This is a genomic window from Micromonospora sp. NPDC005215 (genome assembly GCF_040607915.1).
Taxonomy (GTDB): domain Bacteria; phylum Actinomycetota; class Actinomycetes; order Mycobacteriales; family Micromonosporaceae; genus Micromonospora.
The window spans coordinates 71,416-128,892 of the sequence record NZ_JBEXHQ010000016.1; the positions used below are offsets into that span (position 1 = coordinate 71,416).

The following is a 57,477-nucleotide window of genomic DNA, read 5'->3' on the forward strand; positions in this document are numbered from 1 at the left end:
CCAGACGCCTGCCGGTCCCAGACGCCTGCCGGTCCCAGACGCCTGCCGGTCCCAGACGCCTGCCGGTCCCAGACGCCTGCCGGTCCCAGACGCCTGCCGGTCCCAGACGCCTGTCCGCGTCCGCGCCTGTCCGCGTCCGCGCCTGTCCGCGTCCGCGCCTGTCCGCGTCCGCGCCTGTCCGCGTCCGCGCCTGTCCGCGTCCGCTCGGGGCAAGATCGCGCTCGACCATGGATATGGATGTAGTGGCATCGGCGTGCGGGGATGCCACTACATCCAAGATCGAGCGCGATCTTGGCCTGCAACAAGATCAAATGAGGAAGATCCGAGCAACATCAGGGATGTTGCTGTCTCCCGCCCGTCCGAGGCAGCAACATCAGGGAAGTTGCTCGGATCTTGGCGCGGGGCGCGGGGCGCGGGGCGCGGGGCGCGAAGTGCGGGTCGCGGGGTGCGGGGTGTGGGTGCGGGGCGCGAAGTGCGAAGTGCGGGTCGCGGGTGCGGGGGTGGGGGTGGGGCGTCTGCTGTCACGGGCCGCGCGGAGGGGTGTTCGAGGTCAGGCCGGGGTGGGCGTGGGGGCGGGGGACACCGGGGCGGTCGTCACGAGGCCGTCCTGCTCCGCGCTGAGCAGGCGGCGCAGGGAGAGCGCGATCAACGAGGCGACCAGGCAACCGCCGACCACGGTTGCCACCCAGACTCTGCCGTCGGCGGCGCCGATGAGCGGGCCTGCGGTCACCGGGCCGATCACACCGCTGATTCCGAAGATCATCGAACTCATCGCGTTGTACCGACCGCGAAGCTCGTCAGTGGCCAGGGCGTTGGTCAGCGCGGGCATCACCGGCGACAGCATCGTCTCGCCGAAGCCGAAGATCGCCGAGCAGGCCACCACGCAGAGGGCAGCCAGCAGGGCGCTTTCCCCGGTGACCAGGCCGGCCGCGCCGAGGACCAGCCAGGCGATGGCGAACACCGCCCCCACCACCGCCAGTGCCCGGGTGCGGCTGCGCCCCTCGATCCGGCGGATCACCAGCAGTTGCGCGAGCACGATCATCACGGTGTTGGCCGCGAGCGCCCAGGCCACCACCCGGGGGTTCACCTCGGCCACCCGCACGGCGTACGCGGCGAAACCCACCTCGATCTGCGCGTACCCGCAGGTGGTCAGGACCAGCCCGAAGATCACCAGCCGCCGGAACGGGCGGTCCCGCAGCACGGTCAGGTAGCCGCCGGGCGACGGATCGTCGACACCCCGACGGTTGCCGAGTCGGTGGCCCACGCCGGGCAGGGTGAGCAGGATCAGTGCCGGCAGCAGGTACGTCACCGCGTCCAGCAGGTAGATCGTCTGGAAGGTGCCGGGCCGGGCGGTGTCGACGATCGCGCCGGAGGTCATGCCGCCGACGCCGATACCGAGATTGAGCAGGGCGAAGTTCAGCCCGAACACGCGTTGCCGCTCATCGTCGTCGGTCAACGACGCGAGGATGGTGTTCTGCCCGGACCAGATCGCCGAGCTGCCGATGGCGATCACCGTCATCACCAGCACTGCCGAACCGGTCGAGTGGACCAGCGCGAGCGAGCCCGTGCCGATCGCCTCGATCACCAGGCAGGGCAGCACCACCCAGCGGGCGCCGATCCGGTCGATGAGCGTCCCGCCCAGCGGCGACAGCGCCAGCGTGACCACGCCGTACCAGCCGATCACGAGCCCGGCGCGGGCGTCGGTGAGCCCGCGTACGTCGGTCAGGTAGATGAACAGGAACGGCAGGGTCAGACCGCGCCCGATCGCCGACAGCAGAGTGCCGAGCATGATCCGGCGGGCATCCGTTCGGCGGGGCAGGGCACGACGCAGCATGTCCGGCATTCTGTTGGTCAGGTGTGACAGCGCGCGAACCGTTTTGGCCCCGCCGGGCCCGTCGGGTGACCAATCCCACGGTGATCCACTCAGCTCGGTGGCGGTCGATTGGTGTCCGCCGGGTCTGCGATGCTGGCCCGATGACCGGCACCTGGCGACATCTGCCCGCTACCGCCCGTGCCATCGCGGTGACCGCCACCGCGGCCGTCGCCGCCGCCCAGGCACGCGACGGTCAGGCGTACGACGAGGCGGTCGGTGGTCTCGCCGCCGACGAGCGATCCGGCCTGGTGCTCGGCGCGGTGGTCCGACTGCTGCTGGAGGAGAGCCACCCCGAAGGGCTGGCCGGCGACGACATCCGCCAGGTGTTGACCCGCTGCGTGCAAGGCGCGACCCGGTGGCGTTCGGACGTGGACCCGCACGTGGTGCTCGTACTGCTTGCCGGCGCGCTCGGCGTGTACGACCCCGAGGGCGACGAGTCGCCTCCGGACGCGTCGGCGCTGGCCCGGCATGCCCCGCTCCTGGTGGCCGACCTGTTGGCGACGACCAGCGTGTCGTTTGACGACTATCTGGCCGCCGCGTTCGCCGAGATCGAGCGCACCGAACGACAGGACTGACCGGCGGGGCGGCCACCTCGGTGTGGTGGCCGCCCCGGTGGCGGAGGTCAGGCGGCCGAGGCCGCCGAGGTGAGTCGCGTCACGCCGAGGCGGGGAGCCGCTGCGCCACGACCTCCAGATACTCCGCCGGGATCCGTACCGTGCCGTCGGTGGCCCGGTTGTGCGTACGGGCCAGCTCGACCAGGTCGGCGTGCAGTTGCGGTCGCCGTTCCTCGGGCAGCGCCTCGAACGCCTTCAACGTCGGCCCGTAGTTGGCCCGGAAGAAGTGGGCGAACTCCTCGGGTGTGCCGAAGCGGAAGACGAACTCCCGGCGTACCGTCCGCAGGTCGCCCACCGCCCCGCCGAGCAACTCGCGGACCCGGGCCTCGTCGCCCCACTCGACGGGCGGACGCAGCCCCGGCGGCGGCGGCACCTGCCGCGCCACCGTGCGGAACAACTCGCCGATGAACCCCTGCGGCGTCCACGAGGCCAGCGCCACCGTGCCGCCGGGGCGGCAGACCCGGACCAGCTCCGCCGCCGCCCGCTGCTGGTCCGGGGCGAACATCACGCCGACGACGGAGAGCACCGCGTCGAAGGACCCGTCGGAGTACGCCAGGCGCTCCGCGTCCCCGATCACGAAGGTGACCGGGAGCCGTTCCGCCGCGGCCCGCTGACGGCCCCGTTCCAACAGCCCGGGTACGTAGTCGACGCCGGTCACGACGCAGCCGCAGCGGGCGGCGGCGATGGCGGCGTTGCCGGAGCCGGTCGCGACGTCCAGCACGCGGGCACCGGCTGACAGGTCGGCCGCCGTCACCAGCAACTCGGAGATCGGATGGATGAGTGCGGCGACCGCGCCGTAGTCGCCGCTGGCCCAGGTCACCTGCTGGCGTGTCTTCACGGCGTCGAAGTCGAGTGCGGTGGTCATGGGCGTCCCCCTCGGACGGTATTGGTGCCGTCGACGCTAGGTGATCCATCCCCTTCGGGGATCGGCAGAAGTACCTATGTTGGCGGCGGTTTCCGCAGGCAGGGCGCAACGATCAGTCCTGGTTCCAGGTGTCCGTCTCAAGTGTCGACGGCGCACCGTCGGTGGCCACCTGACCGGTGGCGAGCGTCCGGCCGGACGCGTCGAGCGCCTCGACGACGAGGTCTGTCATGGAGTGGGGCACGGGCAACACCGCCCCGGAGTCGCTGACCGCAGCCGTCGCCACGTAGCGTCCGTCGTGCGTCACCCGCACCTGGGTGGCTGCCGCCGGCGTCACCACGAGCAGGGACCGCCGGCCCTCGACGCCGATGATGTCGTTGTCGATCGACACAGCCAGGACGCTGGCGGGATCGGTCGGGTCCGCTGCGACGGTGAAGGACGCGCCGGTGCCGACCACCCCGTCGGGCCGTGGTCGATCGAGGTCGATCGTCACCTCGCCGACCCAGCCGCCGCCGGCCGCGGGAGCAGCGAGGATCATCGCCGTGCCGCTCTCCACCGAGGGCTCGCCGGCGGCCGGCGATCCGCCGTTGGAGCGGACGGGGAGGCCAGCGACCTGCCCGCCCCACACCACGCTCGGCAGGGTGGTCAGTCGGTACCCCGCCGACTGGGCGTACTGCGACACCAACAGTCGGGCACGCTGCTCCGGAACACTGCCGCGTACGCGGGACATCGCGGTCGCGAGCTGCGCGTCGGTGACCGGCTTCGACGCCAGCGAACCCGGGCCCGGGACTACCTTGCGCGTCACCGTGCCGCAGTCGACCCGCCACCACTCGGGCCGCTGGGTCTGCGGCGTACGGATCAGGTAGGACGCGGTTGGCTCCGGGGTCCACTGGAACGCCCCACCGTTGGGCAACGGTGCGCTGAGGAAGACACACCCGGTGGGTGCGATCGCCACGTGGATGACCTTTCCGGGATTGGACGGGTCGTCCAGGGCGAGGCTCTCGTAGGGTTCCAGGCCGTCGCCGACGCTGTGCACGGCGGCAGGGGTGGCCAGCTTCTCGGCGCTGGCACCCTCGTCGGCGACCAGCCACATCGCGGCGCTCGGCCAGTTGGTGGCCGGATCCGGTTGGTCGCGGACGAAGGCGGCGAGCGCGATCCGCCGGCCGCCGACGTCGTCGACGAACAGCACCTTCACCGTGGTCATCGCCTTCAACGCGCTCGGCTTGTCCAGCATGTTCAACGGCACCGTCAGCCGGGGAAAGCCTCCCCGGCGCTGCGCGGCCAACAGGAGCTCGGAGAGCTGGCGGACATAGTCGCTGTCCTGGCCGACGACGCCGCGCGGTGGCGACTGGAGGAGTTTGTTCGACCAGGCCAGCACGGGCGCGATGGACTCCGTCGAGCCCGCTGGTGGTTGGGTGGTCCGGCCCGGGTCGGCGATCGCGAAAGCCGCTCCGCCCAGGGAGACCACCAGGGCGAGGGCCAGCCCGCCGAGGCGGCGCTGCCGCTCCCGTCGGTAACGCGCCCTGGCCCGACCGTACGGATCCGGCTGTGGGGTCAGGGTCCTGCTCAGCTCGGCCAGGGTCTGGCCCACTTCCTCATCGACAGTCATGGTGTTACCCCCGTCATCGTCGTCGTCCCGGTCGGTACTGGATTGGCTGCCGCCGAGGTCGTCATCGGCACCTGTTTCGGTGTCGGTGGCGCCAGCGCCAGACGCAGGCGAGCCAGACCTCTCGAGGCGCGGCTCTTGACCGACCCCACGGAGCAGCCCAGGGCGGCCGCGACCGCCACCTCCGGCAGATCGACCACGTACCGGAGCACGATCACGGCCCGGGTGCGGGGCGTCAGCTCCCGCATCGCCTCGTACAGGGCGTGCCGTTCCGTCACCGCCTCCGTCATGTCCCGGCCGGACCGGTCCGGCAGGATCGACGTCACCACCTCGTGCACCCGGTGGCGGCGCCAGCTGCTGATGTGTTGATTGACCATGACCCGTCGCAGGTACGCCATCGGATCGTCGACCCGACGCCACCGACGCATCACCTTCACCAGCGCCGTCTGCACCAGATCCTCGGCGTCCTGCGCCGAACCGGTGAGGTGGTACGCCACGCGCAGGAGATCCATGTAGCGCGTCTCGACGAACTCTCGAAACTGCTCGTCGTCAACTGCCATAAGCCCCCGCCTCGGTTGGTTACCCATCACGACTCCGTCGAGGGCCAATAGGTTGAAGGCCGGACGCGGGCACATCGTGCAATTCCTTGTCGACCTCCCGGCGCGTCCGCCGTGGGCGGCGCGCCGACGACCGCTGCACTACTGTGCCCGGGATGAGCGCCGACGGCTGGCTGGCCGACACCCGGACGTCCTACGACACGGTGGCCGGAAGTTACGCCGAGATGCTGCGCGACGGACTCGACGCTGCGCCGTACGAACGGGCGGTCCTTGCGTTGTTCGCCGAACTGACTCGCAGCGGCGGCGAGGGATCCGTTGCGGACATCGGGTGCGGGCCGGGACGGATCACCGCCCACCTGCACAGCCTCGGTGTCGACGCCTTCGGCATCGACCTCTCGCCCGCAATGATCGACATCGCCCGGCGCGACCATCCTGACCTGCGGTTCGCTGTGGGTTCCATGACGGACCTCGACCTCACCGACTCCTGCGTCGCCGGCATCCTGGCCTGGTTCTCACTCATCCACATTCCCGACGACGAAGTGCCCGCGGTCCTGGCCCACTTCCATCGGGTGCTGCGTCCCGAGGGGACCCTGCTGCTCGCCTTTCACGTCGGCGACGGGCACCGGTTGAAGACGGAGGGCTACGGCGGTCACCCGATGAACGTGTACGTGCACCGCCGCCCACCGGATCGGGTCGCCGCCTGGCTCGCCGACGCCGGGTTCACTGTCGAGGCCCAACTGCTGCACCGCCCCGACGAGAGCAGGCACGGAGCGTTTCTCTTCGCACGTCGGCGGGCCTGACCAGGAATGACAGTGTTCACGTGCCTTCGATGCGGACGCACTCACCGACGACCGCTACCGAATCGTCGCACTGCTGGACAGCTCAGGTTGTCCGGTTGCGGCCGCTCGCCGTGGTGCGAGGGGTAGGAACTGCCTCCGGGGAAGCAGTCACCGTCCGAAACCAATCAAGGCCCCTCGGTGGAGGGGCCTTGACCTGCATTTACCTCTGGTCGGGGTGGCCGGATTCGAACCGACGACCTCTTCGTCCCGAACGAAGCGCGCTACCAAGCTGCGCCACACCCCGAGGCGTGCCGACAAATAGTAGCCCACCCGCCCGGATGGTCAAACTCGGTACCCCCGCCGCCCGCACCGGCTCCGGACCACCCAAGATCTGCACAACTTCCGCGTTGTTGCTGCCTCGCGACGCGCCGAGCCAGCAGGATCCCCGATGTTGTGCAGATCTTGGGGTGGGGGCGGTCAGCGGGGGATGAGGGTGAGGATGCTGGCCTCCGGAGGGCAGGCGAAGCGGACCGGGGCGGTCGGGTGGGTGCCGAGGCCGGCGGAGACGTGCAGCCAGGAGTCCGAACCAGGCCAGCGGTGCAGACCGCGCGCCATCGACCGGGGCAGGCCGCAGTTGGTCACGAGGGCGCCGTAGCCCGGTACGCAGACCTGACCACCGTGGGTGTGCCCGGCGAGCAGCAGCCCGAAGCCGTCCGCCGACATCTGGTCGAGCACCCGCGGCTCGGGGGAGTGCGTCAGCGCGATGGACAGGTCCGCCGAGGACGAGACCGTGCCGGCCACGGCGGGGTAGTCGTCCCGGTCGATGTGCGGGTCGTCCACGCCGACCAGGTCGAGCTGCCGACCGCCGGCCTTCAGCGTGGTCCGGGCGTTGTTGAGATCCGCCCAGCCGGCGCCGGTGAACACCTGGCGCAGCTCCTCGTAGGGCAGTTCGACGCCCTCGGTGTACTCCCGGTCGGGCAGGAAGTAGGTGAAGGGGTTCTTCAACACCGGCCCGGTGTAGTCGTTGGAGCCGAACACGAACGCCCCCGGGTAGTCCAGCAGCGGCTGGAGGGCCCGCAGCACTCCGGGCACCGCGGCCGGGTGGGCCATGTTGTCGCCGGTCACCACCACCAGGTCGGGGTCGAGGGCGGCCAGCGACGCCACCCAGCGCTGCTTGCGGGCCTGGTCGGGCATCATGTGCAGGTCCGACAGGTGCAGCACGCGCAGCGGCTCCGCGTCGGCCGGCAGCACCGGCACGTCGTACCGCCGGAGGGTGAACATGTTGCGCTCGATGAGCGACGCGTACGCGAGGGTGGCCGCGCCGACAGTGGCGGTTCCGGCGGCAAGCCGGAATAGTGTGCGCTTTCGCATGGCGTTCAGGGTAGTTTGACCGTCCATGAGCACGCTGAAGGACCGCCTCACCGCCGACATGCGTTCCGCGCTCAAGGCGCGCGACGAGCTGACCACCTCCACGCTGCGGATGGCCCTGGCCGCCGTCGGCACCGCCGAGGTCGCCGGCAAGGCCAAGCGCGAGCTCACCGATGACGAGGTGCTCGCGGTGCTGACCAAGGAGGCCAAGAAGCGCCGGGAGGCGGCCACCGCCTTCGCCGACGCCGGCCGCGCCGAGCAGGCCGCGAAGGAGACCGCCGAGGGTGAGGTGCTGGACCGCTACCTGCCCAGGCAGCTCTCGGACGCCGAGTTGGCCGAGCTGGTGTCGGGGGCGCTCGCCGCTGGCGGCTTCACCGGGAAGACCCAGATGGGCCCGGCGATGAAGGCGGCCCAGGCCGCGGTGGCCGGCCAGGCCGAGGGTGGTCGGGTGGCCGCCGAGGTACGCAGGCAGCTCGGCCTCTGATCCACCGGCATCCCGGTCGGCGTTCCCCGAAGCGTGGGCGGGTGGCGGTGGTCCGGACAGACGGAGACGGGCGGGCACCCGTGTTGGGTGCCCGCCCGTTGTGTCCTGATCGTCGACTCAGCCGCCGGGTCGACCGCCAGGTCGACCGGTGTTGCCGGGCTGCCCGCCACCGGTGTTGCCCGGCGGGGTGCCGCCGCCACCACCGTTGCTGACCTGGATGGTGACCACGCCATTCTTGACGGTGCGCCCGTCCGGGCTGGTGCCGTGGGCGGTGCCCGGAGGACAGGACGACTTCACCTTGGTGTCGGAGACCACCGGTTCGAAGCCCGCATCCTTGAGTCGGGACTTCGCCTGATCCACCGAAATGCAGCTCACGCCGGGGATGCTGCGCTGGTCACCCTCGGAGATCTTCTGGCCCGGTGGCTCGAACGGGATGCGCTCCTTGCCCTTCATGGCATCCCGCAGCGTCTCCTGGACCGGTGGATTGATGCCGTTGGGGACATCGTGCCCCATCTCGACGTTCGTCTGCGGCCAGTCCGGGTCGGCCATGATGCCGGCGACCGCGTACTGCTTGGTCATGGCGACCAGGGCGGCAGTCTTCTCCGAGTCGGTGGTGCCGGACTTGCCGGCCACCGGCGCGTCGACGATGCCCTTCACGCGGGAGGCGGTGCGGCTGCCACCGCACTTGCTGGTGCTGGAGTTGTCGCCGACCGGGCAACGGGCGGCGTCCACGGCGGCTCGGGCCACCTCGGTGCTGAACCGCTTCTCACAGCGCGGGTTGGCGATGTCCAGCTTGTTGCCGTCCGGGTCCCGGATCTCCTGCACCGGGATCGGCTCGCAGTACTTGCCGTCCGCGGCCAGGGTCGCGTACGCGTTGGCCAGGTCCAGCGGGGTGGTCTGCGAAACACCGAGGGTGAAGGCGCCCCAGTCGTGCGCCGCCTCCTTCGTGCCAGCGAGATTGAGATCCTCGTCGGTGCGGAACTGGATGCCGGCCCGCTTGGCGACGTCGACCACGTTCTCCGCACCGACCTGCTGCTGGAGCGGGACGAAGAAGGTGTTGATCGACTGGGCGAAGGCGGTCCACATGTTCTGCGGGCCACCGGCCTTCAGGCCGGAGTTGGTCGGGCAGTACAGGTTGGTGCCTGCGCAGGCGGCAGGGCCGGGCTTGATCTTGTATTCCGACCGGAACTGCTGCGGCGCGTTGAAGGTGTAGCTGAGCGGGATGCCCTTCTCCAGCGCCGCCACGATGGTGAAGATCTTGAAGGTCGAGCCGGCCTGGTAGCCGGTGATGCCGTCACCACCGGTGAGCAGCGGGTTGACCGTCGCCGGGTAGTTGCCCCGGATCTTCTTCCTGTTCTTCGCCGGATCGCTGGAGAGCTTGTTCTTCGGGTTCTTCGGGTCGTCCAGCTTGAACTGCCTGTTGACAGCGAGCGCCCGGACCCGGCCGGAGCCGGGCTCGACCACCGCGACCATTGCGGCTTCCTTGCTGTTCTCGCTCTTGGACCGGCGGACCGCCGCGTCGGCGCCCCTCTGCGCCTGCACGTCGATCGAGGTGACGACGGTGTAGCCGCCGCTCTTCAGCCGCCGCTCCCGGTCGTACGTGGTCGAACCGAACGTCTCCTGCCGCATCCACCAGCGGTAGAAGTAGTCGCAGAAGAAACCCCAGCTGTTGACGTTGGCGGCGACGCAGCCGTTCGGGGTGCGCTTGTCCTTCACCACCAGCTCGACGGCCTTTGCCGCGTCGGCCTCCTGCTGGGTGATGGCCTGAATGTCGACCATGTTCTGGATGACGTAGTCGCGACGGTCCTTGGCGAGCGGGTAACCCGCCTCGGTGGTCGGGTCGTTAGTGGTGGGCGCCTTGACCATGCCGGCCAGCAGCGCCGCCTCCTCGATCTTGAGCTTGCTCGGCGGCTTACCGAAGTAGACCTGGCTGGCGGCGTAGACGCCGTACGCGCCGTTGCCGAACGAGGCGAGGTTGAGGTAGCGGGTGAGGATCTCGTCCTTGGAGAATTCCTTGTCGACCTGGAGGGCCAGCCGCATCTCCCGAAGCTTGCGGGCACTGGTGTCCTCGGTGGCCGCCACCACGTCGGCCGGGTGGGTGGCCGAGTAGGCGATGGCCAGCCGGACGTACTGCATGGTCAGCGTCGACGCGCCCTGCCGGCCGGAGCCGTCGCTCTGGTTGTTGACGAACGCGCGGGCGACACCGTTGATGTCGACGCCGTTGTGCTTGTAGAAGTCATGGTCCTCGGCCGCGATGATGGCCTTCTGCATGTACGGAGAGATGTCGGCGAGCTTCACGTCCCGCCGGTTCTCGTCGTACATGGTCGCGAGCGGTGTCTTGCCGTCCGAGGCCAACAGATAGCTGATCTGTGGCGCGCGGGCCACCGTCAGCTCCGTGGGCAGGGCGCCGAATGTCTCGGCGCCGGCCTTCGCGGCCAAGCCGGACATCGCCACTGCGGGGAAGGCCGCCGCAGCGACCACCACGCCAGCCAACAGGCCACACACCAGCAGCGATGCGGTGTTGGTCAGCACATTGTGGTCACGTTTCCGCATCCAGGTCACCTCAGCAGAGTACGCGAGTAGGGAACGAGGGGCGCTGGGGCGTTCTTTCCCCATTTCCTGCGCGCGCTGCCCTCGTTGTGCTAAACGCACGACCCCCGGTGCTTGGTTGCGTGTAACCCGGCGTGAGTCTCCTCCGATTGAAGGAGGCGGCGCAGCGTTATCGCCGACCTCGGCGGGGTAACCGGCGGTCGAAGGCCCGGGAAGCCGGGAGTGTCCGGAATGATGGATTTCGCCGACAACGTTGCGTAATCAGTCGACTACAGAGCATGATGGGGGCGGCGACAGCGCCACATGTCGTCCGTGCCGCCTTGGGGAAGGCGAGCCGGGCGATCGGGGGGAATTGCCGGCTGGCGTGCATCGACGAGGTCGGTAGGTACTGCAAGGGGGGACGTGTACACATGGGCATGATCACTGACTGGCCGTCGCTGGCGGCGTGTCAGAACGGGGACCCGGACGCGTTGTTCGTACAGGGCGCCGAACAGAACGTGGCGAAGCGGATCTGCCGAAGCTGCCCAGTTCGGTACGAGTGCCTGGCCGACGCGCTGGACAACCGGATCGAGTTCGGTGTGTGGGGCGGCATGACCGAACGCGAACGGCGGGCGCTGCTGCGTCGACACCCGCAGGTGACGAGCTGGCGCAAGATGTTCGAGGCCGCGATGAAGAAGAACAGCAAGGAAAAGGCCGGAAAGGACAAGATCCTCGTCAGTGCGGCCAACTGACGACGGTCACGGCCGGCTGATCGCCGCGCCGATCGTCCGTAGCCCGTCGACGTCGTGCACGTCGGCGGGCTGCGCCGTCACCGACACCGCCGGCACCGCCGGGAACGCCTCGGTGAACCGCGCGGCGACCTGCTGCTCGCGTACCGCCTGCCGGGCCAGCGCCGCGTGCGCCCGCAGCGCATCGGCGGTGGCCTCGTGCCCACCCAGCTCGGTCAGCCGCTCGGCGGCGACCCGGCTCCGCTCGGCGTCCAGCTCCGGCACGGCGAGTCGGTGCACCCGGTTGAGCACCAGGCCGGCCAACGGCATCCGCTCTTCCCGCAGGCGGCCCGCGAAGTAGGCGGCCTCCCGGACCGCGTCCGGCTCCGGCGTCGCGACCAGCAGGAAGGCCGTCTCCCCTGCCTGCAGGATCCGGTACGTCTGCTCGGCTCGCTGCCGGAAACCGCCGAACATCGAGTCCAGTGCGGCCACGAAGCCGGACAGGTCGGTGAGCAGTTGCGCGCCGAGGACCTTCTGCACCACCTTCGAGAACATCCCGAACGAGGCGGTGACCAGGCTGAACATGCTCCGTCCGCCGCTGCGCGCCGGGGCCAGCAACAGTCGAAGCATCCGGCCGTCGAGGAACCGGGAGAGCCGGGCCGGGGCGTCCAGGAAATCCAGTGCCGAGCGGGACGGTGGGGTGTCCACCACGATCAGGTCCCACTCGCCCCGGGCGTGCAGCTGGCCGAGCTTCTCCATCGCCATGTATTCCTGCGTGCCAGCGAAGGTCGAACTCATCGCCTGGTAGAACGGGTTCGCGAAGATCTCCGCGGCCTTCGTCGGATCGGTGTGCTGCAACACCACGTCGTCGAAGGTGCGCTTCATGTCCAGCATCATGGCGTGCAGCTCGCCGCCGCTGCTCTCGACGTCGATCCCCTTGACCTGGCGGGGTGTGTTGTCCAGCTCGGTCAGGCCCAGCGACTGGGCCAGCCGGCGGGCCGGGTCGATGGTGAGCACCACAGTGCGCCGGCCGTGGTGCTCGGCGGCCCGCAGCGCCAGCGCCGCGGCCGTTGTCGTCTTTCCCACCCCGCCGGCACCGCAGCACACGACGATCCGTACGCCGGGGTCGGCGAGGATCTGGTCGACGTCCAGCTGCGGCGCCGCGTCTTCGGAAGGCACCAATCGAGCGTATCGGGCCGCGTGGGTCCACGCGCCCGTGCTGCGCTCAGGTGTGAGTCAATCGGCGCGAACGAGGGCCTGGGCCAGCGCCGCGAGCCCCGCCCGGTCCACCCCGTCGGGCAGCAACGGCAGCTCGACCATCGGCAGCCCCAACTCCACCAGGTCGGCGCGGAGCGAATCCTCCAGCTCGCGCCGAATGAGCTGGTCACGTGCCTCACCGTGCAAACCGGCCACGGTGTCCCGATCGGCCGGCAACCCGGCCGCGACCAACCCACGCCGCAGCTCCGCGGCGGTGACCGCCGGTCCGGCGGGCAGCGGCGGTCGGGTGCCGTTGACGATCACCTTTCCGGTGCCGAAGCCGAGGGCGGTCAGGTCGGCGATGGCGTCCACCGTCTCCTGTACCGGCATCTCCTCCAACAGCGTGACCACGTGGACCGCGGTTATCGGGGAGCGCAACAGCGCGGCGACCCCCTCGCTCTGGGTCTTGATCGGGCCCACCTTGGCCAGCCGGGCCGTCTCCGCCGTGACGTTGAGGAACCGACCGATCCGCCCGGTCGGCGGGGCGTCCAGCACCACCGCGTCGTACGCGCGCCGCTGCCCCGAGGTGCGGGTGGTGGCCTCCTTCACCTTCCCGGTGAGCAGCACGTCCCGCAGACCTGGTGCGATGGTGGTGGCGAAGTCGATGGCACCGAGCTTGCGCAGCGCCCGACCCGCCGCGCCCAGCTTGTAGAACATGTCCAGGTATTCGAGCAGCGCCTCCTCGGCGTCCACCGCGAGGGCGCGCACCTCACCGCCGTCCGGCGCTTCGGCGAGGTGCCGCTCCTCGTACGGCAGCGGGTCGATGCCGAAGAGTTGGGCGATGCCCTGCCGCCCCTCGACCTCGACCAGCAGGGTGCGCCGACCGCCGGCGGCGAGCGCGAGGGCCAGGGCCGCCGCCACTGTGGTCTTGCCGGTGCCACCCTTGCCGGTCACCACGTGGAGGCGGGCCGACCATCCGGTACCGGCCGGATCGAACGGCCGCTCAGCTGCACACACCCGTCGAGCCTATCCACGCCTGGCGGTCAGGCGACCTCGCAGACCCACCAACCCGTCTTCTGCACCACTGTGAAGCGCAGGTCCTGGTCGGCCACCTTCTCGTCGGCGGTGGTCATGGTGACCCGGGTGGAGACGGTGGCCCGGTCGCCGGTCTGGTTGTCCACCTTCGGGGTGGTCCACTTGAACCGGGGGTTCTGGTACCCGGACGCGTACTTCTGCACCTCGGCCACCTTCGCGGCGATCTTTCCGTCGTCGCGGGAGGCGGCGCACACGCGCTTGGCCGCCTTTGTCGCGTCGCGATCCTTGTAGACCGCGGTGAGGAACTCGTCGACGGCGACCGCCGGCTCCTTGGCGCCCTCGCCGGTCTCGGCGTTGCGCAGGGTCAGGAACGCCAGCACGCCACCGCCCACGCAGAGCACCATGATCACGACGAGTGCGATCGCCGCGATCAGCAGGCCGCGCTTCTTCTTCGGCCCGGCCGTCCCGGGATAGGGCGGGTACGCCGGCGGGGCTGGCGGGATGGCCGAGGCGCCCGGCGTGCCGGGCTGTGTCGGTGTCGCGGCCGGCATGCCGGCACCGTCAGCCCCACCGGTCGGCGCGGGGAAGGCCTGCTGGATGGGGATTGTCGGTTGGGCGGGCAGCGCCGCCGGTGCGGGCGGCGCGGGGAGGGCGAGCTGCCCGGACGGCGCGGCGGGGGCCGGTGGGGCGGGGGCGGCCGCAACGCCGGGCTGGGCGGTGGGTTCCGGCTGGGCCGGCGGGAGGGCGGGTGGACCGGACTGGTCGCCGCTTGGCGGTTGGGTCATCGTCTTCCCCCGGGGGTGCGGCGCCCGCCGCCACCCCTGGCGTCGAGCGTGATCGAGCGGGCTGTCGGGCGCTGCGCGACCGCCCGACCGGAAGGGTAGCGGTCGATGACGGCAGTGGTGTCGCCCGTGCCGCACGGCTGTCCACCGATCCGGCCGGCGGGACGTGCGTCCGGCGCGCCATCGGGCCTCTTACCTGCGGGGTGTCGCATATGTGACTGTAGGTGGCCATTCGGGCGCGTCCTGTTGGCGGGACTGCGGCCCCGGACCTACCTTCGTCCCGGCGCGGGGGCCGGAACGGACGAATGGGTCCGGACCGGAAGAGTGATCCGAGCGGTACGACCGGAGGCAGTGCATGCGCGACGTGGACAACATCCCTCGCACCCAGTTCCCGACCAACGAACGGCCGCGCCGGTCCGGGTCCACGTACACGGCCAGTGGGCAGATCGGTGGCCAGCCGATCAACGAACGGTCGTACCGCCGGATGCCGGAGGATGCGGAGGCGGGCCACGCCGCCGAGCGGGCCCGCGACGACGACGAGCCGGGCTTCGTCATCCACCTGCCGATCCGGGTGCCGAGTCTGGCGGCGGCGACAGTGCTGGCCGGCCGGGTCGCGGTGTCGCTGGGCTTCCTACCCGAGGTGGATGCGGGCGAGACCACCGTGTCCAACGCCGACGACCAGAACAACAGGCACCGGGTCTTCTGCGACCTGCTGCTGCCCGACCGGTCCCGCTGCCCCCAGGGGTACGAGCACGAAGGGCTCTGCGGGGAGGTGCCGGCCGCGCCGGAGCAGCGTCCCGCGCCTCGTCCGGCCAGCGGACCGTAGGCTGTCCCTCGAACAATTCCGCACCGAGAGGGAGCCCTTCAGCGATGCAGAAGTGGGAATACTCCACGGTCCCGCTGCTGGTCCACGCGACCAAGCAGATCCTCGACAACTGGGGCGAGGACGGGTGGGAACTCGTCGCCGTGGTCCCCGGGCCGAACCCCGACCAGTTGGTCGCCTACCTGAAGCGACCGAAGGCGTGAGCAACGGTCCGCACGCGAAGCTCGCCGAGCTGGGGCTCGACCTGCCCGACGTCGTGCCGCCGGTGGCCAGCTACGTGCCGGCGGTGCAGTCCGGGCAGCACGTGTACGTCTCCGGCCAGTTGCCGATCGCCGAGGGCAAGCTGCTCGCGACCGGCAAGGTCGGCGCCGGGATCTCCGCCGAGCAGGCGAAGGATCTGGCCCAGCGGTGCGCGCTCAACGCGCTGGCCGCTGTCGACTCCCTGGTCGGCCTGGAAAATGTGGTCAAGGTGGTCAAGGTGACCGGTTTCGTGGCCTCCGCGCCCGGCTTCACCGGTCAACCCGCGGTGATCAACGGTGCCTCCGACCTGTTCGGCACCGTCTTCGGTGAGGCTGGCCGCCACGCCCGCAGCGCCGTCGGGGTGGCCGAGCTGCCGCTCGACGCCCCGGTGGAGATCGAACTGATCGTCGAGGTCGCCTGACGCTCGGCCACACCCCGCGATCTGCGCGTCCGGCACGGAGAAAAGCCCTGAACGGTGACGAATCAGGGGCCGCGCGGGCAAGATCGTGGGGTGTGGCGGGCGGGGTCGTACGATCGCAGCCATGAGCGGGCACGTGACGGCGCCGGCGGCGGCGGTCGCCGAGGAGCTGCCGACCTGGGTGACACTGCTGCGCGCGCCGAACCCGGGGCCGATGACCCTCGACGGCACCAACACCTGGGTGCTGCGCGCCCCGGCGGCCGAGTCCGCCATCGCGGTCGACCCGGGGCCGGCCGACGAGGGGCACCTGACCCGGATCGCCGAGCACGGCCCCATCGGGCTGATCCTGATCACCCACGGCCACCCCGACCACACCGAGGGCGCGGCCCGGCTGAGTGAGCTGCTCGGCGGTGTCCACGTCCTCGCCGTCGACCCGGCGCACACCATCGGCGCCGAGCCGCTGACCGAGCCGGGCGAGCACTTCGGCGGCTTCGGCCTGGCGGTCCGTCTGCTGAACACCCCGGGGCACACCGCCGACTCGGTCTGCTTCCTGGTCGAGCACGGCGACGAGCGGGTGGTGCTCACCGGTGACACCATCCTCGGCCGGGGCACCACCGTGGTCGCCCACCCGGACGGGCACCTCGGTGACTACCTGAGCAGCCTGGAGCTGCTGTCCGCGTACCGGGGGATTCCGGCGCTGCCCGGGCACGGCCCGGCGCTGGCCGACTGCGCCGCCGCCGCCGACTTCTACCTCGCGCACCGCCGGTCGCGGCTGGACCAGGTCCGGGCCGCGGTCGCGGCCGGTGCCGCCACGCCCGCCGACGTGGTCGCGGCGGTCTACGCGGACGTGGACCGCTCGCTCTGGTGGGCGGCTGAGTGGTCGGTCCGCGCACAGTTGGAGTATCTGGGTGTCGACACCGGGGAATCCGCGCCCGGGGTCAGTGGGTTGGAGCACATGTGACCTGCCCCGTGTGTGGAACCGTTGCCGTTCCCGGTGCGCGGTTCTGCCACAACTGTGGTGCCGCGCTGCCGGCCGCCGCCACGTTGCCGGCGGCCGAGCGCCGGGTGGTCACGGTGCTCTTCGGCGACCTCTCCGAGTTCACCTCCTGGTCGGAGGACCTCGACCCGGAACGCGTCGGCGCGGTCACCGACCGGGTGCTGGCCGCCCTCGCCGGTGCCGTGAAGACCTTCGGCGGGCACGTCGACAAGTTGACCGGCGACGGGATCATGGCGGTCTTCGGTGCGCCGGTGGCGCACGAGGACGACGCCGAACGTGCGGTCCGGGCCGCCCTGTCCATGCAGCGGGCCGTCCGCCGGGTGCTCGACGACGAGCGGGGCGGCGGTGCGCCGCTCGGGCTGCGGGTCGGGCTGAACACCGGCGACGTGATCGCGGGCATCCAGGCGGCCATCGAATACACGGTCATCGGCGACACGGTGAACACCGCCGCGCGGTTCTCCGATGCCGCCGCGGTGGGCGCGGTCTACGCAGGTGCGCGCACCGCCGCCGCCACCCGGCACGTCTCCTCCTGGCGGGCACTGCGCCCGCTGCGGCTCAAGGGCAAGCGTGAGCCGGTCGAGGCGTACGAGCTGCTGGGTCTGCTGGACGCTCCCGGCACCCGCTCGGGGCTCGGCGACGAGGCGCCGTACGTCGGCCGGGAGACGGAGATCGGCCGGATCGCCGGCCGGCTCGCCGAGGTGATCGACCAGGGTGACCCGCGGGTGCTGCTGATGACCGCCGAGGCCGGCATCGGCAAGTCCCGGTTCGCCGCGGAGGTGGAGCGTCTCGCCGCCGGATACGACGTGGGCGCCGGCCGGTACGCGGCGCACACGGGTGCCCGGGTGCTCTCGGTGCGCTGCGCCGCGTTCGGTGAGCGACGCCGTCTCGCGCCCCTCGCCGACCTGGTGCGGGCCGCCGTCGGCCTGCCCAGTGACGCCTCCACCGCGCTCACCCGACCAGCGGTGGAGGAGAGGCTGCGGAGGCTCGGGCAGCGGCTCGCCCGCTCCGGCGGTGAGACCCCGCCGATCGCCACCGAACAGCTCCTCGCCCTGCTCGGCTATGCCGAACTACCGGCACACAGCGGCACCGACACCGGCGAGTGGGGCGGGTCGAGCCCTCCGGCAGCGGATGGCGAGGTGGTGCCGAACGCGGTCGGCGACCTGCTCAGTGGGCTCGCCTCGGAGGCGCCGCTGGTGATCGTGGTGGACGACCTGCACGACGCCACCACCGAGACGATCGGCGCCCTCGGGCTGACCCTGTCCAGGCTCACCGGCCCGGTGCTGGTGCTGCTGCTCGGCCGCCCCGAGTTGGTGCGGACCGCCGGTGCGCTGACCCGGGTCGCCGACGCCGAGGTGCACTCCCTGCCGCCGCTGCGCGGTGCCGACGCCGCGCGGCTGCTCACGAGCTATCTCGGTGGCGGCAGGTTGCCGCAGGCCGACGCGGACCGGCTGCTCGCCACCGCGCAGGGCAACCCCTTCTACCTGGCCGAGCTGGTCACGCTGCTGATGGAGCGCGGAGCGCTCACCGCAGAATCGGCGCGCGGTGCCCGCGCCACGAAGGAACGGCCCGGTTCCGGCGAGCGGGACCAGAGCCCCTCGGTCGGCTGGCGGTTGGTGCCCGGGTCGCTGGGCAGCCGGCTGCTCTCCCGCGACCTCGCCGCCGTGCTCGCCGCCCGGATCGACGCGCTGCCGCCGGACGCCCGCTCGGTGCTGCGGGATGCCGCGGTGACCGGTGACACGGTGCCGGCCGGTGCGCTGGAGGCGATGCGCGAACAGCGTGCCGGCCGCGACGGCCGACCGTCGGCCGTGGTCGCCGTGGAGCTCGACCGGGCTGTCGAGGAGCTGCTGCAACGCCGGATGCTGCACCGCTCCCGGGCCGGCTACTCGTTCGCGACCCCGCTCATGCGGGAGGCAGCGTACGCCGGGGTGAGCAAGGCCGAGCTGGCCGAGCGGCACGCCGCGTTGGCCCGTTGGGCGGCACCGGCGGACGGGACCGCGGGCAGCATGGTGGGCGGGTTCAGCGACGAGGCCCGGGACGACTTCGTGGCGACGCACGTCGAGCGGGCCGCCACGCTCGCCGACGCGGTGAAGCTGCGCCCGGACGCGCCGGCCCGGGCGGTGGTGCCGCTCGGCGTCGCCGCGCTCGGCCGGGCCGCCCGCCGGTCGCTGTCCGCCGGTGAGCCGGTGCTGGCCGTGGAGTACGCCGAACGCGCCACCGAACTGGCCCGCGACGGGGTGCCGGCGGCCGATCGGGTGGTGCACGCGCGGGCGCTGCTCCAGGTCGGCCGCGTCGCCGACGCGCTGGCGTACGCGGAGAAGATCGCCGCGAACGCGGGGGACGAGGCCACCCGGGTCGGTGCCCTGCTGCTCGCGGGGCAGGCCCAGGAAACCCTCGGTGATCAGGGCAGGGCGATGATCGCCTGGCACGAGGCGTTGCAGGTCGCCACGGCCGGTGGGTTGCCGGTGCAGCGGGCGACGGCGATGCGCCGGCTCGGCATGGCCGACTTCGTGGCCGGGCGGCTGAGTCAGGCGAGCAGCAGGTTGGCTGCCGCGTACCAGGTCAGCCTCAGTGCGCAGGACCGGCGGGGACAGGCCTGGTCGCTACAGAACCTGGCCTGGGTGACCACCACCCGGGGTGACTTCGCCGGCACCGACGCGGTCCTCGGCCGGGCCGCCCGGCTCTTCGCCGAGCTGAAGGACCCGTACGGGCGGGCCTGGTTGCGCGGCACCACCGCGTTCGCCCGGCTGCTCGCCGGCCGGCTTCGCGAGGCGTGTCGGATGGCGCAGGTGTTCCTGCCCTTCGGCGAGCGGGTCGGTGAGGCGTGGGCGGTGGGCACGCTGCGTGCGGTGGCGGCGTTCGCCACCGCCGAGTTGGGCGACCTGGCCGAGGCGGACCGGGAGGCCCGGCGGGCGTACGGGGAGTTCGCCGCCGCCTCCGACGACTGGGGGCGCGGGTTCGCGTTGGTGGTCCGGGCGGTGGTGGCGCGCGGGCTGGGGGAGCCGGAGCACGCGGCGGACCTGCTCACCGACGCCCTGGCGTACGCCGAGCGCACCTCGCACCCGTTGCTCACCGGGATGGCCGGCACGCTGCGCGGTTTCGTGGCGTTGGACATGGGCGACCGCGAGACCGCCGAGCGGGTGGCCCGCGCGGTGCTGACGGCCGTGGAGCCGCACAACCCGCAGGCCCCGGCCCAGGTGGCACCCCGGGTGCTGCTGGCGACGGCCCGGCTGGCCGCCGGTGACTCGGCGACCGCCGTCGGGCTGCTCGCCCCGGTGGCGACGGCTGCCGCGAACGCACCCTCGCTGCTCTTCTCCCGCCGCCAGACGATGGCCCAGTACGCGGCGGCCCTGCTCGCGCACGGTCAACGGGAGCAGGCGTTGGACTGGGCCCGGCGGGCGGTCACCGCGCCGGCCGAGGACGTGCGCAGCCAGGTGATCGCCGCCAGTGTGCTGGCCGAGGCGCTGGCCGCCTGCGGCCACCCGACGGAGGCCCGGTCCTGTGCGGACGAGGCGGTCCGCCTGGCGTACGCGACCGAGCAGCGCAGCGAACGCGCCGCCGCTAACGCCCTCCGCGCCCGCCTGACCACTTCCGCCTGACCCTTTGTGACGCCTTCCTGACCGAAGCTTTCTGATCGACGGAGTAGGGGAGGTTTTGCCGGTTCTGGGGATGTGGCGGTCGGGGTGAGGGGCTAGCGTGTCACCACCGTGTGCCGGTCCACAGTGCTGACCGTCGCCGTGCCTGGGGAGGCCCTTCATGAAGCTGCCGCGTTCCATCGCGGGCTGGACCATCGCGGTCTTCGGCGTGTTGGCGCTGGTGATGGGCGCGGTCGGGCTGCTCTGGCCGGAGGCGCAGTTGCGCATGCTCGGGTTCGAGGTGCCGGAGACGCGTGCCGTCGGTGACCACACCGGCACGTTCCTGTTGGCGTCCTCGATGGCGGCGTTCAACATGGGTGTCTACTACCTGCTCGCCACGATCACCGAGTGGCGGGTGTTCTACCGGTTCACAGTGGTCTTCCGACTTGTCACGTTCACCGTGTTCACCATCGCCGTGCTCTCCGACATCGCTCCGGGCCGGTTCTTCGGGGTGGCGGCCTGGGAGGGTCTGGGGGCCGTGGCCACCGCCGTCGGCCTGCGCCTGGATGCCCGCAGGGCAGTGCCGGCCGGCGGAGTCGCCTCGTCCGACGGTGCCGGGGCGGCTGCGCCCGCCGAGGAGGGTACCGGTCCGGCCGGTGCCGCTCCGGCGGACACGGTGCGCTGAGCCGCCGGCCGGGTTGGGTATTTTCGAGCGGTGACCGACACCCCGACCGGCGGCCTGCCGGTGCCGATCGTGCCCGGTCTGACCGATTTGCGGGTCTTTGCCCGGGGTGGGTACGCGACCGTCTACCAGGCCACCCAGATCTCGGTGGGTCGCGAGGTCGCCGTCAAGGTGGAGAACCGGACGCTGGACAGCGAACGGGACCAGGCCCGTTTCCTGCGCGAGGCGCGGGCGGCCGGCCGGATGTCGTCACACCCGCACGTGGTGGACCTCTTCGACGTCGGGGTCACCGTCGACCAGCACCCCTACCTGATCATGGAACTCTGCGACGGCTCGTACGCCGAACGCATGCGGACCTCGCCACTCGACCCGGTGGAGGCCCGCGACCTCGGCATCAAGATCGCCGACGCGCTGGCCCACTCGCACGCGGCCGGGGTGCTGCACCGGGACGTGAAACCAGCGAACATCCTCCACTCGGCCTTCAACTCGGCGGTGCTCGCCGACTTCGGGCTGGCCGTGCTCGCCGAGCACCGCGATGCCTCGGTCACCCTGGAGGTGCTCACCCCGGCGTACGCGCCGCCGGAGATGTTCAGCCACAGCCCGCCGTCACCGGCCGTCGACGTGTACGCGCTCTGCGCCACCCTCTACGCGGTGATGCACGGTCGGCCGCCCCGCTGGCAGTCCGAGCGCAATCCCAGCCTCGTCACCGTCCTGGAGATGTTCAACCAGCCGCTCCCCGCCCTGCCCGGCGTCCCGGACGAGCTGATCGATGTGCTGCGCGCCGGCATGGCCAACGACCCGGCCGAGCGTCCCTCCGCCCTCGAACTGCACGACCTGCTCGCCGGCCTGCCACTCGGTCCACCGTCGGCCCCGGTCAGTGGCGCTCCGGTCAGCGGTGGCGCAGCCCGCCCCGGCCCGTACGCGCCCAACCGGCCGGTGCCTCGGCCGCCCATCGAGGACACCCAGCACGCGGTCCCCGGCGTCCGGCGCTGGCGGCGCTGGTTCCTCGGCGGTGCCGGGGTGCTCGCGCTCGCCGGCTCCGCGACCGCCGGGGCGTGGTTCGCCGACCAGGCGGCACCGCCGACCCCGAACCCGACGGTCACCCAGGTCGCCGCACCGGCGACCGGGCCGCTGCCCGGCTGCACGACAGGCACCGGCACGCCCACCGCCCTGCCCGAGGGGGCCCGGTGCCTGCCCGAGCTGGAATGCTTCGGCCCGGTGCGGATCCGCGGCAACCGCGCCGAGGCGGTTCGGCTGTCCTGCACCGGTCGGCACACCTGGGAGACGTACGCCGAGGGCATCCTGCCGGTGCCCCTGGTGGGCGCCGACTACGACGACGTGATCGCCGCCGCGCCGGTGCGACAGGTGTGCAGCGCCACGACGTTCCGGTTGACCACCGGGATCGCCGAGCCGAGCGGCTGGCACCTGGAGGTGCTCCCCCCGGTCGACGGAAGCATCGACCGGACCTACCGGTGCCTGGCCGGGCGGGGCGTGGACGCGCTCGCCGCGCCCACCCTCACCGGCCGCTGATCCCGTCCGACCCGCGTCGCCGGTCCCGCACCGCCCGCAGGGCATCCCGACTGTCCAGGGCGTCGAGGGTGTCCGCGTCGATTCCGTACGGCATCAGCTCGGGCGGCCCGGTGGTCGCTGTCCGGTCCTCCGGCTCCGGGTCGTCGGCCTGACGGGCGGCGGAGAAGGAGACCCCGGCGACCATGGCCAGCAGGACGCAGAGCAGGGCGAGAACCACGCCGACAAGGTCCTGTCGGCGCCAGACGACAAGCAGGGCCAGTGGCACAAGCGCTCCGAGTGCCGCGAGCACCGCCACCGTCCGCGCATCGGGCCTGGACAATCGACTCATTCGTCCAGCATGTCGTGACATCGGCGGCTGTCAACCGCAGATCGGGTCGCCGCGCCGGTCGGCCGGTCCGTTCGACGTGGCCCGCCCCGCCAGTTCGCCATCTCAGTGGTTGAGGTAGGCGAGGACTGCGCGAACACGCCGGTTGGCGTCGTCGGCCGGCGGCAGGTCCAGCTTGGCGAAGATGTTGGTGATGTGCTTCTCCACCGACACCGGTGCCAGGACCAGCGCGGCGCAGATGGCCGCGTTGGACAGGCCCTGGGCCATGAGGCCGAGCACCTCCCGCTCCCGTGGGGTGAGCCCGTCGACACCGTGGTTGTGGCTGTTGCGGGTGAACAGTTGCCGGACCACTTCCGGGTCCAGGGCGGTGCCCCCGTTGGCGACCCGCTCCACCGCGTCGAGGAAATCGTCAAGGGCCGTTACGCGGTCCTTGAGGAGGTAGCCGACACCGCCCCGGCCGTCGGCGAGCAGTTCCACGGCGTAGGCCCGTTCGACGTACTGGGAGACGATGAGCACCTTGGTGTCCGGGTCCGCGGCCCGCAGCGTCAGCGCGGCGCGGAGTCCCTCGTCGCGGAAGCCGGGCGGCAGTCGAACATCGACGATGGACAGGTCAGGTTGGTGTTCGGTGACGGCCGCCAGCAGCGCGGGTGCGGTGTCGACGGCGGCGACGACGGTGTGGCCGGTGTCGGTAAGCAGCCGCACCATGCCGTCCCGGAGCAGCAGCAGGTCCTCGGCGATCACGATGCGCATCAGTGGGGCAGCTCCGCGGACAGGACGGTGGGACCGCCGGGTGGACTGGTGATGGTGAGTTGGCCGTCGAGTGCCTCGACGCGGCGGCGCAGACCGTCGAGCCCGGAGCCGGACGGGTCGGCGCCGCCCTGTCCGTCGTCGACGAGCGTGACGGTGACGGTGCCGGCGGTGCGGGCGAGGGTGACGACGCAGGTTCGGGCGTCGGCGTGTTTGCCCGCATTGGCGAGACCCTCGGCGATGACGAAGTAGGCCGCCGACTCGACCGCCGGCGGGTAACGATCGTCCGGGTCGCCCCGAACCTCGACGGCCAGTGGGCTGTCGCCGGCCAGGGCGGCGACGGCGGCGTGCAGCCCACGGTCGGTGAGGATCGGCGGATGGATGCCACGTACCAGCCGGCGCAGCTCGGTGAGGGCGTCGTCGAGCTGCCGACGGGCGAGGTCGACGTCGGACGCGGCGGCCGCACCGGTTGGCAGCTTGCGAGCAGCCAGTGCCATGCTCATGCCGGCGGCCACGATCCGGGCCTGGGCACCGTCGTGCAGGTCCCGCTCGATTCGACGCAGCTCTGCCGCCTGGGCATCGACGACCCGACGGCGGCTCTGTGCGAGGCGGGTGGTTTCCTCCACCAGGTACCGGTGAGTACCGGGTGCCAGGAGGACCCGGGCCGTCCGGGCCTGGGCCAGGCCGGCGGTCCGCAGGAACCACGCGGTGACCGGCAACAGCAGCACGCCGATGATGGTCAGGCCGAACCGGCCCGGCACCGTCGTCATGAGGGGATCCATCGGGAACGGCGCGCGTGGGTTCGGCACCGCCCACGCCCAGGCCGGTGCCACGACGGTCGCGAGATCGACGACGGTAACCACGATGGCGGCGACCCCGCCCGCCAGGCCCAGCGGAAACAGCGCGACCAGCCAGGCCAGGTCCCGCCAGGTGGCCGGTTGCGTGGCGACCGCGCTGGCTCGCTGCCGGACGGTTGCGCCCTCGGTCGGCAGGTACGGCGCGGCGATCGCGGTGCCGAGCACCCAACCGGCCCGGCGCCGCTCCACGTCGGCGAGGCGGCGGGTCACCCAGGCGGCGCCGAGGAACGCCGGGCCACCGACCAGCGTGATCGACAGTAGACCGACGCCGACGATGGTCGCCACACTCCAGATGAGGCCGACAAAGCCGGCGACGATGCCGCTGACCAGGTACGCCAGCGCCGACGCCGTTGTGCGGATCATCGTGGCGATCCTACCGACGGCGAGCCGGTACCGGGGCGCGGCCGCCGGACCCGGCACCCGACGATCCGGAGGACGGGTCCGAACGGTGTTCCGGCCGGGAGCACCCGTCAGCGCCCGTCGCTCAGGGCCGGCAGACTGCGCCGTCGCAGCAGGACTCGTGCCGGTACGGCACCCGCGACCAATCCCAGTGCCGCGACACCGCCGAGCATCCCCGCGTACGTGGCAGCGTCGACGAACACCCACAACGTGCCGTCCTGGGCGCTGCCGAACGCGCCGACCACGATCGCGGTGACCAGGACACCCAGCGCCAGCCCGACGGTGACCGTGATCATCGCCTCGCGTCCGACGAGCCGGTGCAGCTGCCTGGTCGTCGCGCCGGCCAGGCGCAGGTCGGCGAATTCGCGGCGGCGCGCGGCGGTGGCGATGGCGAAGGTGTTGACGACCGCGATCGCTGTGAAGCCGAGAGAGATGACCACCATGAGCTCCCAGGCGCCCTGCTGGTTCTGGATGTCACCGGCGGGGGCCACACCGAGCGTGGGGGTCAGCCGCAGGCTGGGCCACGAGGCGGCGAACCGCTCCGGTACGTCGCCGCGGTAACGCAGCCCCACCGTGCTGACCAGCCCACGTGGATCATGCGCCGCCACCAGGTCCGCGGGGAGTACCAGGTCGCCGAACCCCCGGGCTCGGGCGTACACCCCGGCGAGGCGCAGTTGGACCTGGTAGCCGTCGGCGAGCCAGACCCGCACGTCGTCGCCCACCCGCCAGCCGTACTGTTCGGTCACGTACTCGCTGGCGGCGAACGTGCCATCGCCCGGCAGTGTTCCGGCGCGTAGATCGAGGTCGAGCGCCGCCTCGGCACCGGCGACAAGCAGACCCTGCGTCGCGTAGTCCTCGGGCTTGCCACCCTGCTCGACGATCGCCCGGGTCGGCAACGTCGCTGCCGCGCCGGTCACCCCGTCGAGGGCAAGAAGCTCTCTGACGGTACTGAGCGGCAACCCGCCCGGCGCGGTCACCTGAGCCGTCGCGGCTGCCGTCCGGGCCGCCTGCTCCCGCCCGGTCAGTTCGTTCAGCAGCACGCTGTTGAGCAGCATGGTGGCATTGATCGCGAACATGAGCACGAGCGGGACCGCGACCGCCGCGACCCTTCGCCGCTCGGCCCGGGTGATCAGCCCGGCCAGCCAGCCGATCGCGCCGCCGATGCCGATGAGACGGGACACCGGCGTCGTCAGCACCCGGACCAGCAGCGGGCCCAGGGCCGCGACAGCGCACAGCAACAGGGCGCACGACACGAAGCTCATGCCCATTCCGAGCGGCCCGTCGAGCGGAACGGCGATGAGCAGGGCGAATGCGCCGGCGGTGGTCACCACCGCGAGGGCGGTCCGCAGGACGAGACCGCCGGTCGGTGCGTTCGCGTTCTCGGCGAGTGCCTGCGTCGGTGCGATGCGCACCGCTCGGCGGCCGGCGACCCGGGCACCGATGAAGGTCACCAGCATCCCGGCCGCCGTGGCGGCGATGAGCACGATCACGTTGGTCTGTACGACGAACTGGGCCGGCACCGCGCCCAGCTCCCGGAACCGGGCAGCCACCACGTGGGCGAACACCACACCCAACGGTATGCCCGGCAGCGCGGCGACCCCGGCGAGCAGGACGCTTTCCACACCGAGCAGGCGGCGCAGCTGTGCGGGGGTCGCGCCAGCGGTGCGCAGCAGGGCCAGCTCGCGCAGGCGTTGACGTACCCCGAGCGTGACAGTGCCGGTGAGGACGAAGACGGCCGCGAACGCCGTGATACCGATGACGAAGCCGAAGATCGAGATGGGACCGATGTAGTCGGGTAGGGCGCCGGGCAGGTCGGCGCGGACTCGGTCGGCGCCGGTGAGCACCGGCGCGTCCCCGGCGACCCCTTCGACGGCTTTGCGGAGCGCGACCGGGTCGGCGTCCGGTCTGGCCAGAATGGCCACCGCGGTCGGCCCGGGCAGCCCCGACACCGACGCCACGTCGGAATCGGCGACGAACAGTGCGCCCTGGGCGGGCAATCCGTCCCGCCCGGCCGGTGCGGCGACACCGGACACGACAAGGGTACGGACGCCGGTCTTCGTGGTGACCACGAGACGTCCACCAACAGGGGTGCCCGAGCGGTTGGCAAGGTCGGCGTCGATCACGACCTGGCCCGGGCCGGGCGCCTCGCCGGTGCGCAGCGAGTACGGAGTCAGCTGCGCGGAACTCCACCCGTGTCCGATCACGGGAGCGTCATCGGCACCGCGCAGTAGCAGTCCGTGTGGGGTGCCTGCCTGGACCGGGAAGGCGACGTCCGCGGTCGCTGCCGCGACGCCCGGAAGGTTGTCCAGCCGACCGGCGAGATCCGCCGGCAGCGTGCCGGCACCGGTGAGCTGCTCGGACTTGACCTTGACCTTGCGCTTGACCTTATCCTTTTTCTTCTTCTGTTTGGTGGTGACCTTCTCCACTGTCACGTCGCGGTCGCCCGACACGACGATCGGCGCTGCCGCGAACCGGTCGGCCGGCGGCTTCGCGGTGAGCACGGAGGCGAGCAGCAGACCGCCGCCGGCGAGTAGGGCCACGGCGAGCAGAGCGGCGAAGAACGTGCCCGCGTAGGCGCCGCGGTGCTGGCGAAGCGTGCTGAGAGCGAGCCGGATCATCGGACGGTCACCGCCATCATCCGTGCCGCGATCTTCTCGGCGGTGGGGTCGGCGAGCTCCGTGACGATCCGCCCGTCGGCGAGGAAGACCGCGCGGTCGGCCCACGCCGCCGCGGCCGGGTCGTGGGTGACCATGACGATCGTCGTGCCGATGCCGTCCACCGCTTCGCGCAGCAGTTGGAGTACCTCGCGGCCGGTCGACAGGTCCAGAGCCCCGGTCGGCTCGTCGGCGAAGATGACCTCCGGTCGGCTGGCCAGGGCGCGGGCGAGGGCGACCCGTTGCCGCTGACCGCCGGACAGTTGGCCGGGCCGAGCGTTCTCCCGTCCGGTGAGCCCGACGCGGCGAATCACCTCCCGCGCCCACTCCCGGTCCGGTCGTACCCCGGCCAGCCGCTGCGGCAGCAGGATGTTGTGCCAGACCGACAGCGAATCCATCAGGTTGTACGACTGGAAGACGAAGCCGACCCGCTGCCGCCGTGCCCGGGTGAGCTGCGGTTCACGCAGCCCGCCGATGTCCTGACCGGCGAGGAGTACCCGTCCGCTGTCCGGCCGATCCAGGCCCGCCGCACAGTGCAGAAGCGTCGATTTGCCCGAACCCGACGGGCCCATCACGGCGGAGAACGAACCGGCCTCGAAGGCGACCGACACGCCGTCCAACGCCCGGACACCGCCACCGCCGGCATAGGTCTTCGTCACGTCGACTACTTCGACGACCGGCCCTCGACCGGCTGTCACTACGCTGTTTCGCATAGCGGAAAGCCTGGTCGAGGCGGCGTCTCTGGAACACACGGCGGCCCATGATCTCGGTGGTGGGGAAACCCCTACCGCCGGCGACGTCCACACGAATTGGACACGAACGACTACTCTCGGTGTCTCGCAGGCTCTACCGGCAGCGAGGTACGCATGAACTCAGGCAGTTCGCAGTCCCGGCTCCGCTCGGTCGCAACGACGCTGGCGGTCGCCCTCTCCCTCACCCTGGCCGCCGTCGCCGGCTGCGACAGCCGGCAGGAACCGGACCTGCAGTCCGTACAGGAGAAGCTCCGCGAGTCGCACATCTACGGCCAGACGAAGCTGCGTATCGGTGTCGCCAACAACGAGCCGTTGATGGGCGAGCTCCGCAACGGCCAGCATGTCGGCTTCGACGTCGAGATCGGTCGGTACGTCGCCGCCTCCCTCGGCTACGAGGGGGACCAGCGGTTGGAGTTCGTCTCCGTGGCCACCGAGGACCGGATCCCGGCGCTGCAGGGCGGCACCGTCGACCTGGTGGTCTCCAGCTTCTCCATGACCGAGGAGCGCAAGAAGCTTGTCAGCTTCGCCGGGCCGTACTTCGTCACCACCCAGGAGGTGATGGTGTCGAGTCGGCTCAAGGACAAGATCCGCACCATTGAGGACCTGCGGGACCCGGCCTACAAGGTCTGCACGAGCGGCGGCTCCACCACCGAGGCCGAGCTGGAGAAACACCAGATCAAGACGTTCGTGGTGAAGGACGTCGGCGATTGCGTCGAGGGCATCCGGAAGGGTCGGTACGACGCGGTCAGCTCCGACGAGTCGATCCTCGCGGGCTTCCTGGCCACCTTCCCCAAGGAGTTCGAGATCGTGGACATGCCGTTCGGCACCAGCGAACTGCTGGGCATCGGCGTGCCGATCGGTGATCCCGCACTGCGCGACCTGGTCGCGTTCTTCCTGCAGAAGAGCTACGAGCAGGGCCGGGACGGGCAGGCGACCCCCTGGCAGACGGCCTACAACCGGACGTTGGGTCCATGGCTGCGGGCGGAGAAGCGTCAGCCGCAGCCGCTGGAGGTGCCGAAGCTTGTCGACTTCGACGACAAGGCTCCCCGGCGGTGAGCACGGCGCCGACCGCCACCGGCGGCCCGGACGCCGACGGCCCGGTCCCGCCACCCCGGGCGTCCCTGTCGCACGGCACCGCGACCGTGTCGCACGGCACCGCGACCGCGCCGCGTGTCGACAGTCCGCTCGGTGCCGGGACGGACGGGATCGGCTGGCCGGTCGGCGTACCGGTCGCCGAACCAGCCGACCCGGTCGTCGCCGACGTCGAGCCCGGGCGGGTCCGTTGGGACCCGGCGGAGCGGCGCGCCCGTGCCAGCCAGTCCTTCTGGACCGCGCTGGTGGGCGTACCGGCGATCTTCTCGGTTCTCCGCCTCGGGGTGGAGGCGGGCGGCGAACTTCAGACCACACTGCTGCTGGTGGCGAACGTCGGGCCGGTCAACCTGCTCGCCGGCTTCCTGACCACGGCGGCCCGGCTGCTCTCCACCGGAATGGTCGCCGTCTTCGCGCTCGGGGCGGTGCTGGCCGTCGGCGTTGACCGGCTGCCGCCGGGGACCCGCCGTCGTCCGCTCCTCGCCCGCTGGGCCGACCTCACCCCGGCCTGGGTGGTGCTGGCCAGTTTCCTGCTCGCCCTGATCACCTGGCCGCTGCTCTACCTGCCGCTGCTGCTGCCGGCGTTCGCGGCCGCGTTCCAGCTGCGCCCCGGGCGACTGCACGAACGGTTGGTGCCGCGACTGGTCATGATCGTCGCGCTGCTCGCCGGGTACGGCTGGCTGCTGCTGCCGACGCTGCGGGACGCCGGAAGGCAGGGCGAGCTGTTGGTGTTGGCGCTGCTCGCGGTGCCGCCGCTGCTGGCTCTCTTCATCGCGGGGCCGTTGCCCGGCATGGTGATCCGGCCGCTGGCGTCGGTGACCGAGGTGGTGATGCTTGCCATGCTGGTCTGGGCCGCGGTGCCGGTGATCAGCACACCGGTGCTGCCGCTGACCGTCACGACAGTGGGCGCGGAGAACGAGCCCACCGAGGACGTACGCGGGCACGTCATCACCACTGACGACGTCAACATGGTGATCCTCCAGGAGCGGGGTGGTGTGCGGTACGTGCCTGTCGATCTGGTTCGCGCGCAGGTGCTCTGCCCGAGCGAGGAGGAGTTGCCCCGCTACCAGCTGCGCATCCACGACTTCCACGTCGAGGACTCGCTGCTGGAGGGCATGGGCCGCCGGGTCCGCCCGGTCCACCGCATCGACGCCGCCTGCCGGATCCCCGGCTGATCCCACCGGGGTGGCCGGTTCGATCAGCGCGGTGAGCGTGCCGTCGCGTCGGCGGCGTCGGCCAACTCGTCGGCGACCTGGGGGTTTGTCGAGTTGATGGCGGCGGTCCACAGCACGTCGGTGGGCGTCGCGCCGGCCAGCCAGCGCCGCATCGACTCCTGCGCCCCGTCGGGCAGGGGACCCTGGTACGACAGGTCCTGGATGACCTCGGCCAGGTGCCGCGCGGTGGGCTCGCCCGGAATGGCCGCGAACTCGGCCAGGTACGGCCCGAGGTCGATCTCCAGCCCGGCGACCGCCTCCAGCAGGCCCCAGGCCGAGGTGGTGGACGGAAACTCCACAAGGGTCCGCTGCCACCAGCCGAGGAGGAACCGCTCGACGGCATTCCGCTCGGCGGCCGGCCAGCCTTGCCACTGGTCCCGCATCCGCTCGGTCACCGCCTCCGGGGGCAGGTGCCGCACCTCGCCACCGGCGAACGCCTCAAGCAGCCGGGGCAGCAGGTGCGGGACCTCCGTCCCGTCCCCCCAGGTGCCCCGGTTCGCCAGGTAGGCGTAGAGCTGGTCGGTGGTCAGCTTTCGCAGCGGGGTACGGGCGAAGTGGGCCAGGTCCGCCGGGTCCACGCAGTGCGGGCAGGCCTCCATGTCGGCGGGCATCCGGTGGTGGGCGAAGGCGGCGTAGAGCTCGTCCACCAGCCGATCGAACTCGACGTCGTTGCGCACCCGCTCAGTATTTCCGACGACGCGCGTGAGCGGTGCCCGCATATACAGACTGAATGTATATACTGCGGCAATGGCGAAGGCTTCCATGCAAGAGTCGACCTATCTGATCCTCACCGCGCTCGTCGAGGCCCCACGGCACGGATACGCCGTCCTCGACGAGGTCCGCCGGATCTCCGACGGGCGCGTTGACCTGCGCGCCGGCACCCTCTACGCGGCGCTGGACCGGCTGCGTACCGAGGGCCTCATCGACGTTGAGCGCGAGGAGCAGGTGCAGTCCAGGTTGCGCCGTTACTACCGACTCACTGCCGCCGGGGTGCAACGCCTGGCCGAGGAGTCGGCGCGCCTGCGGAGCAACGCCGACGCCGCGAGCGTGCGGCTGCGCCGTGCCGGCCTCATCTTCGAAGGCGGTGCGGCGTGACGTTGCACCAGGTCTACCGGTGGCTGCTGGCCGGTTATCCCCGTGCGTACCGGCGGCAGTACGAGGACGAGCTGATCGGGGTGTTGCTGGACGACGCCGCGCCGGGCCAGCGCAGGCCGGCGGCACGAGACGTGCTCGCCCTGCTCGGTGGGGCTCTCCGGGCGCACGTCCGCCAGGTCGGCGCCCGCTTCTCGGTCGACGCGTGGCGGGATGCGGCGCAGGTGCTCGGTCTTGTCGCCGCGCTGGTGTTGTTCGTGCGCGCCGCGCGCGTTCCGGTGCTGCACCTCAGCATGTTCGCGCAGAGCTATCCCGACGGGATCGGCGAGGACTTCGTCTCCTGGCCGCGTTGTCTCGTGGCGGTGCTGTGGCTCGTCGTGGCGGTGTCGGCCGGAGCCGGGTGGGGTCGGGTAGCAGCCGCGATCGCCGTGGGCGGCGCGGCGTTCGAGGTGGTTCGGGTCGCCGAGGCTTATGGGCAGTATTCGACAGTCCGCAACCTCTGGCCGGCCGTGCTCGCCGCGATGGTCCCGCTGGCACTCGCCCTTCGCGCTCCCCGTTCCCTCACGGCTACCCTCGCGCGCTGGCGGCTTGGCACCCTGGCGGCGGCGACGCTTGTCAGCGTCGGCGCGCCGAGTGTCGCCATGGTGACCGCCGCTGATGACTCGACGGCTCCGATCTACGGCACGTGGATGTTCACCGTCGGTGTCGGCCGGGTCGAGGCGATCCTGCTGACCACGGGATACCTGCTCTTCGCCCTCGCCGTCCTGTCGACGCCGACGGCGCTCCGACTGCGCCTGCTCGCGCTCGTCGTCCCGGTGGGCGTCACGCTGCTGCTCAGCCGGGTGGGGCTGGGGACCACCGGGACGTTCCTGGAGCGCTCCAGCCACGACGGTGTCGTCGATGCGCTCACCTGGGCGCAGTGGTCGACAGTGGCGCTGGCACCCGTGGTGCTCTTCGCGGTGGCCGTGGTGATCCTGCACCACCGTGAGCGTCCGGGCGCGCACGAAGCGTAGGCCGACGAAGACCGACTCGGTTTTCCGAATGCTGGGGTGCCACGGACGGGGGGACGCCCCGAGGTCCGGGAGACCGAGTCGATCATGCGGGTCAGTAGGACTTGTCCTGACCGAGCACGTGTTGGGCCACGAAGTTGAGGATCATCTCTCGACTGACCGGGGCGATCCGGCCGGCCCGCACCGCACCGAGCAGGGTCGCCACCCCGTACTCGGTGGTCATGCCGGCCCCACCGAGCACCTGGACGGCGGTGTCGACGGCGAGCGCGGCTGCCTCCCCGGCCGCGTACTTGGCCATGTTGCCGGCCACCCCGGCCTCCAGGTCGCGGCCCGCGTCGTACAGGGTGGCGGCCTTCTGGATCATGAGGCGGGCCAACTCCACCTGCACCGCCGCGTGTGCCAGCGGATGGGACACGCCCTGGTGGGAGCCGATGCTCCGGCCACCCCAGACCTTGCGTGTGGCGGTGTACTCGCTGGCTCGCTCGATGGCGTACCGGCCGGTGCCGGCGCCCATCGCGGCCACCGTGATCCGCTCCGGGTTGAGCCCGGCGAAGAGCGCCGGCAGGCCGGCGTCCAGCGACTCACCAACCAGCGCGTCGGCGGGGAGTCGCACGTCGTCCAGGTAGAGCAGGAACTGGTTCTCCGGGGACACGATCTCCATGTCCAGTTTGGAGCGGGTCAGCCCGGCGACGTCGGTCGGCACGAGGAACAGCGCCGGCTTGAGCTTGCCGGTGGAGGAATCCTCGGTACGGGCCACCACCAGGACGTGGTCGGCCTCGTCGACCCCGGAGATGTAGCACTTGCGGCCGTTGAGCAGCCACCCGTCGCCGTCCCGGCGGGCGACAGTGCCGAGCCGGTGGAAGTTGGAACCGGCCTCCGGCTCGGTGATCGCGAAGACGATCTTCTGGGAGCCGTCGGCGAGGCCGGGCAGGTGCCGCTTGCGCTGCTCCTCGGTGCCATGCCGGGCGAGCACGGTGGCCGCGATCGCGGGGGAGACCACAAGCAGCAGCAGCGGGCAGCCGGAGGCCGCCAACTCCTCGCAGACGATTGCCAGCTCGGTGATGCCGCCGCCACCGCCGCCGTACTCGGTGGGGATGTTGACTCCTAGGTAACCGAGCCGTCCCGCCTCGGCCCACAGCTCGGTGGTGTGTTCCCCCGCTTTCGCTTTCGCCACGAAATAGGAATGACCGTAGCGGCGGCCCAACGCCCGCACGGCGTCGCGAAGCTGGTCCTGCTCAGGGGTGAGGTCGAAGGTCATCAGGGGTCCTCCTCTTCAGTTGTCGATGACGGCCAGCACGGCGCCGGTGCGCACCTGACCGCCGACCGGCACCGGCAACTCGGCGACCACGCCGTCGGTGGGGGCGAGCACGGGATGTTCCAGCTTCATCGCTTCCACTGTGAGCAGCGGATCGCCGGCCACGACCCGCTGGCCGACCTCGACGTGCACCCGGGTCACCGCACCGGGCAACGGCGCGAGCAGCGACCCGGCGGCCACCTCCGCCGTGGGCAGCGGGAGACGGGGCAGCTCGACCAGGCTCGCTGCCCCGTCCGGGCCGTCCACGAAGACCGCCGACCCCACCCGGTGTACGCGGTACGCGCACCGCACCCCGTCGACGTCGAGCACCACCCGACCCGCTGTGGCCTCGACCAACGCCACGGCCGGCGGTCCGGCCGCGGGGTCGGTGGCGTCGGGGTCGGTGCCGGTGGGGGTGGCGGACCACTCGGCGAGCCCGCCCACGCGGTCGAGCCGGTAGCGGACCTCGACCTCGCCGTCCGGACCGCCGAACCGGGTGACCTGCGGGACGGCCGGCACGTTGCGCCAGCCCGACGGCAGCCCGGCCAGCACCTTCGCGTCGGCGCGGCGGCCGGCGGCCGAGGCAAGTGCCGCGGCGAGCGCCGACAACGGGAGCCGGTCGGCGGAGAGCAGCGGGGCGAAGACCTCCGCGTGCCGGTCCAGGAACCCGGTGTCGATCTCCACGGCGGCGAACGCGGAACTCCGCAGCACCCGGACCAGCAGGTCCCGGTTGGTGGTCACCCCGTGCAGCTCGGCCCGGGCCAGCGCGGCGGACAGCAGCCGGGTCGCCTCCGCACGGGTGCGACCCCAGGCGATCACCTTCGCCAGCATCGAGTCGTAGTGCACGCCGACCACCGAGCCGGCTACCACCCCCGAGTCGAGCCGCAGACCCGGCCCGGCCAGCCCACCGAACTCGGCCGCCACCTGGGGGACCGCGAACCGGTGCAGGGTGCCGGTGGCCGGCCGCCAACCCGCCGCCGCGTCCTCGGCACACAGGCGCACCTCGACCGCGTGTCCGGTGCCCACCGGCAGGACCGCCGGCAGTGGCTCTCCCTCGGCGACGAGCAGTTGCAACCCCACCAGGTCCAGGCCGGTGCACAGCTCGGTGACCGGGTGTTCCACCTGAAGGCGGGTGTTCATCTCCAGGAAGAAGAACTCGCCACCCGGGGCGAGCAGAAACTCCACAGTGCCCGCGCCCAGGTAGTCGACAGCGCGACCGGCGGCCACCGCGGCCTCGTGCAACGCCGTGCGCACCCGCTCCGGAACGACCGCCGGCGCCTCCTCGACGATCTTCTGATGCCGGCGCTGGATCGAGCACTCCCGGTCGCCGAGAGCCACCACCCGGCCGTGGGCGTCCCCGAAGATCTGCACCTCGACGTGCCGGCCGCGCTCGACGTACCGCTCGATGAAGACAGTGCCGTCGCCGAACGCGGCAGCCGCCTCGCGGCTCGCGGACGCGACGGCCTCGGCCAGTTCGTCGGCGTCCCGGACGATCCGCATCCCCCGCCCGCCACCACCGGCGGACGCCTTCACCAGGACCGGAAAGTCGCTGACCGCGGCGGTGTCGGTCCAACTGGGCAGCATCGGCACACCGGCCTCGGCGAGCAGCCCCTTCGCGGCGAGCTTGTCGCCCATCACGGCGATCACCTTGGCCGGCGGGCCGACCCAGGTCAGCCCGGCGTCGGTCACCGCCGCGGCGAACTCGGCGTTCTCGGCGAGGAAGCCGTACCCCGGGTGGACGGCGTCCGCCCCGCTGCGCCGGGCCGCGTCCAGGATCAGCTCGACCCGCAGGTACGTCTCGGCGGGCGTGTCCCCGGGCAGCCGGACCGCCTGGTCGGCCTCGGCGACGAACGGCGCGTCGGCGTCCGCGTCCGAGTGCACGGCCACCGTCTCCACGCCGAGCGCCCGGCAGGTCGCGAAGACCCGGCGGGCGATCTCCCCCCGGTTGGCGACGAGCAATCTACTGATCATCGTTGGTCTCGCCCCCTACATCCGGAAGACGCCGAAACCGTCGGCGCCCTTCACCGGTCCGTTGTGGATCGCCGAGAGGCAGAGCCCGAGGACGGTACGCGTGTCCCGAGGGTCGATCACCCCGTCGTCGTAGAGCCGGCCGGAGAGGAAGAGCGCGCCCGACTGCGACTCGATCTGCTGCTCGACCATCATCCGCATCGCGGTGTCGGACTCCTCGTCGTAGTCGCGTCCCCGGGCGGCGGCGGCCTGCCGGGCCACGATGGACAGCACCCCGGCGAGCTGTGCCGGGCCCATCACCGCCGACTTCGCGTTCGGCCAGGTGAACAGGAACCTCGGCTCGTACGCCCGACCACACATGCCGTAGTTGCCGGCGCCGTACGAGGCGCCCAGGTTCACCGTCAGGTGCGGCACCGTCGAGTTGGACACCGCATTGATCATCAACGCGCCGTGCTTGATGATGCCGCGCTGCTCGTACTCGGTGCCGACCATGTAGCCGGTGGTGTTCTGCAGGAAGACCAACGGGGTGTCGGAGGCGTTCGCGAGCTGGATGAACTGGGCCGCCTTCTGCGCCTCCGCGCTGAACAGCACACCCCGGGCGTTGGCGAGCACACCCACCGGGTACCCGTGCAGTTCGCCCCAGCCGGTGACCAGCGCGTCCCCGTACGCCGGCTTGAACTCGTCGAAGTCGCTGCCGTCCAGGATCCGGGCCAGCACCTCGCGGGGATCGAACGGCACCTTCAGGTCGGCGCTGGTGATGCCGAGCAGTTCCTCCGGGTCGTACTTCGGCGGCTGTGGCACCGCCGTCCGCGGCACCGGGCCGTGCTTGCGCCAGTTCAGCCGGCGTACGCACCGCCGGGCCAGCCGGATGCCGTCCCGCTCGTCGGCGGCCAGGTAGTCGGCGAGCCCGGACGTGCCCGCGTGCATCGCCGCCCCGCCCAGCGACTCGTCGTCGGTCACCTCGCCGGTCGCCATCTTCACCAGCGGTGGCCCGGCCAGGTAGACCTGCGACCGGTCCCGGATCATGATCACGTGGTCGGACATCCCCGGCACGTACGCGCCACCGGCCGTGGCGTTGCCGAAGACCACGCTGACAGTGGGGATGCCCGCCGCCGAGAGCCGGGTCAGGTCCCGGAACACCCGGCCGCCCGGGATGAAGATCTCCGCCTGGGTGGGCAGGTCCGCCCCCGCCGACTCGACCAGGTTGACCATCGGCAGCCGATTGGCCAGGGCGATCTCACCGGCTCGCCGGGTCTTGGCGAGGGACCACGGGTTGACAGCGCCACCGCGTACCGTCGGGTCGTTGGCGACGATCAGGCACTCCACGCCCTCGACCACCCCGATGCCGGTGACCACGCTGGCCCCGACCGGGAAGTCCGTGCCGTACGCGGCGACCGGTGACAGCTCCAGGAACGGACTGTCCGCGTCCACAAGCAGCTCGATCCGCTCCCGGGGGAGCAGCTTGCCGCGCTTGTGGTGCCGGGACACGTACTTCTCGCCGCCGCCCGCCCGCGCCTGGTCCAGCGCGGCGTCCAACTCGGCCAGCCGCTCCAGCAGTGCCGCCCGGTTCGCCACGTACGAGGGCGCGGACGGGTCGACCGCGCTGTCCAGGGTGCTCACAGGCCCATGCCCTTCGCGATGATCTCGTTCATGATCTCGGTGGTGCCGCCGCCGATGCCGAGGATCCGGGCATCGCGGTAGTGCCGCTCCACCTCGGCGTCGCGCAGGTAGCCGAAGCCGCCGTGCAGTTGCAACGCCTGGTCGACGACCTGGTCGCAGGCGGCCACCGCCACGTTCTTCGCCATCGCCACCTCGGTCACCACCGGCTCGCCGGCAGCCACCCGGGCGGCCACCTCGTGCACGTACACCCGGGCCGCCTCGGCGCGGGTGTGCATCTCGGCCAACCGGTGCCGGATCAGCTGCCTGCTGGCCAGCGGACGCCCGAAGGTCTCCCGGTCTCGGCACCAGCGCGTCGCCAGCTCGACGCAGCGCTGCGCTGTCGCGTACGCCTGGGTCGCCAACGAGAGCCGCTCGGCGGCGAAGTGCTGCATGATCGCCAGGAAGCCGGTGTTCTCCGCGCCGATCCGGTTGGCGACCGGCACCCGCACGTCGACGAAGGACAGCTCGGCGGTGTCCGAACAGTGCCAGCCCAGCTTCTCCAACCGGCGTCCCACGGTGAACCCGGGTGTCCCCTTGTCGATGACCAGCAGGGTGAGTTCGCCGCTGCCGGGAAAGTCGGTACACACAGCAGTGGTGACGAAGTCGGCCCGGTGCCCGCTGGTGATGTACGTCTTCGACCCGTTCACCACGTAGTGGTCGCCGTCCCGGCGGGCGGTCGTGCGGATGCCGGCCACGTCCGAACCGCTGTCCGGCTCGGTGATCGCCAGCGCGCCGATCATCGTGCCGGCCAGGGTGGGCCGGACGTACCGCTCGATCAGGCTGTCGTCGCCCGGGGACGCGGTGCCGCCGAGCCGGCCGCCCAACGAGCCACCGGTGCGGGCGCCGGCCGCCGCCACCATGTGCGGCACCGCGATGCCGTGCGTGAACAACGCCGCCACCAGGCCAGACGAGCCGCCGGAACGGATCAGCTCCTCGGTCACGATGATCGAGTCGAGCAGGTCGCCGCCGCTGCCGCCGACCGACTCCGGAAAGCCGATGCCGAGCAGGCCGAGTTTCGCCGCGCTCGCGTGCAGCGCCCGGGGCACCTCGCCGGCCCGCTCCCAGTCGTCCTGGTGCGGCAGCACCTCCCGGGTCACGAAGGCCCGGGTCAGTTCGCGCAGTTGCCGCCGCTCCGGCGTGTCCACGATGCTCACGGCAGCACCCCCGACCGCGACCGCACACTCGGCGCGGTCATGGCGTCACCTCGGCTGGCAGGTCGACGATCCGGGCGCGCAGCAGCTCACCGAGCGCCTTGGCCTGCGGGTCGAACCGGGTGGACGCGGCCACCCCGGCCCCGAGCAGGCCCTCGATCACGAAGTTGACAGCGCGCAGGTTCGGCAGCTCGTAGCGCCGCACCGACAGCGGCGCGGTCTCCGGCAACAGCACGGCCAGCCGCTCGACTGTCAACCAGGCGCGCAGCCACGCGTACCCGGTCTCGGCTCGTGCCCAGACACCGAGGTTGGCGTCCCCACCCTTGTCCCCTGACCGTGCGCCGACCAACTCGCCGAGCGCCCCACGCCGCGTCGGGCCGCCGCCCGCCGCGTCGCCGCCGCCGGGGACCGTCTCGTCCATGGGGACCGGGGCGGTGCGGATCGGCGGCGCGATCGGCACCCGCTCACCACCGGGCAGCACCGCGACGTGCGCCACCGCGTCCTGCGGCACCGCGTCCGCGGTGAAGACGCCGTACGGTGTCGCGTCGCCCGGCAGGGTGGTCAGTGTGCAGCCCGGGTACGAGGCCAGCGCCAGCTCCACCGCGGCGGCCGAGAAGGCCCGCCCGGCTCGCGCCCTGTCGCCGTCGCGCAGGTGTACGTGCAGCAGGGCGCTGGCGGCCTCGGTGTCGGCGGCGTCCACGTGGTCGGTCCGGGCCAGCGTGAACTCCAGCCCGTCCTTTCCCACGGCCTCCTCGATCTGCCCCCGGACCAGCGTGGCCTTCGCCTCGATGTCGAGTCCGCAGAGGACGAAGGTCATCGAGTTGCGGAAGCCACCGAGGTTGTTGACGCCCACCTTGAGGGTGGTCGGCGGCGGCGTACCCCGGACACCGGACACCCGGACCCGGTCCGGCCCGTCCTGGCGCAACGTCACAGTGTCCAGTCGGGTCACCACGTCCGGCCCCAGGTACGCGGGCCCACCGATCTCGTAGAGCAGCTGTGCGGTGACCGTCTCCACGGTGACCGCGCCACCGGTGCCCGCATGCTTGGTGAGCACCGTCGAGCCATCGGCGTGCACCTCGGCGATCGGGAACCCGGGCCGGTGCCCGCCGTCGGGCAGCTCGGTGAAGAAGCTGAAGTTGCCACCGGTGACCTGTGCGCCGCACTCGACGAGGTGCCCCGCGACAGTCGCCCCGGCCAGCTCGTCGAGGTCGTCCCGGCCCCAGCCGTACCGGGCGATGGCCGGGCCGACGACCAGCGACGCGTCGGTGACCCGGCCGGTGACCACCACGTCCGCTCCGCCGTCGAGGCAGGCTGCGATGCCGAACGCGCCGAGGTAGGCGTTCGCGCTCAACGCGTCCGGCCGCCGGATGGTGTCGCCCTCGACGTACCCCACCTGGGCCGGCAGGCCCAGCCGGACGGCGAGTGCGCTGATGGCGGCGGCCAGGCCGGCCGGGTTCAACCCGCCGGCGTTGGTCACGATCCGCACCCCCCGCTCCAGGGCGGTGCCGAGGCACGTCTCCAGTTGACGCAGGAACGTCTTCGCGTAGCCCAGGTCGGTGTCGCGCAGCCGATCCCGGGCGAGGATCAGCATGGTCAGCTCGGCCAGGTAGTCACCGGTCAGCACGTCCAGCTCTCCGCCGTCGAGCATCTCCTGCCAGGCGGTGAACCGGTCACCGTAGAAGCCGGAGGCGTTGCCGATCCGGATCATGCCGGCGTTCCGTTCCCGCCGGCCGGCTGCCGACCGTCGCCCGGCGGCCCGGCAAACGCCTGCGCCACGTCGAGCCACTGGTCGGCGACCGGCCCGGTGGCGACCAGGGCGAGGTCCGCGCGGTGTCGGCGCTGGGTGACCAGCAGGCAGAAGTCCAGGGCGGGCCCGCTCAGCCGGTCGGCGGCGTCCGCCGGACCCCAGGTCCAGATGTCGCCGCCGGGCCCGACCAGCTCGACCCGGATCGGCGTCGTCGGGATCTCCCGGCCGTGGGCGGCGAACCCGTGCCCGAGGGTACGCACACCGAGGTGCGCGACGTGCCGGAGCCGGTCACTGGCGGGACGGACGACGCCGAGCGCGTCGGCCACGTCCTCGCCGTGCGCCCAGGTCTCCATGATCCGGGCGGTCGCCATCGAGGCGGCCGACATCCGGGTGCCGAACCACTGCAGTTTCTCGCCGGCCGGGACGGCGGCCAGCGCGTCGGCGAGCGCCGCCCGGCCCGCCCGCCAGCGGGCGAGCAGCTCCGCCGGCGGGGCGAGGAACTCCTCGGCGCCGGCGTCCGCCATCCGGGTCGGGTCCGGCGCGGCGGTCACCGTCGCGAAGAACTTCTCGGCATCGGTGGCCGCCAGCAGCGACACGTGGTCGGTCCAGGCGAGGTGGGCGATCTGGTGCCCGATGCTCCAGCCGGGCGCGAGGGTCGGCAGGGCCCAGTCGGCCGCCGGTAACGGCGCCACCAGGCGGTCCAGTTGGGCGGACTCGGCGGCCAGATCCGCGAGCAGGTCGGTGCTGTCGACCATGGGTGCCTCCGGTCGGTCTTGGCCGGCGCGGCCAGCGGTCAGGGGGTGAGCAGGGTGGCGAGTTGGCGCTTCCAGGTGGTCAGCAGGGCAGCGCGGCGGGCGGAGTCGTCGCTGAGCAGGTTGGCCACCCCGAGCCCGCGCAGCAGGTCGAGGGTGGCCTGCACCGCCTCGCGGACGCCGGGTCGACGCTCGTCGACGCCCAGCAGGGCAACGGTGAGGCGGTGCATCTCCCGACCGACCGTCGCCTCCAGCGGCACCAGGGCGTCGCGGAGTTCCCGATCGGTACGGGCGGCGACCCAGAGTTCGAGAGCGGCCACGAACAGCGGCCCGGTGAACGCAACGCCGAGCAGGTCGATCACCCGGTCCAGCCGCTGCGGGCCGGCCGGCAACGCCTCGGCCTCGGTGCGTAACTCGACGGCCCGCCGCTCGGCGAGATGGGCCACGGCGGCCGTAACCAGTGCCGCCTTCGTCGGGTAGTGGTGCAGTTGGGCACCGCGCGAGACACCGGCCCGCGCGGCGACGACGGTGGTCGTGGTGCCCGACCAACCGTGCTCGATCAGGCAGTCGACGGTCGCCTCCAGCAGCCGGGCCTGCGTGGCGCGGCTGCGCTCCTGCTGAGGGACGCGCGTCGATGCGGTGGACACGGGAACAGCCTGCGGCCTCCGAAACAAACAGTCAAGACTGACTTTTTACGGCTCGCGGTGGGGACGGGATTGACCGGCGCTGGTGCCAAGCAGTTGCTGTAGAGCTGCCCCGCCAGTGGGGCAGGCGGGACTGGCCTGTCCGGCCGACGCACGTGGCAGCGCCCGGGCGTCGGACCGAGGTAATGGGACCGGCGTGCTGGACGGCAACCCCGGTGTCGCCGGCGTGCGCGTCGACGAACGCCGACATCACCGGGGCCGGACCGGGTGGCTGGACACAGGCCCCGCCGCAGGTGGCACGAACCGCAGGCGGTCAAGTCGAGCGCCGCTTTCGGCCGCGATGGTGGATGACACAGCGACGGTGTCGGGCCGCTGGGGGATCCGACGGTAGCCGGACCAGGATAGCCCCAGATCTGGGGCAGCTCTACAGGCAGCAAGCATGACCCTTCCCTGAGCCCGACCGTTCGCTTCGGCCCCGACCCGCAGCCCCGCTGAGCCGAGCTGGGCCCGGTGGCGAGGACGGGTCGATACCTGCCGCCTCAGCGGCCGTCGCGGGGGCCGAAGACGGCCAGCGCGGTGGCGTCGCTGTGCGCGGAGCGCAGGTACTCGTCGGCCCAGGCGGCGGTGTCGGGAAAGGTCGACTCCGCCGACACCCGGGAACACGCCGCGTCCACGTCGAAGACCGTGCGGCGCAGGTGGACGCCCGGCCCGAGCAGCGCCCACCACGCGCCCGCACCGCCGTACGGCATGCCGATGCTGCCCGGATTGATCACCAGGCGTCGGTCGACCAGCCGGGTGAAGGGCATGTGGGTGTGCCCGCAGACCACCGTCGAGATCTCGGCCGGCAGGTCGGCGAACACCTCCGCCCAACGCTCCATCCGGGAGTCGACGAGCACGACCTCCTCGTCGTCGCGCGGAGTGGCGTGACAGAACAGCGTGGGCCCGAGGCCGTCGATCTCGAACGTCGCCGTCGCCGGAAGCGCCGCGAGACGAGCCACCTGGTCGTCGCGGAGCTGCCCGGCGGCCCAGTTCGACACCTCGATCGACGCGGGCTTTCCGGCCCGCGCCTCGACCAGCTCCCGGTCGGCGTTGCCGCCGACCCAGCACACCCGATCCGCCAGGCCGGCGAGCACGTCCAGCACCTCGACCGGTTGCGGACCGGCCGCGATGTCGCCGGTCAGCACGATCAGATCAGCGGTGGAGACGTCCGGTTCGGCCAGCACGGCCTCCAGCGCGGGCAGTACGCCATGGATGTCAGACAGCACAGCAACCCGGTTCACCATGGCCCCACCCTCACCGCTGGCGCTGCGCCGGGTCCAGGAAATCTGCGCCAGGCAGACACGAACGTCCCCGCCTGCCGTCGGTGACGGAAGGCGGGGACGGGGTGCTGCCGCAGTCAGACGCGGGCGCGACGAGCCAGGCGCTCCGGGTCCAGGATGATGATGCTCTTGCCGTCCAGCCGCAGCCAGCCGCGCGAGGCGAAGTCAGCCAGCGCCTTGTTCACCGTTTCCCGGGAGGCGCCGACGAGCTGGGCGATCTCCTCCTGGGTGAGGTCGTGCGTCACCCGCAGGACGCCACCGTCGCGGGTGCCGAATCGGCCAGCCATCTGGAGCAGGTTCTTCGCGACCCGACCCGGCACGTCCGTGAAGATCAGGTCGGCGAGCGAGTCGTTCGTCCGTCGCAGTCGTCGGGCGAGCACCCGAAGCAGCTGCTCGGCGATCTCCGGGCGGTTGGCCAGCCAGGGCCGCAGCGCCTGCTTACGCAGTCGTACGAGCCGGGTGTCCGTTACCGCGGTGGCGGTCGCCGTACGCGGACCAGGGTCGAAGAGCGACAGCTCACCGACCATGTCCGACGGCCCCATCACCGCGATCAGGTTCTGCCGGCCGTCCGCCGCGCGGCGACCAACCTTGATCTTCCCGGACAGCAGGATATAGAGACTGTCACCGGGCTCGCCCTCATTGAAGACGATCTCGCCCTTGCGGACCTCGATCGTCTCCATCTCCTTGGCAAGCGCCTCGGCAGCTTCCGGGTCGACACCCTGGAAGATCCCGCTGCGGGCCAGTACCTCGTCCATCGCGCACCTCCGCTTACGCGTGCCGTCCGTCGGCCGGGTCCGCCGTCCGCTGATCCCCTCGCGCGCCGCCAAGTCTAGGCGCACATGAGCTTGAATCTGAGGTCGGCCCTGGAATCTTGATCGTTGGGCGTAACCTGCCCGACGTGCTGAGCGAGCCAACTCTGACCAGTCGCCCCGAGGACGGGTGGGATATTCCGCTGCTCGTCTGGCACGCCGACGGACCCCTGCGAGCAGTCAGCAGCGGCCCACTGGGCGGTGGAATCGGCGTCCGACGCTGGGTGCTGAACGCGACAGTGCCGATGTCGTACGACCGGGACGACCCCGCCGCCCACCTGGCCGCGCTCGCCGCCGACCTCGCCCTCGACGGACCCGGCGTTGGTCTGCTGACCGGCGTCGACGTGGCCGAGGTGGTGGCGCGGACCGACACCGGGGTGCGGGCCTGGGCGACTGTCGGACTCGGCACGCCGCTGCTCGCAGCCGCGCCGGCTCCGGCCGGGCTCGTCCAGCGGGTCGGCACCGTCAACATCGTGGTGTACGTGCCGGCCCGACTCGCCGACTCGGCACTTGTCAACGCGGTGGCCACGGCGACCGAGGCAAAGACCCAGGCGATCACCGACCTGGGATTGCCGGGGACCGGCACCCCTACCGACGCGGTCACCGTGCTCTGCCCGGTGGACGGGCCGGAGGCCGCGTACGGGGGGCCGCGCTCCACCTGGGGCGCCCCGCTCGCCCGAGCGGTGCACGCCGCGGTGCTCGCCGGGGGTGCTCGGGCAGTCGTGCCCTGGTCAGAGCAGCTTCCCGGCTGAACTTCCAACCGATCGGCTGTCGTCGGCGCGTTTACGGCCCGGTAGGGTCGCGAGCGATGTATTCTCCCGCCCCTCTCGCGTCCCGCCCGCGTCGCCGCGTCGCCCTCGGCCTCGCCGCGCTGCTGGCCACCCTGCTCGTCGCCGGCTGCGGCGACCCCGGCGGCGAGGCCCCCGTCTGGCAGCCCGGCGCCGGCGGCGGCGGCACCGGAGCGCCGGTGAGCACGGCTGGCCCGGAGGCCACCGGGCCGGCAGCCTCCGCTGCGGGCGGCGCGATCTCGCTCTCCGCCACCGGCGACATCATCATGGGCAACGCGCCGAGCCGGCTGCCCGCCGCTGGCGGCAAGGGGTTCTTCACCTCGGTCACCGAAGCGCTCAAGGCCGACCTGGTGATGGGCAATCTGGAAGAGCCGCTGACCGTGGACACCGGCACCGGCAAGTGCGGCGCCAACTCCACCCGCTGCTACCAGTTCCGGGCCCCACCGGAGTACGCCGCACACCTGCGCGACGCCGGCTTCGACGTGCTCAACCAGGCCAACAACCATGGCTACGACTACGGGCCGAAGGGCTACGAGAACACCCAGCAGGCGCTGGAGAAGTACGACCTGGAGCACACCGGTGCGCCGGACCAGATCACCGTGGTCGACGTCAAGGGCGTCAAGGTCGCGGTCGCCGGCTTCTCGTCGTACGTCTGGTCCAACAGCCTGATCGACATCGCCAAGGCGAAGACCGTGGTCGCCAAGGCCGCCACCATGGCCGACCTGGTCGTGGTGCAGGTGCACATGGGCGCCGAGGGTGCCGCTCAGACCCGGGTCAAGCCGGGCACCGAGATGTTCCTGGGCGAGAATCGGGGCGACCCGGTCAAGTTCTCGCACGCCATGATCGACGCGGGTGCCGATCTGATCGTCGGGCACGGGCCGCACGTGCTGCGCGGCATGGAGTTCTACCAGGGCCGGCTGATCGCGTACAGCCTGGGCAACTTCGCCGGCGGGGGCAACTCGCTGAAGAACGAGGGCCGCCTCGGCTGGGGCGGGGTGCTGAAGGTGTCGCTGAAGCCGGACGGCAGTTGGGCCGGTGGCTCGTTCACCTCGACGTACATGAACGACGCCGGTAAGCCGACGATGGACCCGAACGACCGGGGCCTGGGCCTGATCGGCGACCTGAGCCGGAGCGACTTCCCGAAGAGTGGCGCCCGGTTCGACGGGCCGGGCAAGATCTCCCCGCCAGCGGGCGGCTGACCCGAGGAGGAACGTCCGGGGCGCGACGTAGGCTGACCGTCGTGACAAGTAGTCCCCCCGGTGCCAGCGAGACCGACCTCGGGCGCAAACGCCGTGCCCGCAAGATCGGCCGGGTGCTGGCCGAGACGCATCCCGACGCGCACTGCGAACTCGACCACTCCAGCGCCCTGGAGTTGTCCGTCGCCACGATCCTCTCCGCGCAGTGCACGGACAAGAAGGTCAACGAGGTCACCCCGAAGCTCTTCGCCCGCTACCCGGACGCCGCCGCGTACGCCGGGGCCGACCGTGGCGAGATGGAGGAGCTGATCCGGCCGACCGGCTTCTACCGAAACAAGACCGACTCGTTGATCAAGCTCGGCCAGGCTCTTCTCGACCGGTACGACGGCAGCGTCCCCGGCCGGCTCGCCGACCTGGTGACGCTGCCCGGGATCGGCCGTAAGACCGCCAACGTGATCCTCGGCAACGCCTTCGACGTACCCGGCATCACCGTCGACACGCACTTCCAACGGCTTGTGCACCGCTGGCAGCTGACCAGCGAGACCGACCCGGTCAAGATCGAGCACGCGATCGGCGCGCTGTACCCGAAGCGCGACTGGACCATGCTGTCGCACCGGATCATCTTCCACGGGCGACGGGTCTGCCACGCCCGCAAGCCCGCCTGCGGCGCGTGCACGCTCGCGAAGCTCTGCCCCTCGTACGGCATCGGCCCGATCGAGCCGACAGCCGCCGCGAAGCTGCTCAAGGGCCCTCGGGCGCGCGACCTCGCGGTGGCCGCCGGCGTCGATCCGGAGTTGGTGCCCGCGCAGGCGGTCGCCGCGGAGGTGCCGTGAACCGCCGCCTCGCACCGGTGATCCTGCCGCTGCTGCTGACCCTCGCCGGCTGCACCAGCGGCGCTGCCGACGGCGACCCGACCCCCCGTCCGGCCGCAGCTGAGCGACCATCGCCGTTCCGGGACTGCTCCACGCTGAGCACATCGCCCACCGCTGCGTCGCCTGGTGCCGCCACGCCGGCCCCCGGGTCGTCCGGCGCGACGGCTCCCGCCACCGGCGCCGCCACGACGGCCCCCGCCGCTGGCGGTCAGGCGCTGCCGGAGTTGACGCTCGCCTGCTTCACCGGCGGCGCGCCCGTCGCCCTTCGGGACGTGGCCGGGCCGGTGGTGATCAACGTGTGGGCCTCCTGGTGCCCGCCGTGCCAGAAGGAGCTGCCCGCCTTCCAACGCCTCAGCGAGCGGACCGCCGGTCAGCTCCAGGTGCTCGGAGTCAACAGCCGGGACAGCCGCAGTGCGGCCCAGTCCATCGGTGAGGACTTCGGCATCCGGTTCCCGATCCTGGTCGACCAGGGTGAGGCCCTGCAACGCGAGCTGAAGCGCAATTTCTTCCCCATGACCATCTTCGTCGACGACGACGGTCGGGTCCGGCACGTCGACGCCAGCGGTGCGCTCGACGATGCCCAACTCGCCGAGCTGGTCCGCAAGCACCTCGGCCTGACGGTGCCCGCGTGACCCGTCGACCCCCCGAATGGATCGAGCCGCTGCTGACCCGGCTCGGCACCGCCCGCGCCGAGGACTTCACCCGGCTGACCACTCCGGCCGAGGGCGGTCGGGAGAGCGCCGTGCTGGTGCTGCTCGGCGAGCAGCCCGGCGTCGGCCCCGACGTGCTGGTCCTGCAACGCGCCGCCACCCTGCGTACCCACGCCGGCCAGCCGGCCTTTCCCGGGGGTGCGGCCGACCCGGAGGACGCCGACGTCCGGGCCACCGCGCTGCGCGAGGCGAACGAGGAGGTCGGCCTCGACCCGACAAGCGTGACAGTGCTGGCCGAGCTGCCGAAACTGTGGATCCCGGTCAGCGACTTCGTTGTCACACCGGTGCTGGCCTGGTGGCACGACCCCCACCCGGTGCACCCCCGGGAGCCGGCCGAGGTGGCGCACGTGGCCCGCCTGCCGGTGAGCGAGCTGGTCGACCCGGCCAACCGGCTGCGGGTGCGCCACCCGAGCGGCTGGATCGGCCCGGCGTTCTCGGCACGCGGGATGCTCGTCTGGGGCTTCACCGCCGGGGTGCTGGCCACCCTCCTGGAGATGGGCGGCTGGGCCCGTCCGTGGCCGCACGGTCGGGTGGTGGAGCTGCCGCCGAGCGGAGCGACCCCAGCCCCGTCGGCGGGCACCGACGACGCCGACGAGAGTGCCCTGCGCTGACCGCACGTTCACTTTCCGCAAGCGATGGTCATCTGGCGGGCACACTGCCCGTACGCTTGACCCGTGTCCGTCGTGGATCTGGTGCTGCTCCTGCTCATGCTTCTGTTCGCGATCAGCGGATACCGCCAGGGCTTCGCCATCGGCGTCCTGTCGCTCGCCGGGTTCTTCCTGGGCCTACTGCTGGGCCTCCAGCTCGGGCCGCTGTTCGCCAGGCAGTTCGTGGATCCCGTCGCCCGGGTGCTGATCTCGCTGGTGGCGATCTTCGGGCTGGCGGTGATCGGGCAGGCGCTCGTCGGCTGGCTCGGCTCACGCCTGCGTAAGACGATCACCAGTGAGGTGGGCAGGCGGGCCGACGACATCGGCGGAGCCGCCGTCTCGCTGCTCGCGGTGCTCCTGTTCGCCTGGCTGATCGCCGTGCCGGTCGGCTCGTCTGAGGTGCCCTGGATCGCCGCCGCGGTGCGCAACAGCGCGCTGATCACGGTGGTGAACCGGGTCCTGCCGAACAAGGCGCAGGATTTCACCACGGCGTTGCAGGACACCCTCGGCACCGACGGGTTCCGGGACCCCTTCGGCGGCCTCGCGCCCACCCGGGTCCGGCAGGTTGAGCCGCCCGACCCGGCACTGGCCGGCTCGCAGGTGGTGGTCAACGGTCAGCGGTCGGTCGTCAAGGTGCTCGGCTCCGCACCCAGCTGCGCACGCCGGATCGAGGGTTCCGGGTTCGTGTACGCCGACGACCGGGTGATGACAAACGCGCACGTCGTCGCCGGGACCCGCTCGGTCGCCGTGGAGCTGGGCGGCGAGCGGTACGACGGCAAGGTGGTGGTCTACGACCCGGACCGGGACCTGGCCGTGCTACTCGTGCCCGGGTTGCCCGGTCCGTCCCTGCGGTTCACCGCCGGCAACGCGGGCAGCGGCTCCGACGCGGTCGTGCTCGGCTTCCCGCTCGACGGCCCCTACAACGCGCAGTCGGCGCGGATCCGCGACGTCGACCGGATCAAAGGACCGGACATCTACTCCGACGGCGACGTCACCCGGGAGATCTACACGATCCGGGCGCTGGTCCGCAGCGGCAACTCCGGCGGCCCGCTGCTCTCCGCCAACGGCCTGGTGCTCGGCGTGATCTTCGCGGCGGCCGCCGACGACCCGAACACCGGCTTCGCGGTGACCGCGGCCGAGGCCCGCCCGGTGGCGCTGGCCGGTGCCGAACGTAACAGGCAGGTCGGCACCGGCGAGTGCACCTGAACGCCGCGCGGGGTCAGCTGGGGGCCGGCGCGGGTCGTCGCGCGCTCGGCAGCTTCGCCCGCCCCCACCGCAGCCCGCGGTCCAGCACCGCCCGAGCCATGATCGCGACGCAGGTGCCGCCGTTGAGGAAGGACGCCAACACGTCGCTCGGGTGGTGCATCCCCCGATACATCCGGGTCAACGCCACCCCCAGCGGCACCATCAGCAGCAGCGTCCACCAGGCGACCTTCGCCCCGGTGCTGCGTACCCGCAGTGCCATCAGCACGGCGATGCCGACGTAGAGCGCCACAGCCGCCGAGGTGTGCCCGGACGGGAAGCTCGACGTGGGCGGCGAGACGTCCATGTGCTCCACCGCCGGGCGCTGCCGATCGATCGCCAGCGTGGTCAGCAGGAACACCAGCGCCTGGGCGATCACCGCCGCGCACAGGAACAGCGGTTCCCGCCAGCGCTTCAGCCAGAGTCGCAGGGCCAACGCCACCAGCACGGTGACCACGACGATCATCTGGGTGCTGGCCAGCGTGCTGAACACCAGCGAGACGTCGTTCCAGCCGCCGGTGCGGTCGCCGGCGAGTTCCCGGTTCACCGCGTCCTCGACGGTGAACGGCCAGGTCCGCGCGAAGACCCGGGTGACAAGCACCCCGAGCAGCACCATGACGCCGAGTAGGAGGGACACCGGCAGCAGCACCCGCCGGATGATCTGAAGCGCGGTTTCGGACATGGACCGCCCAATACCCTGTCGACATCGTCGGCACGCCTCAGGCCGCTCCGGGCCGCCGCTCGACCTCGGGAGCGACACCGTCGCGGGCCGGCTGGACCGGCGGAAGGCCGTTGTTTGCACGCCAACTGGTGAACGCGGCGGTGGTCGCCGCGACCACCGCCACCGCGAGCAGCCAGCCGCCCAGCACATCGCTTGTGAAGTGCACGCCGAGCGCCACCCGGCTCAACCCGGTCACCACGGTGAGCAGCAGCGCGGCGACCCAGAGCGCGACCCGCGCCACTCCCCGGCCAACGTAGGGCAGAAACACCAGCAGCAGCACCCCGGCGGTCAGTGTGGCGTTCAGCGCGTGACCGGAGGGGAACGAATAGCCGGCGGCCCGCGCCACCGGGTCCAGCAACTCCGGCCGGTCCCGGCCGACGAGCAGCTTCAGCAGCGGGCCGAACAGTCCACCCACCACCATGGTGGTGATCGCCCAGAGGGCCAGCCGGCGGGCTCCCCGGCGCAGCAGCCAGATCACCACGAGCACTGTGACGGCCCGCAGCGGCATCGGCGCGAACACCTCGCTCCAGATCCGCATCAGCACCACCCAGGCCGGGTGGTGGACGGCGTAACCGTGCAGCGCCTCGGTGACCGCCGTGTCCAGCCGGTGCAGCGGTGCCCAGGCCCCGAGCACCAGCAACGCGAGCAGCGCGAAAGGCACAAGCACCAGGAACGCCGCCGTCGCGGCCAGGGTCAGCCGCAGCCCCAGTGAGTGGTCCGGGTCGAGTCGGCGGTGCCGCCAGGACGGGTGCCGGGTGGTGCCGAGGGTACGTGGGCTGGGCGCGCTCATGCGAACGGTTCTACCCGACCATTCGGCCGGTCAGGCCTGACGGTGGACCTCGATCATCGGGACCGCTGGCGGAGTCGGCGCACCAACAGGGTGGCACCGCCGGCCAGGGCGACGAGAAGCATGAACCCGGTCCACAGTTGTTCCGGCGCCGAGGTGTCCTGGCCACCTGCCGCCCGGGCCGTCCACCGGCTCTGCTGATGGGGAGCGGCGAGACCGAGCGGATCGCCGCCGGCGCCGGCCACCGAGTCGTCCGACGAGCCGGGCGCCGGGCCGAAACCGGTCACCCCCGGCGACGTCTGATCGTCAAGCGGGTTGGCGGTCACCGGTGGCACCTGGGCGGTCAACGCGGCCACCGGGTCCACCATCCCGTACCCGAAGCGGTCGTCCCGCCCGGTCGGACCGATGTCCCGGGCGGTGACCAGCAGGCGGTTGACCACCTCTCCAGCGGACATCTGTGGATAACGGGACCGGACCAGCGCGGCGGTGGCCGCCACCAGTGGCGCGGCGAAGCTGGTGCCCTGCACCCGCCAGTACCCGTTCGGGGATTTGGCGCCGACCAGCCCGGTGGCGGGAGCGCTGAGCACCGTCGCCCGGCCGGTGATCGACCCGGACCACAGGTCTTCGCTGTTGCGCTCCAGGCCGGCGACCGCGATCACCCCCGGCTCACGGGCCGGATACCACACCTTCGCGCTGCTGGAGGTGGCCAGGTTGCCGGTGCAGGCGACCACGACCACGTCCCGGACGAACGCGTAGTCCAAGGCCGCCGCCAGGGCGGGGCTGTCGCCGCTGCCGCCCAACGACAGGTTGATCACGCGGGCGCCGTGGTCGACCGCCCAGCGGACCCCCTGGGCCACGATCAGCGCGTCGTCGTAGCGGTTGTCCTCGTCGAGCACCCGGACCGGCAGGATCCGCGCGTCCGGCGCGAGGCCGACGACGCCCCGCTTGTCGTCCTTGCGTCCGGCGATCAGGCCGGCGACCGTCGTGCCGTGCCCCACCGGATCCGGGCCCGCGCCCCCGCCGGGGCCGACCAGGTCCTGACCGGGCAGCACCTGGCCGACCAGGTCCGGATGGCTCCCGTCGACTCCGGAGTCCACCACCGCGACGGTCACGCCCCGGCCGGTCGAACTGCGCCAGGCCGTCTCGGCCTGCAACTCGTCGAGCTGCCACTGCTCGTCGCGGACCTGATCAGTGCGAGCGACGGTGTCGCCGGGGGCGAACATCGTCGGTCCGCCGGCCAGTTGCCCGCCACGGCTGGGCGCGGCGACGGGCACGGCCGCCGCGGTCGGCGCGACGACGGCGAGCGCTGCGGCCACACCGAGCAGCGCCCGGACGGTCGCCCGTCGGGCCGCCGACGGACCGCTGTGCCGCACCCCTGTCACATCCCCAGCCATTCATCCCGACGGAACCATGACGATCGGAGATTACCGGTTTCCCCACCCGTCACGGGAAGAACCGGCGAGTCAGGTCACTGTGGCGGCAGTTGGGCGAGCTGAACGAGGCGTACGCCCTCCCGCCGGGTGACCAACCGACCACGCCCCGGCGGCAGCGGTCCCGGCCGCACCGGCCCGACGAGCGCACCCTCCTCCGGGCTGCCCGCCATCACCAGACCGGCGGTGGACAGCTCCCGCAGCCGCTGCACGATCGACTCGAACTGGGCCCGGCCCGCGCCACCGGACCGGCGCGCCAGCACCAGGTGCAATCCGACGTCCCGGGCGTGCGGCAGGTGCTCCTCCAGCGCCCGCAGCGGGTTGGCCGGCCCGGCCGCCACCAGGTCGTAGTCGTCGACAAGCACGAACAGCTCCGGCCCGGACCACCAGGATCGGTCCCGCAGTTGTTGCGGGGTGACCTCCGGCCCGGGGGCCCGCCGCTCCAGGTAACCGGCGGCCGACTCGACCAGGTCGGCGGTGTGCGCCGCGGCGGTGCCGTACCCGATCAGGTGCGGCGTCTCGATGGCGCCGAGCAGGCTGCGCCGGTAGTCGACAAGGATCACCCGGGCCTGCTCGGGGGTGAACCGGGTGATGATCGACGTGGCCAGCGCGCGCAGGAACGACGACTTGCCGCACTCCGAGTCCCCGAAGACCACGAAGTGTGGCTCGGTGGCGAAGTCGAGCAGCACCGGGCGCAGGTCCGCCTCCGCGATCCCGATCGGCAGCCGCAACCCGGTCGCCGCGGCGAGGTCCAGATCGGCGTACGGCAGCACCGGCGGGAGCAGCCGCACCCGGGGCGCCGGCGGGCCACCCCAACTGCCGGCGACCCGTTTGACCAGATCGGCGGTGTCCCCGTTGCTGGCGAGTTGGGGCAGCGCGGTGAGGAAGTGCAGGCCCTCCGCTGTCACGCCCCGACCGGCGCGCTCCGGCACGTTGGCGGCGGCACGGCGGGCCACCAGCGAGTCGGACGGGTCACCGAGGCGCAACTCCAGCCGGGAGCCGAACAGGTCCCGGATCGCCGGCCGGAAGTCCAGCCAGCGCAGCGCGGTGGCGACCACGTGCAGCCCGTACGACAGGCCCCGGGTGGCCAGGTCGGTGACCAGCGGTTCCAGGTCGTCGTACTCGCCCCGGACCGTACTCCAACCGTCGATCACCAGGAACACGTCACCGAACGGGTCAGCGCCCGGCTGGCCGCTCGTACCCGCCGCGCTCCGCCGCTGCCGGTAACCGGCCATCGACTCCACGCCCAGCTCCGCGAAGCGGCGTTCCCGATCGGCCAGCAGGGTGCTCATCTCGCCGACGGTGCGCCGGACGGCGGTCGGGTCGGCCCGACCGGTCACCCCGCCCACGTGCGGAAGGTCGCGCAGCGCGGCCAGCCCGCCGCCACCGAAGTCGAGACAGTAGACCTGCACCTCGACCGGGGTGTGGGTGAGCGCCAACGCGCAGATCAGCGTGCGTAGCGCTGTGGACTTGCCGCTCTGCGGCGCACCGACCACCGCGACGTGCCCGGCGGCCCCGTCCAGCGTCAGCCAGAGCAGGTCTCGGCGCTGCTCCAACGGCTTGTCCACGACGGCCAGTGGCACTCCGAGCGCGCCGTGCAGCTCCGGGTTGCCCACGCTGAGCCCGCGCCTCGGGTCCACCTCGACCGGGCCGAGCAGCTCGTCCACTGCCGGTGGCGGACCGAGCGGCGGGAGCCAGACCTGGTGCGCCGGCGGGCCCTGCCCGACGAGCCGGTCCACCAGCAGGTCGAGCAGTGTCTCCCGGCCCTCTTCCTCCGCCACGGCGGGCACGGCCGGGGTTGCCGGCTCGGGCACCGGCACGACGTGCGTGGTGAAGGTGAGCAGCCGGGCGCCCCCCTCGGCGGGGGCGCCGGACGGCACCGGCCGACGCCGGACGGCGCCGGAGACGTACGCGGCCTTGAACCGGGCCAGGGGGTCGGTGCCGGCGCGCAGGTAGCCGTGACCCGGCGAGCGGGGTAGCTCGTGGGCGTCGGCCACCCCGAGCACGGTGCGGGATTCCAGCGCGGAGAAGGTGCGCAACCCGATCCGGTAGGAGAGATGGGTGTCCAGCCCGCGGAGCCGCCCCTCCTCCAGTCGCTGGCTGGCGAGCAGCAGGTGCACGCCGAGCGACCGACCCAGCCGGCCGATCTGCACGAACAGGTCGATGAAGTCGGGCTTGGCGGAGAGCAGCTCGGAGAACTCGTCGCAGATCAACAGCAGCGACGGCAGCGGGGCCAGTGGGCTGCCGGCCAGCCGGGCCCGCTCGTAGTCGCGCACGCTGGCGAAGTTGCCGGCGCGGCGCAGCAGCTCCTGGCGGCGGACGAGCTCCCCGTTGATCGCATCGACCATCCGGTCGACAAGGGGCAACGCGTCGGCCAGGTTCGTGATCACTGCGGCGGTGTGCGGCAGCCGGTCGAACGAGGCGAAGGTGGCGCCGCCTTTGAAGTCGACGAGCACGAAGTTGAGCTGCTCGGAGCTGTGCGTGGCGGCGAGCCCCAGGACCAGCGTGCGGAGCAGCTCGGACTTGCCGGAGCCGGTCGCTCCGATCAGCAGACCGTGCGGGCCCATCCCGTCCTGGGCGGACTCCTTCAGGTCCAGCTCGATGGCACCGCCGTCCACGCCGACCCCGATCGGCACCCGCAGCCGCTCGCGCGCCGAGCGCGGCAACCAGCCCTGCTCAGCCGTGAAGCTTTCCGGGTCGCCGAGCCCGAGCAGCTCGGGAAGGCCCAGGTCGGCCTGGAGTGGGGCGTCCGGCCCGCGGGCCGCGCCGGCGAGCCGCAGCGGCGCCAACCGTCGGGCCACCGCCTCGGCGTCGGCGAGGTCGAGCTGGTCGGCGGTGCCCACCTCGGCGTGCCCGTCGGACGACCACGAGTGCAGCCGTCGGCCGTGCAACTCCAGCAGCAGGGCGTACCGGTCGAGCAGCCGGGGCGGCGGGGTGTCCAGGTCCAGCACGGTGACCGCGTCGATGCCGCCGTCACCGGTCAGGTCACTGGCACCGGTCAGGTCGCCGCCATCGAGGACCACCACCACGTGCGGGCCGTCGGTGGCCGGGCCGGCCGGGCTGAACCGCGACCGGCTGGCCAGCACGTCGGCGAGCAGCCGTTCCAGGTCGGCGGCGGAGCTGGTGACCAGCCGTACCGGGCCGAGCGCGTCGGTGCGGCCGGGATGGTGGGCGTGCGGGAGCCACTTCACCCACTCCCAGCAGGTCCTGCGTTCGGGCCCGGCGCAGACCGCGACGAGCAGCTCGTCGGGGGCGTGGAAGACCGCGAGTTGGGTCAGCACCGCCCGGACCAGCGCCTGCGCCGCGGGGTCGCCGGTCGGCGACCCACCGGGGGCCGGGGTGCCGCCCCGGGTCGGGCCGGCGGGCCGGACGTGCACCCGGGCGAAGCTGCGCAGCGACAGTGCCACCGGCAGGTCCGGCACCACGGAGTACGCGTCCAGAAAGCGGCGCAGCGCGCCCGCGGTCATCGGCTCCAGCTCCTCCAGCGGCCGGGTGACCGGTGGGACGAGCGGGGTGGCCAGGGTCTGTGGACCGACGGCGACCCGCACCACCGCGAAGTCCGGGTCGGCGGGGCGTCGTTCCCAGACCCGGTGACTGTCCACCGTCGACCACAGCCCGCCCGGGTCCGGGTGCCGGTAGTAGAGCCCGGCCCGCTGCTGTCCCGCGGTCCGGCGGACCCGCCGCCGCAGCGTGGCCAGGTGGCGCAGGTACTCCCTGCGGGCGGCCATCATCTCGGACTTCTTCGGCGTGCCCGAGGCACTGCCCCAGGAGGTCACAAGCATCGCCAACGAGGAGAGCCCGAACATCCCACCCACCACGTACGAGTAGGCGCCACCGCCCCGGCCGAACATCATCGCCATCGCCACGGTGCCACCGAGCATGGGCAGCAGCATGAGCATCTGCTGCCACCGCCCGCCGGCCACCACCGGGATCTCCGGGGGCGCCTCGACCGGCAGTTCGCCGGCGGGGATCTCCGGCGCCGGTCGACGCGGCGGGCGCTTGATGACCACTGTCGACACTCGGCCTCCTGACAGCGCTGGGTAACCCGAGCCGGACTCATAGTAGGTAAAGTCCTGTCGTCCGCGCAGCCTCCGATCCCCTCGATATGGAGACCAGTCGATGACTACCGGTCTGGCCCGCGTCACGATCAGCGCGCCGCGACGACGGGTGGACGTCGCCCTGCCGGAGCAGGTGCCCCTGGCCGAGCTGCTGCCCGACGTGCTCCGACACGCCGGCGTCGGGCTGGCCGACGACGGCGAGCAGCACGGCGGCTGGGTTCTGCGCCGCACCGACGGCGCGCTGCTGACGACCGCTCAGGCGCTGCTGCCACAGGGGGTCCGCGACGGTGAGGTGCTGCACCTCGTGCCGGCCCGCGCGCACTGGCCCGAGCTGGAGTACGACGACGTGGTCGAGGCGATCGCCGACGGTGCCCGCCGCCGCGGCGGCGCCTGGTCGCCCACCGCCACCCGGGCCGCCGGTCTGGCCGGTGCGGCCGTGCCGCTCACCGTCGGGCTGCTCGCCCTGCTCGTCGGCGGCCCGACGTACCGGGCTGGCTGGCTGGCGGCCGCCGTGGTGGCGCTGCTGCTCACCGTGGCCGGCACGGTGGCCTCCCGCGCCAACGGTGACGGCACCGCCGGGGCGACACTGGGTGGCTACGCGCTGCCGTACGCGTTCACCGCCGGCGCCCTCGCGGTCGGCTCCGGCGACCCGGTCGGGCCGTTCGGGCCGGTCCGCTGGGTGGGCGCACCCGAACTGCTGGCCGGCTCGGTGGCGCTGTCGCTGGTGGCACTGATCGGCCTGCTCGGGGTGGCCAGCCGACTACGGGTCTTCGTGGCCGGTGTCACGGTCGGCCTGATCGGCGTCGGTGCGGCGCTCGGTGGGCTGCTGCTGACCCCGGCCGGCACGGCGGCGGTGCTGCTCAGCGCA

General features: G+C 72.1%; 49 protein-coding genes, 1 tRNA gene and 1 pseudogene (1 of these 51 only partly in view). 22 read left to right on the forward strand and 29 right to left on the reverse strand.

Annotated features, from left to right (window positions below; genetic code table 11):
- Positions 1-550 precede the first annotated feature (550 nt).
- A complete protein-coding gene (locus ABZU25_RS14915; protein WP_355029876.1) occupies positions 551-1,834 on the reverse strand; it encodes an MFS transporter in 1,284 nt (427 codons plus the stop codon).
- Between the two features lie 140 nt (positions 1,835-1,974).
- Here ABZU25_RS14915 and ABZU25_RS14920 point away from each other — a divergent pair, with 140 nt between their 5' ends.
- The gene (locus ABZU25_RS14920; protein WP_355029877.1) at positions 1,975-2,448 is read left to right on the forward strand and encodes a hypothetical protein; all 474 of its coding nucleotides are present in this window, start codon (positions 1,975-1,977) and stop codon (positions 2,446-2,448) included.
- A gap of 79 nt (positions 2,449-2,527) precedes the next feature.
- Here the strand turns inward: ABZU25_RS14920 and ABZU25_RS14925 are convergent, their stop codons facing one another.
- The 3 genes from ABZU25_RS14925 to ABZU25_RS14935 form a co-directional block, all read right to left on the reverse strand.
- Positions 2,528-3,352, reverse strand: coding sequence for a class I SAM-dependent methyltransferase (locus ABZU25_RS14925; RefSeq protein WP_355029878.1), 825 nt, complete (start codon positions 3,350-3,352; stop codon positions 2,528-2,530).
- 112 nt (positions 3,353-3,464) lie between these two features.
- Positions 3,465-4,958 (reverse strand): hypothetical protein, encoded by a 1,494-nt coding sequence (locus ABZU25_RS14930; protein WP_355029879.1) that lies wholly within the window; start codon positions 4,956-4,958, stop codon positions 3,465-3,467.
- Entirely contained in the window at positions 4,955-5,515 is a 561-nt protein-coding gene (locus ABZU25_RS14935) for a SigE family RNA polymerase sigma factor (protein WP_355029880.1), read from the reverse strand. The genes ABZU25_RS14930 and ABZU25_RS14935 overlap by 4 nt, the downstream gene beginning before the upstream one ends.
- Positions 5,516-5,667: 152 nt before the next feature.
- Between ABZU25_RS14935 and ABZU25_RS14940 the strand changes: the two genes are divergently transcribed.
- Positions 5,668-6,312: a class I SAM-dependent methyltransferase gene (locus tag ABZU25_RS14940; protein WP_355029881.1), complete on the forward strand. Its 645-nt coding sequence runs from the start codon at positions 5,668-5,670 to the stop codon at positions 6,310-6,312.
- Positions 6,313-6,518: 206 nt separating this feature from the next.
- Here the strand turns inward: ABZU25_RS14940 and ABZU25_RS14945 are convergent.
- Together ABZU25_RS14945 and ABZU25_RS14950 are read right to left on the reverse strand one after the other, a co-directional pair.
- Positions 6,519-6,595 (reverse strand) — tRNA-Pro (locus tag ABZU25_RS14945).
- Between the two features lie 173 nt (positions 6,596-6,768).
- On the reverse strand, positions 6,769-7,662 hold the full coding sequence (locus tag ABZU25_RS14950) for a metallophosphoesterase (RefSeq protein WP_355029882.1): 894 nt from the start codon (positions 7,660-7,662) through the stop codon (positions 6,769-6,771).
- Between the two features lie 25 nt (positions 7,663-7,687).
- Here ABZU25_RS14950 and ABZU25_RS14955 point away from each other — a divergent pair, with 25 nt between their 5' ends.
- The gene (locus tag ABZU25_RS14955; RefSeq protein WP_355029883.1) at positions 7,688-8,143 is read left to right on the forward strand and encodes a GatB/YqeY domain-containing protein; all 456 of its coding nucleotides are present in this window, start codon (positions 7,688-7,690) and stop codon (positions 8,141-8,143) included.
- Between the two features lie 117 nt (positions 8,144-8,260).
- On the opposite strand, the gene ABZU25_RS14960 is transcribed toward ABZU25_RS14955, so the two are convergent.
- A complete protein-coding gene (locus ABZU25_RS14960) occupies positions 8,261-10,696 on the reverse strand; it encodes a transglycosylase domain-containing protein (protein WP_355029884.1) in 2,436 nt (811 codons plus the stop codon).
- Positions 10,697-11,103: 407 nt separating this feature from the next.
- Here ABZU25_RS14960 and ABZU25_RS14965 point away from each other — a divergent pair, with 407 nt between their 5' ends.
- Positions 11,104-11,424 carry a WhiB family transcriptional regulator gene (locus ABZU25_RS14965; RefSeq protein ID WP_184179440.1) on the forward strand — a complete coding sequence of 107 codons (321 nt, stop codon included), beginning with the start codon at positions 11,104-11,106 and terminating at the stop codon, positions 11,422-11,424.
- Between the two features lie 6 nt (positions 11,425-11,430).
- Here the strand turns inward: ABZU25_RS14965 and ABZU25_RS14970 are convergent, their stop codons facing one another.
- The 3 genes and pseudogenes from ABZU25_RS14970 to ABZU25_RS14980 all read right to left on the reverse strand — a co-directional run.
- Entirely contained in the window at positions 11,431-12,582 is a 1,152-nt protein-coding gene (locus ABZU25_RS14970; RefSeq protein ID WP_355029885.1) for an ArsA-related P-loop ATPase, read from the reverse strand.
- Between the two features lie 54 nt (positions 12,583-12,636).
- Positions 12,637-13,614: an ArsA-related P-loop ATPase gene (locus ABZU25_RS14975; RefSeq protein WP_355029886.1), complete on the reverse strand. Its 978-nt coding sequence runs from the start codon at positions 13,612-13,614 to the stop codon at positions 12,637-12,639.
- A gap of 26 nt (positions 13,615-13,640) precedes the next feature.
- Positions 13,641-14,093: pseudogene (locus tag ABZU25_RS14980) on the reverse strand (hypothetical protein); the annotation flags it as partial.
- Positions 14,094-14,769: 676 nt separating this feature from the next.
- On the opposite strand from ABZU25_RS14980, the gene ABZU25_RS14985 reads away from it, so the two are divergent.
- The 7 genes from ABZU25_RS14985 to ABZU25_RS15015 all read left to right on the forward strand — a co-directional run bounded on the left by ABZU25_RS14985 (position 14,770) and on the right by ABZU25_RS15015 (position 22,676).
- Entirely contained in the window at positions 14,770-15,240 is a 471-nt protein-coding gene (locus tag ABZU25_RS14985) for a hypothetical protein (protein WP_355029887.1), read from the forward strand.
- 44 nt (positions 15,241-15,284) lie between these two features.
- Positions 15,285-15,440, forward strand: a complete 156-nt coding sequence (locus ABZU25_RS14990; RefSeq protein WP_007466198.1) for a DUF4177 domain-containing protein — start codon at positions 15,285-15,287, stop codon at positions 15,438-15,440.
- Positions 15,437-15,898 (forward strand): RidA family protein, encoded by a 462-nt coding sequence (locus ABZU25_RS14995; protein WP_355029888.1) that lies wholly within the window; start codon positions 15,437-15,439, stop codon positions 15,896-15,898. The genes ABZU25_RS14990 and ABZU25_RS14995 overlap by 4 nt, the downstream gene beginning before the upstream one ends.
- A gap of 121 nt (positions 15,899-16,019) precedes the next feature.
- Positions 16,020-16,856 carry an MBL fold metallo-hydrolase gene (locus ABZU25_RS15000; RefSeq protein WP_355029889.1) on the forward strand — a complete coding sequence of 279 codons (837 nt, stop codon included), beginning with the start codon at positions 16,020-16,022 and terminating at the stop codon, positions 16,854-16,856.
- Complete coding sequence (locus ABZU25_RS15005; RefSeq protein ID WP_355029890.1) at positions 16,853-20,488, forward strand: adenylate/guanylate cyclase domain-containing protein; 3,636 nt, start codon at positions 16,853-16,855, stop codon at positions 20,486-20,488. The genes ABZU25_RS15000 and ABZU25_RS15005 overlap by 4 nt, the downstream gene beginning before the upstream one ends.
- Before the next feature lie 157 nt (positions 20,489-20,645).
- A complete protein-coding gene (locus tag ABZU25_RS15010; RefSeq protein ID WP_355029891.1) occupies positions 20,646-21,149 on the forward strand; it encodes a hypothetical protein in 504 nt (167 codons plus the stop codon).
- A gap of 30 nt (positions 21,150-21,179) precedes the next feature.
- A complete protein-coding gene (locus ABZU25_RS15015) occupies positions 21,180-22,676 on the forward strand; it encodes a serine/threonine-protein kinase (protein ID WP_355029892.1) in 1,497 nt (498 codons plus the stop codon).
- Here ABZU25_RS15015 and ABZU25_RS15020 read toward each other — a convergent pair.
- From ABZU25_RS15020 to ABZU25_RS15040, 5 genes are all read right to left on the reverse strand, one after another.
- A complete protein-coding gene (locus ABZU25_RS15020; RefSeq protein ID WP_355029893.1) occupies positions 22,663-23,004 on the reverse strand; it encodes a hypothetical protein in 342 nt (113 codons plus the stop codon). The genes ABZU25_RS15015 and ABZU25_RS15020 overlap by 14 nt on opposite strands.
- Before the next feature lie 102 nt (positions 23,005-23,106).
- Complete coding sequence (locus ABZU25_RS15025; protein ID WP_355029894.1) at positions 23,107-23,751, reverse strand: response regulator transcription factor; 645 nt, start codon at positions 23,749-23,751, stop codon at positions 23,107-23,109.
- Positions 23,751-24,968 carry a sensor histidine kinase gene (locus ABZU25_RS15030; protein WP_355029895.1) on the reverse strand — a complete coding sequence of 406 codons (1,218 nt, stop codon included), beginning with the start codon at positions 24,966-24,968 and terminating at the stop codon, positions 23,751-23,753. The genes ABZU25_RS15025 and ABZU25_RS15030 overlap by 1 nt, the downstream gene beginning before the upstream one ends.
- 107 nt (positions 24,969-25,075) lie before the next feature.
- Complete coding sequence (locus ABZU25_RS15035; RefSeq protein WP_355029896.1) at positions 25,076-27,622, reverse strand: ABC transporter permease; 2,547 nt, start codon at positions 27,620-27,622, stop codon at positions 25,076-25,078.
- The gene (locus ABZU25_RS15040) at positions 27,619-28,371 is read right to left on the reverse strand and encodes an ABC transporter ATP-binding protein (protein ID WP_355029897.1); all 753 of its coding nucleotides are present in this window, start codon (positions 28,369-28,371) and stop codon (positions 27,619-27,621) included. The genes ABZU25_RS15035 and ABZU25_RS15040 overlap by 4 nt, the downstream gene beginning before the upstream one ends.
- A 153-nt stretch (positions 28,372-28,524) precedes the next feature.
- On the opposite strand from ABZU25_RS15040, the gene ABZU25_RS15045 reads away from it, so the two are divergent.
- On the forward strand, positions 28,525-29,466 hold the full coding sequence (locus ABZU25_RS15045) for a transporter substrate-binding domain-containing protein (protein WP_355029898.1): 942 nt from the start codon (positions 28,525-28,527) through the stop codon (positions 29,464-29,466).
- Complete coding sequence (locus ABZU25_RS15050; RefSeq protein ID WP_355029899.1) at positions 29,463-30,674, forward strand: hypothetical protein; 1,212 nt, start codon at positions 29,463-29,465, stop codon at positions 30,672-30,674. Before ABZU25_RS15045 ends, ABZU25_RS15050 begins: the two co-directional genes overlap by 4 nt.
- A gap of 23 nt (positions 30,675-30,697) precedes the next feature.
- On the opposite strand, the gene ABZU25_RS15055 is transcribed toward ABZU25_RS15050, so the two are convergent.
- Entirely contained in the window at positions 30,698-31,390 is a 693-nt protein-coding gene (locus tag ABZU25_RS15055; RefSeq protein WP_355029900.1) for a hypothetical protein, read from the reverse strand.
- 70 nt (positions 31,391-31,460) lie between these two features.
- Here ABZU25_RS15055 and ABZU25_RS15060 point away from each other — a divergent pair, with 70 nt between their 5' ends.
- Together ABZU25_RS15060 and ABZU25_RS15065 are read left to right on the forward strand one after the other, a co-directional pair.
- Complete coding sequence (locus ABZU25_RS15060; protein WP_355029901.1) at positions 31,461-31,808, forward strand: PadR family transcriptional regulator; 348 nt, start codon at positions 31,461-31,463, stop codon at positions 31,806-31,808.
- On the forward strand, positions 31,805-32,818 hold the full coding sequence (locus ABZU25_RS15065; protein ID WP_355029902.1) for a hypothetical protein: 1,014 nt from the start codon (positions 31,805-31,807) through the stop codon (positions 32,816-32,818). The genes ABZU25_RS15060 and ABZU25_RS15065 overlap by 4 nt, the downstream gene beginning before the upstream one ends.
- Before the next feature lie 91 nt (positions 32,819-32,909).
- On the opposite strand, the gene ABZU25_RS15070 is transcribed toward ABZU25_RS15065, so the two are convergent.
- The 9 genes from ABZU25_RS15070 to ABZU25_RS15110 form a co-directional block, all read right to left on the reverse strand.
- On the reverse strand, positions 32,910-34,073 hold the full coding sequence (locus tag ABZU25_RS15070; protein ID WP_355029903.1) for an acyl-CoA dehydrogenase: 1,164 nt from the start codon (positions 34,071-34,073) through the stop codon (positions 32,910-32,912).
- A gap of 15 nt (positions 34,074-34,088) precedes the next feature.
- On the reverse strand, positions 34,089-36,080 hold the full coding sequence (locus ABZU25_RS15075; protein ID WP_355029904.1) for a biotin carboxylase N-terminal domain-containing protein: 1,992 nt from the start codon (positions 36,078-36,080) through the stop codon (positions 34,089-34,091).
- Positions 36,081-36,095: 15 nt separating this feature from the next.
- Positions 36,096-37,697, reverse strand: a complete 1,602-nt coding sequence (locus ABZU25_RS15080) for a carboxyl transferase domain-containing protein (protein ID WP_355029905.1) — start codon at positions 37,695-37,697, stop codon at positions 36,096-36,098.
- Entirely contained in the window at positions 37,694-38,890 is a 1,197-nt protein-coding gene (locus ABZU25_RS15085) for an acyl-CoA dehydrogenase family protein (RefSeq protein ID WP_355029906.1), read from the reverse strand. The genes ABZU25_RS15080 and ABZU25_RS15085 overlap by 4 nt, the downstream gene beginning before the upstream one ends.
- 37 nt (positions 38,891-38,927) lie before the next feature.
- Positions 38,928-40,595 (reverse strand): acyclic terpene utilization AtuA family protein, encoded by a 1,668-nt coding sequence (locus ABZU25_RS15090; protein ID WP_355029907.1) that lies wholly within the window; start codon positions 40,593-40,595, stop codon positions 38,928-38,930.
- A complete protein-coding gene (locus tag ABZU25_RS15095; RefSeq protein WP_355029908.1) occupies positions 40,592-41,389 on the reverse strand; it encodes a TIGR03084 family metal-binding protein in 798 nt (265 codons plus the stop codon). The genes ABZU25_RS15090 and ABZU25_RS15095 overlap by 4 nt, the downstream gene beginning before the upstream one ends.
- A gap of 38 nt (positions 41,390-41,427) precedes the next feature.
- Complete coding sequence (locus tag ABZU25_RS15100; RefSeq protein ID WP_355029909.1) at positions 41,428-42,033, reverse strand: TetR/AcrR family transcriptional regulator; 606 nt, start codon at positions 42,031-42,033, stop codon at positions 41,428-41,430.
- Positions 42,034-42,569: 536 nt separating this feature from the next.
- On the reverse strand, positions 42,570-43,313 hold the full coding sequence (locus tag ABZU25_RS15105) for a metallophosphoesterase family protein (protein WP_355029910.1): 744 nt from the start codon (positions 43,311-43,313) through the stop codon (positions 42,570-42,572).
- 113 nt (positions 43,314-43,426) lie between these two features.
- The gene (locus ABZU25_RS15110) at positions 43,427-44,104 is read right to left on the reverse strand and encodes a Crp/Fnr family transcriptional regulator (RefSeq protein ID WP_110563686.1); all 678 of its coding nucleotides are present in this window, start codon (positions 44,102-44,104) and stop codon (positions 43,427-43,429) included.
- Positions 44,105-44,247: 143 nt separating this feature from the next.
- Here ABZU25_RS15110 and ABZU25_RS15115 point away from each other — a divergent pair, with 143 nt between their 5' ends.
- The 6 genes from ABZU25_RS15115 to ABZU25_RS15140 all read left to right on the forward strand — a co-directional run bounded on the left by ABZU25_RS15115 (position 44,248) and on the right by ABZU25_RS15140 (position 49,577).
- On the forward strand, positions 44,248-44,910 hold the full coding sequence (locus ABZU25_RS15115; RefSeq protein ID WP_355029911.1) for an adenosylcobinamide amidohydrolase: 663 nt from the start codon (positions 44,248-44,250) through the stop codon (positions 44,908-44,910).
- 56 nt (positions 44,911-44,966) lie between these two features.
- Positions 44,967-46,145: a CapA family protein gene (locus tag ABZU25_RS15120; protein ID WP_355029912.1), complete on the forward strand. Its 1,179-nt coding sequence runs from the start codon at positions 44,967-44,969 to the stop codon at positions 46,143-46,145.
- 41 nt (positions 46,146-46,186) lie between these two features.
- The gene (gene nth / locus ABZU25_RS15125; protein WP_355029913.1) at positions 46,187-46,975 is read left to right on the forward strand and encodes an endonuclease III; all 789 of its coding nucleotides are present in this window, start codon (positions 46,187-46,189) and stop codon (positions 46,973-46,975) included.
- Positions 46,972-47,646, forward strand: a complete 675-nt coding sequence (locus tag ABZU25_RS15130; RefSeq protein WP_355029914.1) for a TlpA disulfide reductase family protein — start codon at positions 46,972-46,974, stop codon at positions 47,644-47,646. The genes nth and ABZU25_RS15130 overlap by 4 nt, the downstream gene beginning before the upstream one ends.
- Positions 47,643-48,335, forward strand: coding sequence for a CoA pyrophosphatase (locus ABZU25_RS15135; protein ID WP_355029915.1), 693 nt, complete (start codon positions 47,643-47,645; stop codon positions 48,333-48,335). Before ABZU25_RS15130 ends, ABZU25_RS15135 begins: the two co-directional genes overlap by 4 nt.
- A gap of 63 nt (positions 48,336-48,398) precedes the next feature.
- A complete protein-coding gene (locus ABZU25_RS15140; RefSeq protein ID WP_355029916.1) occupies positions 48,399-49,577 on the forward strand; it encodes a MarP family serine protease in 1,179 nt (392 codons plus the stop codon).
- 13 nt (positions 49,578-49,590) lie between these two features.
- On the opposite strand, the gene ABZU25_RS15145 is transcribed toward ABZU25_RS15140, so the two are convergent.
- The 4 genes from ABZU25_RS15145 to eccCa form a co-directional block, all read right to left on the reverse strand.
- Positions 49,591-50,295, reverse strand: a complete 705-nt coding sequence (locus tag ABZU25_RS15145; RefSeq protein WP_355029917.1) for a phosphatase PAP2 family protein — start codon at positions 50,293-50,295, stop codon at positions 49,591-49,593.
- A gap of 37 nt (positions 50,296-50,332) precedes the next feature.
- Positions 50,333-51,124, reverse strand: a complete 792-nt coding sequence (locus ABZU25_RS15150) for a phosphatase PAP2 family protein (RefSeq protein WP_355029918.1) — start codon at positions 51,122-51,124, stop codon at positions 50,333-50,335.
- A gap of 53 nt (positions 51,125-51,177) precedes the next feature.
- Positions 51,178-52,515 (reverse strand): type VII secretion-associated serine protease mycosin, encoded by a 1,338-nt coding sequence (gene mycP / locus ABZU25_RS15155; protein WP_355029919.1) that lies wholly within the window; start codon positions 52,513-52,515, stop codon positions 51,178-51,180.
- Between the two features lie 74 nt (positions 52,516-52,589).
- Entirely contained in the window at positions 52,590-56,570 is a 3,981-nt protein-coding gene (eccCa, locus tag ABZU25_RS15160) for a type VII secretion protein EccCa (protein ID WP_355029920.1), read from the reverse strand.
- Positions 56,571-56,670: 100 nt separating this feature from the next.
- On the opposite strand from eccCa, the gene eccD reads away from it, so the two are divergent.
- On the forward strand, positions 56,671-57,477 hold the 5' portion of the coding sequence (gene eccD / locus ABZU25_RS15165) for a type VII secretion integral membrane protein EccD (protein WP_355029921.1). Its footprint extends 597 nt past the window's final position; only the first 807 of its 1,404 coding nucleotides appear in the window; the start codon lies at positions 56,671-56,673; its stop codon lies beyond the right edge, outside the window.

Excerpts from the sequence above, each read along its gene's own strand:
- ABZU25_RS15045 (WP_355029898.1), top strand. The coding sequence starts at position 28,525 with ATGAACTCAGGCAGTTCGCAGTCCCGGCTCCGCTCGGTCGCAACGACG.
- ABZU25_RS14955 (WP_355029883.1), top strand. The coding sequence starts at position 7,688 with ATGAGCACGCTGAAGGACCGCCTCACCGCCGACATGCGTTCCGCGCTC.
- ABZU25_RS15120 (WP_355029912.1), top strand. The coding sequence starts at position 44,967 with ATGTATTCTCCCGCCCCTCTCGCGTCCCGCCCGCGTCGCCGCGTCGCC.
- ABZU25_RS15070 (WP_355029903.1), bottom strand. The coding sequence starts at position 34,073 with ATGACCTTCGACCTCACCCCTGAGCAGGACCAGCTTCGCGACGCCGTG.
- ABZU25_RS15020 (WP_355029893.1), bottom strand. The coding sequence starts at position 23,004 with ATGAGTCGATTGTCCAGGCCCGATGCGCGGACGGTGGCGGTGCTCGCG.
- mycP (WP_355029919.1), bottom strand. The coding sequence starts at position 52,515 with ATGGCTGGGGATGTGACAGGGGTGCGGCACAGCGGTCCGTCGGCGGCC.
- ABZU25_RS15075 (WP_355029904.1), bottom strand. The coding sequence starts at position 36,080 with ATGATCAGTAGATTGCTCGTCGCCAACCGGGGGGAGATCGCCCGCCGG.
- ABZU25_RS14960 (WP_355029884.1), bottom strand. The coding sequence starts at position 10,696 with ATGCGGAAACGTGACCACAATGTGCTGACCAACACCGCATCGCTGCTG.
- ABZU25_RS14925 (WP_355029878.1), bottom strand. The coding sequence starts at position 3,352 with ATGACCACCGCACTCGACTTCGACGCCGTGAAGACACGCCAGCAGGTG.
- ABZU25_RS15040 (WP_355029897.1), bottom strand. The coding sequence starts at position 28,371 with ATGCGAAACAGCGTAGTGACAGCCGGTCGAGGGCCGGTCGTCGAAGTA.
- ABZU25_RS15000 (WP_355029889.1), top strand. The coding sequence starts at position 16,020 with ATGAGCGGGCACGTGACGGCGCCGGCGGCGGCGGTCGCCGAGGAGCTG.
- ABZU25_RS15095 (WP_355029908.1), bottom strand. The coding sequence starts at position 41,389 with ATGGTCGACAGCACCGACCTGCTCGCGGATCTGGCCGCCGAGTCCGCC.
- ABZU25_RS15090 (WP_355029907.1), bottom strand. The coding sequence starts at position 40,595 with ATGATCCGGATCGGCAACGCCTCCGGCTTCTACGGTGACCGGTTCACC.
- ABZU25_RS14935 (WP_355029880.1), bottom strand. The coding sequence starts at position 5,515 with ATGGCAGTTGACGACGAGCAGTTTCGAGAGTTCGTCGAGACGCGCTAC.
- ABZU25_RS14920 (WP_355029877.1), top strand. The coding sequence starts at position 1,975 with ATGACCGGCACCTGGCGACATCTGCCCGCTACCGCCCGTGCCATCGCG.
- ABZU25_RS14985 (WP_355029887.1), top strand. The coding sequence starts at position 14,770 with ATGCGCGACGTGGACAACATCCCTCGCACCCAGTTCCCGACCAACGAA.
- ABZU25_RS15110 (WP_110563686.1), bottom strand. The coding sequence starts at position 44,104 with ATGGACGAGGTACTGGCCCGCAGCGGGATCTTCCAGGGTGTCGACCCG.
- ABZU25_RS15025 (WP_355029894.1), bottom strand. The coding sequence starts at position 23,751 with ATGCGCATCGTGATCGCCGAGGACCTGCTGCTGCTCCGGGACGGCATG.
- ABZU25_RS15145 (WP_355029917.1), bottom strand. The coding sequence starts at position 50,295 with ATGTCCGAAACCGCGCTTCAGATCATCCGGCGGGTGCTGCTGCCGGTG.
- ABZU25_RS15150 (WP_355029918.1), bottom strand. The coding sequence starts at position 51,124 with ATGAGCGCGCCCAGCCCACGTACCCTCGGCACCACCCGGCACCCGTCC.
- ABZU25_RS15030 (WP_355029895.1), bottom strand. The coding sequence starts at position 24,968 with ATGATCCGCACAACGGCGTCGGCGCTGGCGTACCTGGTCAGCGGCATC.
- ABZU25_RS14940 (WP_355029881.1), top strand. The coding sequence starts at position 5,668 with ATGAGCGCCGACGGCTGGCTGGCCGACACCCGGACGTCCTACGACACG.
- ABZU25_RS14990 (WP_007466198.1), top strand. The coding sequence starts at position 15,285 with ATGCAGAAGTGGGAATACTCCACGGTCCCGCTGCTGGTCCACGCGACC.
- ABZU25_RS14965 (WP_184179440.1), top strand. The coding sequence starts at position 11,104 with ATGGGCATGATCACTGACTGGCCGTCGCTGGCGGCGTGTCAGAACGGG.
- ABZU25_RS14915 (WP_355029876.1), bottom strand. The coding sequence starts at position 1,834 with ATGCTGCGTCGTGCCCTGCCCCGCCGAACGGATGCCCGCCGGATCATG.
- ABZU25_RS15060 (WP_355029901.1), top strand. The coding sequence starts at position 31,461 with ATGGCGAAGGCTTCCATGCAAGAGTCGACCTATCTGATCCTCACCGCG.
- ABZU25_RS15105 (WP_355029910.1), bottom strand. The coding sequence starts at position 43,313 with ATGGTGAACCGGGTTGCTGTGCTGTCTGACATCCATGGCGTACTGCCC.
- ABZU25_RS14930 (WP_355029879.1), bottom strand. The coding sequence starts at position 4,958 with ATGACTGTCGATGAGGAAGTGGGCCAGACCCTGGCCGAGCTGAGCAGG.
- ABZU25_RS15035 (WP_355029896.1), bottom strand. The coding sequence starts at position 27,622 with ATGATCCGGCTCGCTCTCAGCACGCTTCGCCAGCACCGCGGCGCCTAC.
- ABZU25_RS15010 (WP_355029891.1), top strand. The coding sequence starts at position 20,646 with ATGAAGCTGCCGCGTTCCATCGCGGGCTGGACCATCGCGGTCTTCGGC.
- ABZU25_RS14950 (WP_355029882.1), bottom strand. The coding sequence starts at position 7,662 with ATGCGAAAGCGCACACTATTCCGGCTTGCCGCCGGAACCGCCACTGTC.